Below are 57,671 nucleotides of genomic sequence, written 5' to 3'. Positions count from 1 at the left end.
TGGTCAATTGAAAATGGCCAAATTCAAGCTGTTTAAAACTTTACCAATAATCATTTGTTTTCAAATAAATTCTTACACACAATATTCATGTAAATATAGGCCAAACACAATTTACCAGGCCTGGTAAATTCCACTTAACTTTAACCAATCCATTAATTCATAAAATAACAGTATTCTTTTAAGGTTATTATTTTATTTTTGGTAAAATTACTATGTTCAACCTAAAATAGTAATAATCAGAAAAGGATATTTATGTCAGAAGAAACTCCAGTGGTTCCACCAGAATCACCAAAAGCTCCCGTTAGTACTACAATTCCAATGGCTATTTACATATTGTATTTAGTGAATTTTGTTTTGCCATTTGCCGGTTTAGTTGGTGTCATTATGGCGTATATAAACAAAGGCGATGCCGCAGACTTCTTAAAATCACATTACCAATTTCAAATTCGTACCTTTTGGATAGGGCTACTTTATGTAATTGTAGGAGCACTACTCACCATGGTTCTTATCGGTTGGTTGGTTTTACTTTTCTATGTAGTTTGGTTAATTGTTCGCTGTGTCAAAGGGCTAAAATACCTTGGTAAACAAGAAGCAATGCCTGAACCTACAAGCTGGATGTTTGGTTAAAACCATCAAGCTTTTGCTTGACGCGCAAACTAGCGCCGCTTGATTTCAATTATCGATTGAAATCAAGCTTTAATTTTCATCATACCATCAAGTAAATTCTATTCGTTATCACCAAGCTACTTAAAGCCTTATTCCCTTTCTAAACTAAAACCGTCTTCTATTATTTTATAACTCTTCATATAACACCAATCTCGTCTAAATTTAGCCATTATCACAAACGAATTAATAATTATTCTCATTTCCCTCTTTACTTCTATATGAGAATGGTTTACATTTATAAAAAATATAGGCATCTCCTAAAATTGCCAATTCAGATATGTGAAAAGAGCACATTTTTAAATAACTACTCAAACTTAATTAAGCCTAATAAACATTTAAAGCGAATTAACGTATTGATTGGAAATAAAAATGAATAACAAACTAATAATAAGCGTTATTACAGGAATGGCGCTAAATATCACCAATGTTGCCCAAGCCCAAACCAAATCCTTAGATGACCTTTTTGTAACGGCCAAATCAAACTCAACCTCAAAAGAAATGGCGGCCTCTACTACGGTTATTACAGCAGAAGAGATTGCTCAAACGGGTGCAACCAACCTACAAGACGTACTCAAAAATGTTCCGGGGTTTTCTTACACCATAAACAGCGCTTCAACCTATGGTCGTGAAAATATTGGCCTAAGAGGAATGGACAGCGAACATGTTTTAATTCTAATAGATGGCGAACGTATTAACTCGAGTGATGGTTTTATTGGTCACTCAAACTACCAAAGTAGTTGGGTCGATGTGGGCTCTATTGAGCGAGTCGAAGTTATTAAAGGTGCTGGCTCGGTACTTTATGGTTCTGAAGCCATGGGTGGCGTTATTAATATCATTACCAAAAGTGCAAACAAAAAAAGTTTTGTACGCTACTCTGCTTCAACCTCTACTCTGCCGAATAGAGATGGCGGTGAAAAAAATCGAATCTCTTTAAATTCAGGTTTGCAGGTTAACGATAAACTTTATATCGGCGGAAATGTGGCTGCCAGTGAAACTGCCGAATCTTTTGAAAACAGTATCACCAAGTTTGAAGGTGATAAAAATAAAACCGCACAATTTAACTTAGCTTATAAATTTACGCCATCAACAGAAATTTTATTAGGAATAAGTGGTGGTCATGAAGAACGCATAGTTGGTAACGACCTTTATTACGATATTGAACGTTTACAAAAAAGCGTTGAGCTTAAAACAAAACTAGGCAGCTGGGACAGTAGCTTTAAAGCATATCAAGTTGAATCAGATGCGGGTTATAGTGGTTTTGGATATTCTCCTTATTACACTCACCATATTGACGATACTATTTTACGTGCTGAATTTATGGGCTCTCCCATTGAAAATCACTTTGTGACCTGGGGGATCGAACGCCATACAGTAGATTACACAAAAGATTACACCAATCCTGCTTCTACCGATTACAAAGCAACAGGCACAGCGCAAAATTCTGCATTTGTTCAAGACAAGTTTAAGCTTGGCTCAGGCACCATAACCGCAGGAGTACGCTTAGACGACAATGATCAATTTGGCTCTGAAACGAGTCCAGAATTAGGTTATGTCATGCCCATAACGGAAAACATGGATCTAAAATTTCAGTACTCCCAAGCCTATAACGCACCCAATATTAAAGAAGCGGATGATAACTATGTTTATACCCATGGTTACCCTGGTGCCACAGCAATGCAAGGTAACTCTGATCTAAAACCCGAAACAAGCCAAAGCTTTGAAGTTGGTCTGTCAGGCTTACTAGGCACCACTTCTTGGTCGGCTTCGGTATATCGCACTCAAGCAAACGATTTAATTGAAATGCAAGACACTGGAACGACTTATGCCCCAACAGGCGGCACACTTTATAAATATGCAAATGTGGATGAAGCCACTATTACAGGTGCCGAATTGATTGTTTCAGCGGACTTAACGTCCAATCTTTACCTTGACGCAAGTTATAACCGAATGGAAACCGATAATGGAAATGGTGGTCAATTATCGTTTCGTCCAGACCAAACCATTAAAGCGAAATTAACCTACGATATGCCTTGGGATATTTCTACTAACTGGTCCGTTAATTATACTGGTGAATCTAAAGATGGTTTAAATGACGTTTCAGGCTACACCATTAATGACTTTGCCATAAATAAACGTTTTACCAAAGCCATCAATGTTCAGTTTGCGATAAACAATGTTTTTGATGTTTTAAATGATGATGTAAACGATAACTACATTACAGAACTGCCTGGAAGAGAATATAAATTAACTCTTTCTGGTTCATTTTAATTTAAGTACAAGGTTGCTCTATGCAACCTTGTTTAATTAACTTTAAAAACGGAGTAAACATGAGCGACAAATATGAAGAAAGCCAAAATCAAAGAATCGGCCATGAATTCCTTAAATACGTCACAAGTAAACAAAGCCTTATGCTAGCAACCGTAAATGACCAAGGTATTCCTGATGTTAGCTATGCCCCATTTGTAGTAGATGAATCTTTTAATGTTTATGTCTTTATCAGTGAAATTGTTGAACGTACTCGCAATTTAATCTCTAACGGAAAAGGGAGTTTATTGTTTATTGAAGATGAACAAGATGCTAAACATATCTTTGCACGACGCCGTGCAACTATGCAGGCTAAAGCACAATTACTCACTCCTGAAGAGGCTAAAACACCAACATTAAAAACGATGTTTGAAGAAAAATTTGGTGATTTTATCAATTTGGAATTAGCAGGGAAATCTGACTTTCACTTAATTAAATTAGTGCCTTATGAGGGCGGATTAACCAAAGGTTTTGGTTTGGCATTTAAATTAACTGGTCCAAAGCTATGTGAAGTAGAACACCTTAAAAAAGGCCATAGCAATCGTAACTCGGAGGTAAAAGAAAATGGCGCAGCATAACAGTAAATTAAAACAGTCTTGGGAACAACTAATTGAAGATAATCCAAGAACCCGTATTCGAGATGCGGCCGAAATATTAAACGTGTCTGAAATGGAACTACTGACTATTAATATGCCTTCTGACCACACCTTGCTTTTGCATGGTGACTTTAAAGCATTAATGCAAAGACTGACTCAAGTTGGCAAAATTATGACTTTAGTGCGTAATGATATCGCTGTACATGAATTGTCAGGTACTTATCCAGCTCTAAGATTTAACCGTAACCCACAAGTAGGCGTAGCAATGGATGCCATTGACTTGCGTATTCATTTTAACGAATATTGCTACGCTTTTGCAGTACAAACACCACAAGGTAAACAAACCTTAAAAAGCATCCAGTTTTTTGATAAAAGTGGTCATGCACTACAAAAAATCTATCTAAAAAACCAAGATCATAACCAACTATGGGATGACATAGTTAACAGCTTTAAAGCTGATATGCAGTTAGCTAATTTCAATTTAGTTAAAGTCGAAAAATATAACCAAAGTTTTGTAGATATTGATTTACCGCGCTTTAAAAAAGCATGGGAACAAATGCGTGACGTTCATGATCTATCAAGAATTATAAAACGATTTGGAATTAGCCGTCACGAGGCTGTTTCAATTATTGGAGAACCTTACTCTTATCAAATTAAACCACAATCTGTTAATACCTTTATGCAACAAGTTTCAGAACAAAAAATGGCGTGCTTTGTTTTTGTTGGTAATAAAGGAGTTACTCAAATCTACTCTGGCGAGTTTCAAAATACAAAAGAGATGGGCTCTTGGATGAATGTCTTAGATCCAAATTTTAATTTACACGTTTTAACCAGCACAATTAACGACGCATGGGTGGTCAAAAAACCAACTCGTTTTGGCATAGTAACGTCTTTAGAAATTTACGATGTGAACGGCAAAGTTTCTTTGCAATTTGCTCCTACTGGCACGCGTGAAGGAAAAGAATCTGATGAATGGCGATTGTTGTTAGAACAGCTTCCTAAAGCCAAAACAAAAAAATAAGAGATTTTGACTCTATTTCAATTGACTAAGGATGACTAATGAAATTCATTATAGGCTTACTGTTAGCGACTATAACATTTGGCGCCACCGCACAAGAAAGAATTGTTTCTGTAGGCGGAAGCGTTACTGAAATTATCTATAAACTCGGTAAGCAAAATCTATTGGTTGGAACCGATACAACCAGTAATTTTCCAGAAACCGCTACTCAAACAGCTAAAGTAGGTTATATGCGTGCGCTTTCTGCAGAAGGAGTTCTTTCACTCAACCCGAGTGTAATGTTTATAACCAAAGAAGCTGGACCTGAGCGTGTTATTAAACAATTAGAAAGTGCTGGCGTTAATATTCAAACTTTGCCTACTGAATTTAATGTAGAAGGAGTTGTCGCTAAAGTTAAAGCAGTTTCTAACTATTTAAACGCTGAACAACAAGGGCAAGATTTAATCAAAGAGATTTATGCTGATGTTAAACAAGCTAAACAGATTATTAATCATGCTAAAAATAAACAGCCTAAAATCCTTTTTATTCTTAGTCAGCAATCTGGAAACTTACTTGTTTCAGGTAAAAATACACAAGCAGATGGCATAATTAAATTGGTTGGTGGTGTTAATCCTATGACTCAATTTAATAGCTATAAACCCTTAACGCCCGAACAAATTGCTGAAGTTATGCCTGATATCATTATTATGATGTCACGTCACGGAGACAACGGTAAAAACAAAATTCTGGCACAATTAAAAGAACACCCTGTTCTTAAACTAACGCCTGCTGTAAAAAACCATAAAGTTATCACTATGAATGGTAGCTATTTATTAGGTTATGGTCCTCGCATAGGTTTAGCATTAAAAGACTTAGCGGAGCAGGTTTATGACTAATGTCTTAAGCCTAAAATACAGTAGTTTATTAAGTGCTTTTGCCGCATTGTTATTTATTGTGGTTGTTCTATCACTTATGGTCGGTGCTTTTTCAATTAGTCCATTAAGTATTGTGGCTATTTTAATTTCACCAATTACTTCTTTATTTGGTAATGATTTATCTAACTACTACACCAATATAGAAGAGACTGTTTTTTGGAATATTCGCATGCCCAGAGTGGTCTTAGGTATTTTAGTTGGTATTTCTTTAGCTGTTGCAGGAGCAGCAATGCAAGGTTTGTTTCGTAATCCTCTGGCAGACCCAGGTTTAATTGGCGTATCTTCTGGTGCCGCCTTTGCTGCCGTTGCCGTTATTGTTTTTTCAGGAAGTTTTCTTGGAATTTTTACCTTACCTATCTCGGCATTTATTGGCGGTGTAATCACCACGTTATTGGTTTATAAGCTCTCAACACGAAACGGTAAAACCTCCATACCAACCATGCTGCTTGCTGGTATTGCCATAGGGGCAATAGCTGGCGCTGGCACAGGCGTTTTTACCTATTTAGCGGATGACGACCAATTACGCACCCTCACCTTTTGGACAATGGGGAGTTTAGGCAGTGCCACTTGGGAATCTATTATTAGTATTTTGCCCTTGGTTGTTATCGCTATGGTTTTATTGCCTATGCATGCCCGTTCTTTAAATGCGTTTCTAATTGGTGAAAGCACTTCTCGACACCTTGGGTTTGATCCGGACAAAACCAAAAAACAAGTTATTTTGCTTTCCGCACTTTTAGTTGGTGCTGCAGTCGCTTCAGCAGGCATTATCGGTTTTGTTGGTTTAGTGGTTCCACATCTGGTTCGCTTACTTGCAGGCCCCGACCATAGAATTGTATTACCAGGCTCGATGTTATTAGGGGCGGCCTTTATGCTTTCTGCAGACTTATTAGCTCGTACTTTTGTGTCACCTTCAGAATTACCAATCGGCATTATTATGGCCATTATTGGTGGACCATTCTTTTTATGGTTATTAATGAACCGTATGGGGAGGCATTCATTTTGAGCATTCTTAAAGCACAAAACTTAAACTTTGGGTTCACAGACACTCAGTTAATTACCGATGTGAGCTTTGAAGTACCAACAGGCTCTTTATTTAGCATTATTGGCCCCAATGGAGCTGGTAAATCAACACTTTTATCTTTACTTTGTGGTGATAATAAAGGCACAGGTCATATTGAAATAGATGGCTGTTTACTTGAAAACTGGAACGGAAAAAAGCTCGCAAAAAAACGTGCCGTTTTGCCACAAAACGTCTCTTTAAATTTTTCTTTTACTGTGTCTGAAGTCGTTTTAATGGGTCGTAGCCCTTACGTTAATGGACTTGCAGAATCTGCTCTTGACAGAAGCATTGCTAAACAAGCTCTTAAAACGGTTGATTTAGAGCATTACTGGGATAGAGATTACACCTCATTATCAGGGGGTGAAAAACAACGTGTTCAATTTGCAAGAGTTCTAGTGCAACTCTGCGAGTCAGCTTTACATGAATCATTAGAAGGTAAATTACTGTTTTTAGATGAAGCAGTAGCTAATCTTGATCCTGCACATCAACATCAAGTTTTTAAACTTTTAAAGACCTTTCAGAAACAAGGCTTAACGATTATTAATGTACTGCACGATATTCAACTTACCGCGCAATATTCAGACCATGTGCTAATTATGAAAGACGCCAAAATGGTGATTTGTGACAAAATGAAATCCGTATTAACACCCGAAATGCTTGAACAAGCTTATGACATGCCATTTAGAAAAATAGATGACCAACAAACGTCATGGCCATTTCTCATTGCGGATTTATAGGAAACCAATATGAACCTTACTCTCACTTTCGGTTGGCTTGAAATTTCTATGATTGCTCTTGGTTCTATTACTTTTTTGTATGCGTGTTGGCGTTGGCTTAAAGTGCAGTTTTTTAATAGTGCTAGCGAGTTACAGCAAATAAAAATAGATCTTGCTGGCACGGCTGAACAATCTTTAGAAACTTATGCCTTTAGCCATGACGCTAAAATTGAAGCCTTAAAAGCTAAATTAGGTCTTGGGTTAGGCACAATTGCCATGATTGCTGGAATCGCCCCCATGATGGGTTTACTTGGTACAGTGTCAGGAATGATTGAAACTTTTCAAGCCATGAATGCGGCAGGAAATTCTAATTTAGCCATTATGTCAGGTGGAATTGCCAAAGCACTTTATACCACGGAATTGGGGCTTATTATTGCCGTGCCATTAGTCATCTTACACGCCATGATTAGACAAAAAATAAATCACATCATTGTGGTGACTGAAAAAGGATTAATGGATGAACTTTTGGCAAGAAGCTGAACACTTGATTCATATTAATCACTATTTATTAGTGTTATTTATTATATCTGTTGCTCTTTGGGGACTTTTTCTCAATCAGCTTATTCTCATTATTAACTTGAAATGTAGTCGACAACCCAATTATAAATTAACCTTAAATAAGCCGTGGTTACATTTTTGGTTTAATCAAACACATCAAAGCATGGTGATCTATCAATTACATAAATCTTTATCTCTAATGAAAGCGTTAATTGTTTCTATGCCTATGGTTGGGCTTGCAGGCACTGTCATGATGCTTACCGCAGGTTTTAAAAGCATGGGAAATACCGGAACCGTTAATATCCACGCGTTTTCCGATATTGTTACCGGAGCTATGGCAACAACTTTTACAGGTGTATTTTTATCTGTTATTGGTATGTTGTTATTCAAAATATTAAATATTGTCATTCACAAAAAACATCTAGAGGCACCATTATGATTAGACGTAAAACAAGCATGGATTATTCACATATTAGTCCAGATATGACACCTATGATTGATATGGTTTTTATCTTATTAATTTTTGTACTGGTTGCTGCTAGCTTTGTCAAAATATCAGATATTAACGTAAATCTACCTTCAGGTAGCCATAATGAAGTTGTCGCTAAAGACCCATTAGTGGTCGAAATTACTGCTAATGGTGATTTAAAACTCGCTAATAAAATGCAATCACTTAACGAAGTAATTGCTCAGTTAAGTTTAATAAAAGACCGTCAAATATTAATTGCTGCGGATAAACTCAGCCAAACACAGTATCTCATTCAGTTTTTAGATAAATGTAATGAGGCTGAAATTAACAATATAAAAGTCGCTGTACAAAGAGGAGCTTAATGAAACGACTTTTTCTGTGGGTTTTTGCGATTCTGATTAATTTAATTTTAGCAATTCCAGTTATCTTATTGTTTTCAGAAAGTGAAAAACTACAGCCAAATAGCGCTTTAAAAAGAGAATATATTTCTTTGGCTGTACCCACTCAAAATATGGCTAAAAACACAAATAAAGGCCTTCAAACTTCCTCACTAACTAACCCTGTAACTAAGCCTGTATCCAAACCAGTAACTAAACCAGTAACTAAACCAGTAACTAAACCAGTAACTAAACCAGTAACTAAACCAGTAACTAAACCTGTAACTAAACCTGTATCTAAACCTGTATCTAAACCTGTATCTAAACCCATACCATCTGAAGATATTAAATCAATCACGCAAAGTTCGAGTCTTGAAGCCAAGAATAAACAAAGTGCTGACTTTCCCAAAACACCTATTCACAAGTCCAATAGTGATCAACAAGTACAATTAATTAATAAAATAGAGCCAGAATACCCTCGTAGGGCTCAAAGAAGAGGAATAGAAGGCTTTGTTAAGCTAGAGTTTATTGTTGATAAGTATGGAAAGGTCAAAAATGTAAAAGTTGTTGAAGACAGGCCTTCTAAAATCTTTAATGAAGCGGCTATTAATGCTATTAAACAGTGGCACTTTAGGCCAGCCAAACAAAAAGGTAAATACGTTTCTCAACCATTAAATCAAACTATTTATTTTAAGTTAAATTAACCTCATTTCATTCTATTTTTTCGTGTTTTTTATACTCAAAAAATTACTTTTTTCAGTAATTGCCTTATCATTAAGATATTCACAAACTCTCTTTTGCTTTTAACTGATCTGTTAAACACATTATTCTGGCTTGCCAAGCGAATCTTTTACCCATCTTAACTAATTGTTTTTATTAAGGTATTTATCAAAAAACAAGTCAATGCAAAAAGGTACGTAATGTGGTAAAATTAGTTAGATTTTTAAACAGAAAAAATAACCTGAAATTAGCCTCTCACAGCATTGTCTAATTTCCATAAAAGAAATCGAGTTTTATGTCTGAAGAAACGCAATACGATTCCTCCTCCATCAAGGTTTTAAAAGGTCTTGATGCAGTCCGCAAACGTCCTGGTATGTACATTGGTGACACCGATGATGGTACAGGGCTTCACCACATGGTTTTTGAAGTTGTTGATAACGGTATCGATGAAGCCTTAGCCGGTCATTGTGACAAAGTAGTTATCACTATCCACACGGATGGCTCAGTATCAGTAACCGATAACGGTCGTGGTATTCCCGTTGGTATTCATGAAGAAGAAGGCGTTTCTGCTGCCGAAGTTATTATGACTGTCCTTCATGCCGGTGGTAAATTTGATGATAACTCCTACAAGGTATCAGGTGGTCTTCATGGTGTGGGTGTTTCAGTTGTAAACGCACTCTCATCTAAATTAGATTTAACCATTAAGCGTGAAGGTCATATTTGGAAGCAGTCTTACACTCATGGTGTTCCAGACGCTCCAATGGTTTCTGTTGGTGATACGACAGAAACAGGTACTGAAATTCGTTTTTTACCGAGCACAGAAACCTTTACAAATGTAACGGACTTTAATTATGACTACCTGTTAAAGCGTTTAAGAGAGCTTTCTTTCCTAAACTCGGGGGTTCATATTGAATTAATAGATAAACGTGATGATCGTCATGATGTCTTTCAATTTGAAGGTGGAATTAAGGCGTTTGTTGATTATATCAACACCAATAAAACACCAATTCATGAAAAAGCTTTCTACTTCACAACCGTTAAAGACGATATTACTGTTGAAGTAGCCATGCAGTGGTCAGAGTCTTATCAAGAATCTATTTTTTGCTTTACCAATAATATTCCGCAGCGAGATGGTGGTACCCACTTATCTGGTTTTAGAGCGGCATTAACTCGTACTTTAAACAGTTATGCAGAATCGGAAGGCTTAACCAAAAAATATAAGATGAACGTTTCTGGTGATGATGCTCGTGAAGGTTTAGCGGCCGTTATTTCAGTAAAAGTACCTGATCCAAAATTCTCATCACAAACAAAAGACAAATTAGTTTCTTCAGAAGTTAAAACGGCTGTTGAAACGGCGATGAATGAAAAACTAGCGGAATTCTTACTAGAAAACCCTAAAGATGCCTTATCTGTTTTCTCTAAAATTATGGACGCCGCACGTGCACGTGAAGCGGCACGTAAAGCGCGTGAAATGACTCGTCGTAAAGGCGCTTTAGATATTGCTGGTTTACCTGGTAAGCTTGCTGACTGTCAAGAAAAAGACCCAGCGCTTTCAGAACTGTACTTGGTGGAGGGTGACTCCGCTGGAGGTTCAGCCAAACAAGGGCGTGATCGTCGTACTCAAGCAATTTTGCCATTAAAAGGTAAGATCTTAAACGTAGAAAAAGCCCGTTTTGACAAAATGCTAAGTTCAGCTGAAGTCGGTACCTTAATTACGGCTTTAGGCTGTGGTATTGGTCACGAAGAATACAATATTGAGAAACTACGTTATCACCGCATTATTATTATGACGGATGCCGACGTGGATGGTTCTCACATCCGTACTTTATTACTAACCTTCTTCTATCGTCAATACCCAGAATTAGTTGAAAAAGGGTATATCTATATTGCTCAGCCGCCTTTATATAAGGTTAAAAAAGGTAAGCAAGAAACCTATCTAAAAGACGATAGAGAGTTAGAAAACTATTTACTTCAAAATGCAATTGATGGTTCCTCATTGTATACCGCTCAAGGCGCTCCTGCTATTAGCGGTATGGCATTAGAAAATCTATCAAAAGAATACTTTAAAACAAAACATGTTATCAATCGTCTTGCACGTCGTTATAACCCCGTTTTCTTAAATATGTTAATAGATTATCCTGAAATAAATCTTGAAACATTAAATGATTCAAGTTTATTAGAAGCGTGGATTAATGCCGTGTTACCGCAATTAAAAGCCAGTGGTGAACTAAATAAAGTTGACTATCAATTAAGCAGTGAGCCTGCTAGTGATATGGAAAGTAAAGGTAAGTTTCAAATTCGTTTACATCAGCGTGAACATGGAACTTTAAGCACACAAATATTTGATGCGGAGTTTTTCGCCTCTAAAGATTACGCTCAAATTGTTGAATTAGGTAAAGCCTTACAAGGCTTATTAACTGATTCAGCTTACATTATGCGTGGTGAAAAGCAGCAATCAGTAGCTACATTTAATGAAGCCATTGATTGGTTATTTAATGAAGCCAAACGTGGTCAAAATATTCAACGCTACAAAGGTTTGGGGGAAATGAACCCAGAACAACTTTGGGAAACAACCATGAATGCAGAAGCTCGTCGTTTATTACAGGTTACAGTACGTGATGCCATGATGGCAGACCAAGTCTTTACTACCTTAATGGGTGATGAAGTTGAACCACGACGTGACTTTATTGAATCTAATGCATTACAAGTTGAAAACTTAGACGTATAAAAGAATTCTTAAGAAACTAAAAGTAATTTATTTTGAAAAAAAACTTCTTTTAGTTTCTAATATGCGTCACAAGTCTAAAGCTATAAATAATTTATAAAGTAAAAATAGAATTACCAGGCCTGGTAATTTGTGAAACCTTAGCAAAACTAAAGTTTCTAATTAATATTAGGAGACAGTTCATGTCAGTACAACACCCTATCGTTACCGTAACAGGTTCATCTGGAGCAGGTACCTCTTTTGTAAAACGTGCAGTAGAAAAGATTTTTGAACGCGAAAATCTAAATGTAGCCATTGTTGAAGGTGATAGCTACCATAAATATAGCCGTACAGAAATGAAAGAAAAAGTGGCTGAATCAAAAGCGAACGGTGGACCAGTTTTAACTCACTTTTCTGAAAAAGCGAATGAGTTTGATCAACTACAAGCCTTATTCAAAGAGTACAAAGAAACAGCTACAGGTAAACGTCGCTACTATATTCATAGTGATGAAGAAGCTGAAGAGCATAACGCACGTTTAGGTGGTACTAACTTTAAATCGGGTGAGTTCACTCCTTGGGAACCTATTCCTGAAGGAACAGATGTACTTTTCTATGAAGGTCTTCACGGAATGGTTAAACGTATGGATCATGGACCAAAAGAAGGCATGCATGATGTATCACAATATGTTGATTTAGGTATTGGTGTAGCACCTTCTATTAACATTGAGTGGATGCAAAAAATCTACCGCGACACTTCTGAACGTCCATATTCAGTTGAACAAGTTCGTAATATCATTCTTGAACGTATGCCTGACTATATTGAAACCGTTGTTCCTCAATTTCACCGTACACACATTAACTTTCACCGTGTACCGTTAATTGATACTTCTGATCCATTTTCTACTATGTCAGAAGATGCACCAATGGGGCCAGCGCCAGAAGATTCTTTAATCATCTGTCATGTTCGTCACCAAGAAGTTAATCTTGAAGAGATCAAAAATAAAATTGACGGTGCTTTCTTACAGAACCCTGAAACATTAGTTTGTAATGGTATTCACATGGTTAAAGCAATGGATTTAATGATGACTCCTATCATCCAAAATCTTATTTCTAAAAAACGTGATGCAATGGCTAAAAAATAATTTTAATGAATTAATTTTATTCATTTCACGTAAAAACCCTAACCCGTTGGTTGGGGTTTTTTTATAGCTAAAATAAACACCCTTCCAGATTTCAGATATTAGCGCAGTATTGCCATTTTTGACTCTAGCTTTATCTTTCTGTCCAGTCGCTCTTCAATTTCTTTTTTGATCTTTTCAATTTGATCGTTATTAACCGTATGGCTTGATAACAAAGTCACTGAGATATACATAGGTGTATCTGTAATAATATTTACATCCCTAATTTCAATGTCATCAAGATACAGACCTTCAAGCGAAGAAACCACTTGCTGTTTATCCACCAACTTAACAAACGAAATCGTTAACGGAATACTCACTAAAAGCACGACACCAAGGGCATAAGCTAATCCCTTTTTAGCTAAATGAAATGGACTAAACCCCATAACCAAAAAGGTTAACGTTGATGCTAATACAATTCCGACCAAGTTCGTTAAAAACAGTAAAAATGCAGCTGAAAAGGTATGCCAATCTAACCAACCAATACCAATACCAGACACCGCTAAAGGTGGAACCAAAGCCACAGCAATGGCTACACCAGCCAAACTTTTGGCCACCTCAGTTCTGGCACTCGCATAGGCTCCTGCAATGCCAGAAATAATGGCTACGGCTAAATCTAATATCGTAGGGCTTAAGCGTGCAGCTATTTCACTGGTAACCGCTTGTAACGGAGTGATTAGAGTTAATAAAATACCAAAAAACAAAGCCAAAATAATACCGACAACCAACGTTTTACCACTGGTTAAAATTAAATCGATATTTTGTCGCAACACGCCCATAGATAACGAAATTATAGGCGCCATTAATGGCGCTAAAATCATCGCTCCAATAATAACAGGGGCTGAATTTGCAAATAAACCCACCGTTGCTAATAATGTAGACAAAACCATTAAGACTAAATACGATTCCGTTAATTGAGCGCTTTCTTTTAGGCTTACAAAGGTCTCTTTTACTTCATCTTGATCAACATGATGAATCCACGGTAAAGGACGGTTTACTAACTCTTTAATCGCTTGCCCTTTAGGCAAAGTATTCACACAAATAGATTCTTTTAGATCTTCTGACTTTTCTTTAGTGGGCAACATTTTGCTTACAACGTTTAAAGCATTTGGCTCTACTTTTAAAAAAATTTCTTCCCCTTCATAAGGCTCACTGTCTACCCTATAACACAGCTGACTTTCCCCAGTAACTTTTATGGATGATGTCGTAATATGGCCAATATAATTGGCAAGGGCTTGCGCGCCTTCCTTGCTTGGAAAAAGTCGCGAGAATAAAAAACGAACAACTTCAGAAATGCTTCGTGGCGCTAAAACTATTGCATTTAGCGTTGACTGATCAATTTGGGTTTCGCCAATAACTCGTTTAGTAAAGTCACTACCACTGGGTCTATAAACAATGGTTATACCTAATGCCGCCGTGTTAACAGAACTTCCCTTCTCTGTTTCTAGCTTATAGGACAGTAAACTCACCTTGCTCAAATTAAAAGTCATTAAGGTCAAATGCTTTAGTTTGCTCCAAATACTATTATCAATATTTGAAGCGGGTCTCATAATATCCGGATTTCCCATCATTACGGAACCTAAAACAAGGTGATCATTACAATAGAGCAAATCACTTTGAACAGGTGAATCTGTGGTTTTGATATCTTCTAGCGCCTCTTCAATTTTTTTAGAAATGGGAAAAGCACGATAAAAACGATTCATATCTGGGTGCGGTAAAAACCCCACAGTCCAATTATGCTGAGAAGCATAAGGAATCATGTCATATAGATCCTTATCACCCAACCAAAGAAGTACATTTATATCACTCTTTTCTTTAAGTGAACCTAGCTGGTCAATACCGTTAAATGATTGAAGTTGCCATGACTCATCCAATAGTGGTTGAATCGTACTTTCAAAGTCTTCAGTATTTTGGGCATCAAATAAAACAATGTAATTATTCATAGTTACCATTCAAATGTTTATTCTATAAAAGGTCATTCGTTGATTATATGTGAATAATCACGTTTGAATAGTATTAGCGTAAACTTCATGGATTTTATTGTTTAATAAAGGAACTTTTGCACAAACAAAAAAGCACCCAATTGGGTGCTTAAATGTCACTAAAAATGACGATAACTAAAAACCTAAGTTTTCAATTTTTCTGCGGTCACGTTTGGTAGGGCGGCCTGCGCCTTTTTCTCGGTAACCCACTAAAGCCATGTCTGCGGTGGGTTTTCTTTGGTTTAATACTTCGCTGTTAAGCTCGTATAAGGTTAAGGCTTGCTCTGCGCCACCGCGTTTATCACTTACCAATAACACGGTAACTTCTACTTGACGGTGAACTTGAGTAATTTTAAGTTTATCGCCAGCCATAAGCGTTTTACTGGGTTTTGGTTTAGAACCATTTAGCTCTATTTTACCACCCTTAATTGCCTCTAATGCCACCCCACGCGTTTTAAAAAAACGGGCAGCCCATAACCATTTATCAACTCTTAATTTATCCATATAGCTACGCTAGCTCTGTTAACCAATCTTTTGGTGTTAGGTAGTTATAAATATTGGATTCTTCTGTGCCTGGTTCAGGCTGGTAGTCATATTTCCAGGTAACAACGGGTGGCATTGACATTAAAATCGACTCGGTACGCCCACCCGTTTGTAAACCAAAAATGGTTCCTCGGTCAAAGGCTAGATTAAATTCGGCATAACGACCACGACGATAAAGCTGAAAATCTTTTTGACGTTCGCCATATTCCATCTCTTTACGACGCGCCACAATTGGGCGGTAAGCGGTAATAAAATGATTACCAACCGATTGCATAAACTCAAAACATTGAGCAAAATCCCAACCAAAAATAGCTTCGTTTAAATCATCGTAAAACAAACCGCCCACACCACGAGTTTCATCACGATGTTTTAAATAAAAATATTCATCACACCATTTTTTATATTTTGGATAAATCTCTTCACCAAATGGATCGCAAGCTTCTTTAGACTGCTGATGCCAATGCACAATATCTTCATCAAAAGGATAATAAGGTGTTAAATCAAACCCTCCACCAAACCACCAAACAGGTTGTTCACCCTCTTTTTCTGCAATAAACAAGCGAATATTTGCATGTGAAGTCGGTACATAAGGGTTACGTGGATGAATCACCAAAGAAACCCCTAAGGCTTGAAACGAACGACCCGCTAACTCTGGACGGTGCGCTGTGGCTGAAGGCGGTAGGTTTTTGCCTTTAACATGAGAAAAGTTAACACCCCCTTTTTCAATGACGTTACCACCTTCCATAACACGGGTACGGCCTCCACCTGTCAGCCCCATTACGCCTTCTTCACCTTCGCGTTCCCACTCGTCAACAATAAAATCCATCGAGCCTTCTTCTATGGCGAGTTGTGAACAAATATCATCTTGTAAGCTGAGTAAGTAGTTTTTTACAGCTTGAATATTAATGGCTGTTTCTGACATGGTTAATCCTTAAATATTGTGTAGCGTTATTCTAATCTTGTTAACCCTATTTTCATAGGTCAAAGAAATTAACGGATTATGACTTTAATTAAATTTATGCGATACCTTTGCACAAGTGGAGTGCGTGTAAAATGCCGATAGTAACCAGCTATTTGCAAGTTACTCAATAAAAATCAGGTGAATTTTTACCATTTTTACCATGCCTTAATTCGTGCAAAACTCTCTATGTATCTTTATTTCTTAAATATTTACACCAGGTTTAATGTTAATAATAGAACCTCTTTTACTTATTTATCCAAGTATTGTTAATACTCTATTTTAAGACTTTTTTAGGCTCTTTTAACTCGGCACACACAAATGGTTCTTGTAAATTAGTTCTTTTTATTTCACTATGCCTTTTACGAATCTTAAATTCAAAAAGTGATTGTATGAAAAAAGTAATTGCAACAGCACTACTGCTACTTAGCTGGCAAGCAAATGCCTCTGAAAATCAAAATGAACTTTTAAAACAGTTTCATAAATTTGGTATAACGCATTGCGATAATTTTATTAAAAAGAATACCGCCACCCCTGGTGAGTGGAAATTTTTTATGAATAAACAACCTGGCGGACTTGATGGACCAAGTACTGAAGTCTCTTTAACTCAAATTTCAGGCAAGCCAGGGCAATCTATTAAAACGGATTACTCTTTTATACAAACACTTAAAGCCTGCTTTTTACATAAAACAGGGCAAATCATCGCTTTTGACTCTTGCGATAAAGCGGTTGATAAAAAAGTATGGAACCTTGAATATAACTTGGCTGAGTTTGACTACAAACGTTATAAGGACGCCAAAGGCGTTGTTTTGTTTACCAAAGAAATTACGATGGATAATAAAAAAGTGTGTTTTTTAAATTATGATTTTCGTACCAAAGGCAGTCATAGCATTTACAGAAAATTAAATTAAAAATTCTTGATATGCGAAAACTTAATTATCAATATCTTTAAATAACCTGATAATAAATCCGCTTATTTGATGCTTTTAATAAAGCATTTCACTATACTTAAGAGTCTGTTAACCTGTTTTTAATTGAATAGTTCATAAATTTCGGTATTCTATTTCTATTCGTATCAATACCTATTCAAGCATAATGATGCAAGCGAGGCTGCTTTATGAAAAAAATCCAATATCGTGCAATTAAACTTTCGCTAGTATTATCCTTTAGTGTTATTTTTACAGGCCTGGTAAATCAAGCTCAAGCTAGCTGGTTGGATCAAGGTGCTGATTTATTAAAAAACCTGCAGGATAAAAGCAGTTCTAGCTCAAAAGAATCATCCTCTAGCACAGGCTTACCTAGCAATCTATCTACAGACGAAATTCAAAAAGCGTTTAAACAAGCCTTAACTCAAGGTTCAGAAGCGGTAGTTTCTAAATTAGGTACATTAGACGGCTTTAATACCGACTCTAAAATTCATATTCCACTGCCTGATTCGTTAAAAACAGTGCAATCTACTCTAGATAAAGTGGGTATGGGTAAATATATGGATGATCTTGAAACTAAGCTTAACCGTGCTGCAGAATTGGCAACACCGCAAGCTAAAACGTTATTTATTAATGCTATTCAAGATATGAAATTTGATGATGTTAAAAAAATATACGAAGGGCCAAAAGATTCCGCAACGCAATATTTAAAATCAAAAACAGAACCCGAACTAAAAGCCAAAATGACTCCCATTGTTGAAAATTCTCTTAATGAAGTTGGTGCCGTTCAAGCTTATGATAAAGCCATTGCTAAATATAAATCTCTACCCTTTGTGCCTGATGTTAAAGCAGACTTGCTTGATCAAGTGCTTGATAAAGGAATGAGTGGCATGTTTTATTATATTGCTCAAGAAGAAGCTGCTATTCGTGATGATCCTGTAAAACAATCAACTGAATTATTAAAAAAGGTTTTTGGCCAATAAATACCTAACAAATTTTAGTTAGCTTTATTGACAGTAGCATTATGAATAAACTGAATTTCTTAAAACATTCGATAATCGCTTTAAGTTTATTAGGCCTAGTTGCTTGCTCCAGTAGTAGTACTAAACAAGGCACAGTAGGCATTAAACGAGAACAGTTGCTACTCATTTCGCCAGAAGAAATGCAAAAAGGCGCGCAGGCGGCCTATAACTCGGTACTTAAAGAAGCCAAAACGGCCAAAAAGTTAAATACTAACCATGCTATGGTGCAACGTGTTAGACGTATTGCTAATAGAATCATACCTCAGACTGCTGTATTTAGACCAGACGCACCTAAATGGGATTGGGAGGTAAATGTACTAGAGTCTGATCAATTAAATGCCTGGTGCATGCCTGGCGGCAAAATTGCTTTTTACACAGGCATAATCAATAAACTACAATTAACCGATGCCGAAATTGCCGCCATTATGGGACATGAAATCTCTCATGCCTTACGTGAACATGGTCGTGAAAGAGCTTCTGAACAAGCCTTAACTCAAGTTGGTTTAACGGCTTTAAGTATCTTGACTGGTGTCCAAGGCCCTACGCTTGACGCCGCAGCTATGGCTATGCAAGTCACGGTTACCTTACCCAATAGCCGCACACATGAAGTTGAAGCTGATCGAATGGGCGTAGAACTCGCTGCACGAGCAGGTTATAACCCTTATGCCGCTGTTAGCGTTTGGAAAAAAATGGAAAAACAATCTAAAGAAGGCAGTCCCCCAGAAATATTAAGCACCCATCCATCACATGCTAGTCGTATCCAAGATTTGACCGAATATGCCAAAAAGGTTGAACCATTATTCCAACAAGCCATTGGAAAAAGTAAACGTTAGAATGTCCTTAATTAAGAAATACTTTACTAGACCCAAAACATCTGTATCTCTTATTGAATATCGACAAAGGATGATGCTAACGGTCATCCTTCCCCTTGGTTATATCACCATGACCTTTTTTGGTTTATATAACTCGCTTGTTTTATTGCATCCCTACACATCTGCCATATCAATCACTTCTGCAGGCATGCTTTTGGCTATTCATATTTATTTTAAGAAAAGCCGAGAAATCACAACCCCTATATTTTTTGCTTTAATTGCTTTTGCCCTGTTTTTGTTAACATTTAATTATATTAATCAAAACCATAGTTTTGGCTTAGTTTGGACGGTGGTATTCCCTATTGTGGCCATTATTAGCCTAGGTCGGATTTGGGGAAGTGTGCTCAGCTTAGTGATTTTTATTATCTTATTTGCAGAGATGTATATTGGCTTAGGCAGTTGGCAAAATGGTCAATGGAATAGCACAGGTCTTTTACGCATCAGCCTTGCTTACTTTGCAATAGGCTATATTGTATTTATGATTGATTACACTTTTGAACAGACCTGTTCTCAAAACAAAACAGCCACACTTGAGCCTGACGATCTTACTGAAAGATTTCCTATCACAAAAGATCCATTAACCAATCTCTATAATCGCTGTTACTTATCGCTTATTACCCCATTATTATCCGTACAAATTAAACAGCAACAATCTAGTCGCTTTATCTTTGCTCTCATTAAGATCGATCGATTCACACATTACAATCAAACTTACGGGCATCAACAAGGTGATAAAGCTATTCTTAAAGTCTCTTCAGCTTTACAAAAGCAGGTTGATGAATTTAACGGAACTTTGTATCGGCTTAGTGGAAATGAATTTGCCATTTCTTCATTAAGTAAACAAACAAAGCCTATATTACAAAACCTTAAAAAACTAAACCAAATAATAGAAGAATTAGAGATTGAAAACATAGACAGTGAATTAAACAAACTCACTATAACAATGAGCGTGTTAGTTACCGAAAATTATGCCTTTTTTGATTTTGATGAACAGTTTAATCAAGCTAATAGCATTTTAAAAAATGCGTTACAACAAGGGATTAATCAGACCATTATTACAGTCAAATAATGTAAATTATGTTTTAAAATCTAGCAAAAAGATTTACAGTCACGCCCTTAATACCCGCCCTGTTTTAGCCTCTTTTATTTGTGTAGGTTGTTTTAAATTTCCTAATTCAGCTGAAATACACAAAACCTTACCCGTAAACATTTGACTAACCTGTTCGCAAGATTTTGCTGGAGCTTGATTTGTTAGATTTGCGCTAGTAGACACAATAGGCCCACCAAACTGACTGCATAAAGCTTGTATTACGGGGTGATTAGAAACTCTAATTGCCACCGTATCGCGTCCACCTGTTATCCAATCAGGCATCGGTTTTTTAAGCGGTAAAACCCAAGTAACAGGACCTGGCCAACTATCTAATACCTGCTGTTGCCAGGGCGTATCATATAAAAATACCCAATCGACTATTTGTTCTACTGAACCCGCCACCAATATTACACCTTTCTCAATAGGTCTCTGCTTCACGTGAAACAAATTAGCCACCGCTTTTTCATCAAAAGGATTACACCCTAAACCATATACCGCCTCGGTTGGGTAAGCGATTGTTTGGCCGTCATGTAAGCACTGCACCGCTTTTTGTATTTGATTATGTATATTTGATTGATTCACAAAGATAACTTCTAACATTAAAGGATTAAATACAAAGGATTAAATACAAAAAGTCATTATTAACCAGTAATAATGACTCTATTTATAACGCGAGTTTATTGCTTTTAGCCTCTGCTCACATCGTTTTGTTTGCTGCAAGGCATACCAGGCCTGGTAAATTTAAAAAAGCTTGTTACTGATGAAGCTGTAATACACGTTTAAAGACTTCTGGATCTTTAATTTGTGTCATTTCACCTTCTCTTGGAATATGTTTATCTTTTAATCGCGATAAAAAGAAACGCAACGCGGCTAAACGCAGAGCCGCTGGCCAAGCTGCTTGTTCTTGCTCTGTTAATGAACGTTGTGTTTGGTAGGCAGAGAGCATCACATCAATTCGTTTTTGATCAAATTCAATCTCAGCTGGATTATCAGCATGAACACGGCACCAATCATTTACCATAACCGCTAAATCGTATAACAACGTTGAATTACAGGCATAATACAGATCAATAATACCGCTTAAAACCTCACCATTAAACATGGCGTTATCGCAAAACAGATCAGCGTGAATAACGCCTTTAGGTAATTGTTGCCAATCTATACTGGCTTGAAACTCTAGTTCAGCCTCAATCATTTGACGTTCATCAACCGTCAAATATTCCTTAATAACCGTATAGGTGCTTTGCATCCAATTTAAACCACGATCGTTTTCACGATTTCCTTCGTAATTTTGTCCTGCAATATGAAAACGAGCTAACTGACCACCCATAACGCCACATTGTTCAATAGACGGATCTTCAACCGTATTACCAGGTAAACGCTCTACTAATGCCGCAGGCTTACCACATAACTCTTTTAAATAGCCATTAGAGTGCGTTGGCATTGGGTGCGCCGTAGGTATATTATGCTCTGCCATAAAGGCCATAATATTTAAGAAATAAGGTAATTCGTCAAACGTGTGATGTTCAAAAATCGTTAAAACAAACTGTTCTTGCTCACCATGCTTTGTAGTATTCACAAAGTAATTGGTGTTTTCAATTCCAGCACTAATCCCTTTAAAGGATTCTAAAGTGCCAACATCATAATCTTCTAAAAAGGCCACTAATTGATGTTCTTCAACGACTGTATAGACAGACATAGAGTAAAGTCTCTTAAATGCATCGATTATTCGGTAGAATAATCCGTTGAAACCTTTTTAACTATAAATTTCTAAGAAAAAATATGTTAAATAAAGGTTTCAAGTTAATTAAACAAGTTATATTTTAACGAACCACTGAATTAGCCGTAATAGCCGAGCGTAAGCCGTTAGCGCAAATTTTATCACAATGAGCAATATAAATGACCGATTCCAATTCGCAAAGCAGTTTTAATCCCGATAGCCCTTTTATTTTAGTAGATGGTTCTTCTTATCTATTTAGAGCTTTTCACGCCATGCCACCACTCACAAACAGTAAAGGCCAAGCAACGGGTGCGATATTTGGTGTTATTAATATGCTAGGTAAATTAATTGAACAATACCAACCAGAGAAAATGGCCGTAATTTTTGATGCCAAAGGTAAAACCTTTCGCCACGAAATGTACAGCGAATACAAAGCCCACCGCCCGCCTATGCCGGATGAACTTCGAACACAAATTGAGCCTATACATGAAATTGTAAAAGCCTTAGGTTTGCCATTATTAGTCATTGATGGCGTTGAGGCAGATGATGTTATGGGTACCTTTGCTCAACAAGCTACCGAAGCCAAACACAACACACTGATTTCTACTGGCGATAAAGATTTGGCTCAGCTGGTTAATGAACACGTTACTTTAATTAACACCATGAACGACACCCTTTCTACACCAGAAAGCGTGGTTGAAAAATTTGGCGTACGCCCAGACCAAATTATTGATTATTTAGCACTAGTGGGTGACAGCGCCGATAATATCCCTGGTATTCCAAAGTGCGGCCCTAAAACAGCGGTTAAATGGCTACATTCATTTGGCAGCATCCATAATTTAGTTGAAAACGCCCCAATGATTGGCGGAAAAATTGGTGAAAATTTACGCAATAACCTTGAGCAACTAGCTTTATCTAAAGAACTCACCACCATTAAAGTTGATTGCGATTTACCTGTAAGTTTGCAGGATATTCAACGCCAACCTGCTGATATGGATCGTCTACAAGAATTGTTTGCTGAGTACGATTTAAAAAATTGGTTAAATCAAGTTATGGCTGGGCAAGTACCGTTTTCAAAATCGACTGGTGCAAAGGCACATAGCCAAACGGTTCAAAAGAAAAACACAAATGGCACCAGCTCAGAACCAAGCACTGAGAATTCATCAAGCATTCAAGCAACCGTCGCAGCTTCTCATTACGAAACCGTATTTACACAAGAAGACTTTGAAACTTGGGTTAAACGTATTGAACAAGCAGAATTGTTTGCCATAGACACTGAAACCACCTCTTTAAATACCTTACAAGCCAAAATAGTAGGCCTGTGTTTAGCGGTAAAAGATCCAGAAAATCCTGGTAACCAGGCCTGTTATATTCCATTAACCCATGATTATGAAGGCGCGCCACAGCAACTAGATATCCAAATGGTGTTACAACGACTAAAACCTATTTTAGAAAATTCAAATATTCCTAAATGTGGTCAAAATCTTAAATATGACTGGCATGTGTTACAAAATCACGGTATCTCTCTAAAAGGTATGCAGTTTGATACTATGCTGGAATCTTACAGTTTAAACAGTGTCGCTACTCGCCATAACATGGATGATTTAGCTCTTAAATACCTTAACCACCGCACCACACATTTTGAAGAAATTGCGGGTAAAGGTAAAAAACAACTGACTTTTAACCAAATAGAAATTGAAACAGCAGCTCATTATGCAGCTGAAGATGCAGACATTACTCTGCAACTACATCAAACACTTTGGCAGCAATTAGAAGCAGAACCTACTCTTAAAAAGGTATTTACCGACATAGAGATGCCTTTAATGCCTGTATTGGCTCACATGGAACGAAACGGGGTTTTATTAGATACTGATATGCTCGCCATTCAAAGTGAAGAAATCAGCAAGAAACTAACAGATCTTGAACAAAAGGCACATTTAATAGCAGGAGAGAACTTTAACCTTAACTCTTCAAAACAATTACAAGTTATCTTATTTGAAAACTTAGAGTTGCCTATTATTAAAAAAACGCCAAAAGGTCAGCCGTCTACCGCTGAACCGGTGTTAGCAGAACTTGCCGATCAAGGGCACGAAATGCCAACGCTTATTTTAGAGTACAGAAGTTTAGCCAAACTAAAATCAACCTATACCGACTCGCTGCCAAAACAGGTAGATAAAAATACAGGACGAGTACACACCTCTTATATGCAAGCAGTGGCGTCTACTGGCCGTTTATCTTCTACTGAACCTAACTTACAAAATATACCTATTCGTTCTGCCGAAGGTCGAAGAATTCGCCAAGCCTTTGTTACCAGGCCTGGTTATAAAATGGTCGCGGCCGATTATTCACAAATTGAGCTGCGAATTATGGCGCACTTATCAGGTGATGAAGGCTTATTAAATGCCTTTGCTCAAGGCAAAGATATTCACCGAGCCACCGCCGCCGAAATTTTTGGCGTGTCTTTAGAAGAAGTGACCACCGAACAACGCCGCAGTGCTAAAGCCGTAAACTTTGGGTTAATTTATGGCATGTCAGCCTTTGGTTTAGCCAAACAATTAGGTGTGGGACGTAATCTTGCCCAGGAATACATTGATTTGTATTTCTCACGTTACCCAGGCGTTTTACATTATATGCAAGACACCAAAGAGCAGGCGAAAGAAACCGGTTTTGTAGAAACGTTATTGGGTCGTCGACTTTATTTGCCAGACATTAACGCACGTAATGGACAACTAAGACAATACGCCGAACGTACCGCCATTAACGCACCTATGCAAGGCACTGCCGCCGACATTATTAAAACCGCCATGATCCAAATTGAAGAATGGTTGCCAAATTGTGGTTTTGATATTCAAATGCTCATGCAAGTGCACGATGAACTGGTATTTGAAGTTGCCGAAGCGGAATTAGAACCGGTTAAACTAGAAATAAAACGCTTAATGGAATCTGCTTTAGAACTTAAAGTACCTTTAATTGTAGAAATTGGTGAAGGTAAAAACTGGGATGAAGCGCATTAAAATCTATACCTTTTAATGAACCGTCTACTAAACCTCTATGAAGGTTTATATGGTCTATTTATAGACTTACATGATTAACAATAACCACCAAACTTAACAACTTTTATAGTTTATGACTTGGAACAACGACTTAAATATTTGTATCATTTTCACCTATTTGAGTCGTTTCAACCTTACCTGAAACAATCTTAAGAATCTTATCGCAATACCCTAATAAACGTTCATCGTGAGTAACCATAATAATCGCTACATCTTGCGTTTTGGCTACATCTTTCAGCATTTTAACCACGCTATGAGCGCGTTCTATATCTAAGGCTGCGGTAGGTTCGTCTGCCAAAATAATTTGAGGTTGATTGGCTAAAGCCCTGGCAATGGCAACTCGCTGGTTTTGCCCCCCTGATAGCTCACTGGGCATTGATTCAAATTTCTCATCTAGCCCCAAAAAACTTAAAGTTTCTTTCGCTTTTTTGTACACATCACTATCATTTTTTGTTGTCGTTAATGGCAATAGAGCTACGTTATCCAGCACATTTAAAAAAGGAATAAGATAATGAGCCTGAAAAATAAAACCTAACTTTTCTCGTCGAATTTTTCGGGCATCTTTGGTTTTCCAGCCTTGGTCATACACTAACTCATCCCCAAGCCAAATTTTGCCTGACGTGGGTTCTAGTACACAACCTATCATCATTAACAAGGTACTTTTACCTGCGCCACTTGGGGCTATTAATGCAACCAACTCACCTTTATTAACCTCAAAAGAGGCGCCTTTAATCACCTCAACCAGGCTTTCGCCCTGTCCAAAACTTTTAACGAGGTTTTCAACTTTAATACTGGTTTGTTTCATTGATTAACCTCCTATTGCTTGTGCAGGGTCGGCTTTTAAAACTTTATAAACACCAATCAATGACGATAAAAAAGAGGTAAAAATAATTACCGCTAATAAAACAAAAGAGTCTGGCCACTCTAATAAAACGCGTTTCGGAAAATTACTATAAATGATATGCGCAAAGACATTACCAAAGAAAAAGGCAATGGCACCCAAAAGAATAGTTTCTTGAATAATCATTTTAGTAATCATAAAATTTGGTATTCCAATTAACTTCATAATCGAAATCTCTTTAATTTTTTCCAGCGTCATTGTATAAATAATTAAGCCAATAATAATGCTACTAACCAACACTAAAATGAGTGTAAATAAGCCTATCTGCTTCGAAGAACGTTCAATCACATTTTTACTTAAAATAAAAATTTGTTCTGCTTGCGTGTAAACCGTTAAATGCTTCCATCGCTCAATTTGTTGGGCAACATCTTCTACTTTGTACGGTGGTTTTATGGTTGCCACAACCACGTTCACTAACTGCGAATCCTTACTCTCTAAACCTCTAGCTCTGTCGTTACGAATACGGGGGTTAGAATAAGAAAACTGCATTATTTGAGCATCTTTTAAAGAGATATAAACAATCGGATCACCGCTTGATGATACTGTACCTTGCGTTATACCTACTACCGTAAAAATATCACGCCCTACTTTTATTTTTTCACCCAATGCAAAGCCCGTTTTATCTGTCACAACTATTTCATAATGGCTTTCTCTAAGTACTCTACCCGCTATCAATGAATCGGGGTTAATCACTTTAAAGTCTCCCAAAGGGTCATAGCCAACAACATATACTCGTACCGCATTTTTTTGCTTGTCAAATAACTGCAACCCCTGAAAAGTCATGGCAGCGGCTTTGTCTATACCTTGAACAACCTTAATCGAATCTTGTAAGTCTTGATGGATGCGTGACGATTCTGCAAAAGGCCCTAAAGAATTTTGTTGTACCACCCAAATATCGGCATTAATATCATTTAACAAAACCTTGGCATCATCCGCCATACCACGATAAACACCAATCATAATTAATACTATGCCAAGCAACATACCTACACCCATCGCAGTTACGATGAACTTACTTAAGGTATGTTTAATATCTTTATAGGCAAGATTAATCATGATGCAATATTGACCCCATCAAATAATGGCTTTTTCTTTTTGTTCATAATTAATACGCGGTCATTTTTGGTAATTTCTCCTTCAAAAGCAAAACGTTCATCCGCTATTTCTAGAACATGGAGCGGCACAAAAAAAGCTTCAGAATCACGATTTACCCAAACACCTAATTCTTTATGATAGGTTGCTAAAGTATCGATTGGTAAACTTTTTATATTAGGTAAGGTTTGCGCCAAAATACGCACTTCAGCTTGTTCATTTAAATGAAATGTTTTTAAAGGATTATTAAAGGCAATATAAACAACATGCTCTTGAGTCACTTGATCACTTTGGAAATCGATGCGTTTAACCGTACCTATATATGTCGTGTTTGGTTTAGAACGTAGCGTAATTTTTGCCGTTTCTCCCACCTTAAGACGGCCGCTAATACGTTCATCAATATAAGCTCTAACCCACAATGAGGCTGGATCTAAAACCTTTAAAACGGTTTGTGCAGCAGCAACACTCTGACCTTTTTCTACTGCGCGCTCAATAATTAAACCCGATACAGGGCTATGCAACTGAGTGTAATGAAGTTTTGCTTTAATGACTTCAAGGCTTTTTTCAACTCTTAAAGCTTCAGATTTAGACAACGCCAGTTTAATTTTGGCATTCTCTAACGTTATTTTAGATGTCAACATTGAAGAATTAGCTTGATCAAACTTCTCTTGAGAAACATTACCACCTTTAAGCATTTTTTTATAACGCTGAAAAGTAATATTACTTAAATTGTATTGCTCTTGGTTTAGTTCAATTTCACGACGCGTACTGGCTATCTCAAGCTGCGTTTTTGCATGAACTGCTTGCGCCTCTTCTAATGACGCTTTTAGCTCGGTATCATCTAGTTTAGCCAAAAGTTGTTTATAACTAACCTTATCACCCTGATCAACATCAATCTTCATTACTCGGCCTGTAATAGGAAAACCAAGGTTATAGATAAACTGAGCATCTAATTCACCAATACCCCTTAACCAAACTGAAAAATCACCCTGTTGTAACTTAACCGTTTCAAATGTCGCTTTTGGTAGATAAACTTTTTTATAAAAAGTAAAACCTAACAAAACCACCATTAAGATGATGCCTCCACTAATCAATACCTTTTTATTCATTTTTAATTTACCTTTTTCATTATGGACATAAATTAATCTATGGCCTATTGTTAGATACAATGAACGTCACGATTTTAGAGACTGGGAAACAACTATGATTATCACTTAGCCCCTCGAGTGATGAGCTATTCGTTTAAAGAAAATTAATAATTTTTACCAATCCATTCATCTCATAAATAATCTTGTATTTATATTATTAAAGCCTTAGCAAGCTGACCTTTATCTACTTTTCTAAATCCAATAAACCCAAGATCAAAACTTGTTTCTGTATAAATGCTTTAAGACCAATATCAAAAGCTCATACCTACAAATGCAAAATATCTATAAATATTGTAACCAATAACATGTTTTTTAAATACATTTATTAATCATTGGATTATAGCCCTTAAACCAAAAAAATTGGTTTTTGACTAAACAATAAATGTACCTACATGAATCATTTTTTATTAATTAACTAACTTTATTCCTATTTTAAATAGCTCATACCCCCCTTAATTAACTCAATAGTCAATACCCTCTATCCCTATTAATTTATATTTATGTAAAATATTTACATTTATTCTTGACATCCCATAATGTATTTAAGTAATATTACAAATGTAAACGTTTAACATTTTTTGTATAATACTCAAATCGGAGAAAATCCTATGAAAACACTTAATAAAATAGTTATAAAAACATTCGTTGCTGCAGCACTAGTTTCTGCTACTTACGCAACAATGGCTATGGATATTACCAATGTTCAAGCTAAACAAGAGTTAGCTCTGCATTCACAAGAAAAAGTGCAAACAATGGCTCAGAACATGGAAAAAGCACAGGTTGTTGAGCAACTTGCTGAACAAACACAAACTATGCAACAATCTCAAAACCGTGTAGTGGCTGAATTAGATGTTAAAACAACAGAAAATAAAGCTGTTTCAAATGCAGAAAAACCAGTAGACACTGAAAGTTCAACTGCAACTGAACCAAAAACTGAAGCTGGTGCAGGTTCAGAAGAAGCAACTAACTAGAGTTAAAAGAGTAGAAATTAAGCGGTAATAAATATTACCGCTTATTTAAAGGTAGAAAATGAATCACACAATTTTTAAAATTATTTTACTGCCAATAGCCATCATAATTATGGGCTCTCTTTTACTTAGTCAAGTTGCACTAGCAGGCGACAGCACCAAACTGACCACCAGTATTTTATACCTTGATGGACAAGGTGAAACTCTTGATAGTGATAATGTTACAACAACATCTATACCGCTTTTACTCTCTGTAAAAAAAGATAAACTCTCTTTTGGGGTTTCTATGTCTTATTTAACAGTCAAAAGCTCAAATCTTAATGAACAAGGTTTAGGTGATACTGTTTTATCAATTGGATTTGATTTAGATCCAAATTTCACCCTTAAGTTAAAAGAAAAAGTGGCAACGGGTGATGTTAATAGAGGCTTAAGTACGGGAAAAAATGATACTTCTGTGCAATTAAATTATTTTGCAAATGCAAATAACAATTTGTCATTTTTTGGTACAGTGGGTTACAAATTTGTTGGTAAATCTAATGATTTTAATATGCAAGACAGTAGCTATGCTTCCATAGGAACTGGCCGCATATTTAACAGTAAAACCAATTTAGGTGTTAGCTTAGATTATAAAAAAAGTATTTTTAAAAATTTAGACGATCAATTAGGTATCGCTGCTTTTATCAGCACGCCTATTAACGAAACATATAGTTTATCTGGCTTTGCTGGGTATGACAGCACTCAAACCAAAAGTATTGGTGTGAGCTTAACAACCAAATTTTAAAGCGTAAAAATATGACTCAAGACACACCTACATCGATAAAAGAAAAAGCTCTCGCGAAAGCACTTAGTAATATGCTAAAACCTTTGGCTCGCCTATTAATTCATCAAGATATTACCTATGTAGGTTTATTAAATCTTTTAAAACGCACTTATGTAGAAGTGGCCGAAGAGTCTTTTACCATTGAAAATAAAAAACTTACCGATAGCCGAATTAGTTTGCTAACGGGCATTCATCGCGGTGATGTAAAACGCATTCGTACTGAAAACCTTAACCAACCTACTGAAAAAGAGTTAAAAGCCAGTTTAAGCTCACAACTCATCTCTATTTGGCTTGGACACCAAGGTTATATTGATTCTAATGGCAAACCACTTGAATTATTTCGTTGCCAGCAAGATGGTAGCCCATCATTTGAAGAAATGGTGTTTTCGGTTTCTAAAGACAAACACCCAAGATCTATTTTGGATGAATGGTTAAGCCAAGGGTTAGTTGAACTTATTAAAGACAAAGATGGTGATAAGATTCAATTAAAACAAGTTGGTTACGTGCCTGAAGAGGATTTTGAAGAAAAGTTATTTTTTGCCGGTAAAAATATTGGTAGCCACCTTACATCGGTGGCACACAACTTAGAAAATCTTACGCCTGCCATGTTTGATAGAGCCGTTTATTATTCAAATTTAAGTGACGAATCTATTGAACAGATAGAACAACTTTCTAATGAACGCATGATGGCCGCATTAACTGAAATTAACCAGGTTGCAAGCCAGTTACAAGAACAAGACTCTACTAATAAAAATGCCAATAAATCAATGCATGTAGGTGCTTATTTTTGCCGTGCTTTGTCTAACAAAGAGCATGCTAGTACAGCAGAGCAGGAATAGTTCATGTTCAGTCTTATAACCTATTGCAAACGCACGTTGTATGCCGCGCATAATTTACCAAAAGTCTTTGTACTTTTTGTTATTGCTATGTCGTTAAGTGCTTGTCAGCTGTTTCCTACTGAAGAAAAAATCGCCTCTAACTCAGGGTTTGGTGGTACAGGTAAAACCGTACTAGAAAAACCCGTACAAGTCGCTAAAAATAAGTCTGGGTTTGGTGGTACAGGTCAAATCGCTAAAAATTCAGGATTTGGTGGTACCGGAATCATTGGAACCATTACTGAATTTGGCAGTATTTGGGTTAACGGCATAGAAATTGAATATCCTAAAAACGCAAAGGTTAACTCCAATTTAATGGATAATGACAGTATTCAAATTGGCCAGCAAGTTATGGTTGAAACGGTGATAGATAAAGCCCTTCCGTGGACAAAGAATATTGAAATTTTTTATCCTTTAGCTGGAAAAATTGACAAAGTTAACTCCGACCATATCGTTGTTGATGGCAAAATTATCTTTACCTCTAAAAACACCAAAATTTCTAAAGGTTTAAAAATTGCCGTCGGAAATTATATTGCTATTAGTGGTTATCCAAACTTAGATAAAAGTTGGAATGCTACCCTACTTAGCAACAATCCAGCGAAAAAACACTTTGAACAAGATGTACCCAAAATTCACTTTAGTAATAAGGTTAAAAAGTTGTATATCCAAACAACACAATCTCAACTTGTTAATTGGAACAAACAATTTTCTGGCCTACCTATTAATTTAATACAAACCACAGGCGCAGCGTCTAATGCCAATTACTTGCTAACAGCTGATATTGAAAAAGGTCACATTACTCGCTATAAACTCCAACAGTACAACAAAGCGTTGGGTCATCACAAAAATAATTTAGAAAAAGAAAAAATCAGTTCAGCTGATAATTAATTTCAAATTGCAAAACCGTTTTAAGTAATACAAGTCCTCGCTATTAGGGTGTTTAAATACGATTTAGACACCCTTTTTTTATTTTTACCAGGCCTGGTAACTTATAAACTTTGCACAATCTTTGCACCATTCAACATAACAAGTTGGTTATAGTGCATCTTAGCTCGTTCTATTAACAGACTATGTGTTTTTACACATGTATTTATAATATTTAAAAATTTTATTGGAAATTGTTCATGGGTATTCGTTTAAAGTTAATGACTTTATTACTTCTTTTTGGCTTTATTGTGCTTGGCGCTTTGCTGTGGAGTAATCAATTTGTTTTACATAAAACCATGCTCCACTATATTGATCAACGTGACCAACAACGTCTTGAACGTTTACAAAGTAATTTAGACTTTTATTTACAGCACGAACCCGTGCAATCTATTAATGATGTGCCAGAAGTTATTTGGCTACGACTTTTACGTTTGTCGCACCGTGTTGACTTGGTAGAAAACCCAATTCCTATTGAATATGTTATTAAAAAAGATCATAAAAAACGTAAGCGTAGTTTTCCTTCAGATGAGTTTGAAAATCGCGTAAGTTTAATGGGCAATAATGGTCAAATTACCTTTGGTACCGCCCTAGAAAAATCAAATGTGCATTTACCCATTACTCAAAATGGTAAAACGATTGGCCAAATTGGCTATCATCCATTAAAAGAACTGATTGAAAAAACAGATATTGAATTTGCGGCAAACCAATTTAAATTACTCAGCTTGGGCTCACTCTTTATTACTTTGTTAGCCCTACTGATTATTTGGCCATTAGCCAATCATTTACTTGCGCCCATTCGCCAGCTTACCGAAGCCATGCGCAATTTAACATTAGGTGACTTTAGCCATAGGCTCACATTTAATCGTAAAGATGAATTTGGTGACCTACAACGTGATGTAAACCATTTAGCAAAAACACTTGAAGCCTCTCAATTAAGTCGTAACCAGTGGATTGCTGACATCTCTCATGAACTACGCACACCATTAACCATACTTTATGGTTCTATTGAGGCAATGCACGACGGTATTCGTCCAATGAATACCCAAAATTTAGACCAACTTCGCCACGAAGTCACACTATTACAACGTTTAATTGAAGATTTATATCAATTAAGTTTAAGTGATGTGGGTGCATTACAATATTCCATGCAACGCTTAGATTTAAGCTTATTGTTAAGGCAAACTGCTGCTCAATTTGAAAATAAAGCACAGCAAAAAGGCTTAACTTTACAAATCAAAAAATTTGAGACAAAAGCCTGGATTATTGGTGATAGTGAACGTTTACAACAACTTCTCAATAACTTACTGCAAAATGCCATTGATTACACCGATGCCCAACAACCTGATGGCTCGGTGGGTAAAGTACAATTAAGTTTAAGCAAACAAAACAAAACTTGGTTATTATCCATTGAAGACAGTGCGCCAAATGTTTCTGAAGAAGAACTAAAACACCTTAAAGATCGTTTTTATCGTGCAGAAGGTTCTCGTAACCGCAGAACAGGCGGTACAGGGCTAGGCTTGGCCATGGTAGGTCAAATTGTTAATGCCCACGAAGGTAAGTTTACAATTGAACTATCTGAATTAGGTGGCTTAAAAGTTAGTATCCACTTAAACGCTAAAGAATAAAAGAAGAAAGGTCACAATCATGAGTCAAACAATTGTTATTGTTGAAGACGAAATTAAAATTGCCGAAATCATTATGGAATATTTGCATAGCCATGGTTATAAAACGCAATATTTTGAATCTGGCAAAAACGTTATTCACTGGCTAAAAAATAATCCAGCTGATTGTGTATTACTGGATGTCATGCTTCCAGATAGTGATCTATACGGTGATGGGTTAGAACTTTGTAAACAAATACGTCAATTTAGCCAAGTACCCATTATGATGATTACGGCTCGTATTGAAGAACTTGATCGTATTCTTGGCCTAGAATTAGGCGCTGATGACTATCTGTGTAAACCCTTCAGCCCAAGAGAAGTCGTGGCTAGAGTCAAAGCCCTTGTAAGAAGAGCAAACTTATCTAACGAACCTTTGCAAACAAATGGTTGGCAATTAGACGATCAACGTTATGAAGTTCATTTTAAAGACAAAAGTGCCAGTCTATCAGCTGTTGAATTTGAAATACTGCAAACACTCTCTAAATCACCAGGAAGAATATTTTCTCGCTCTCAAATCATTGACAATATTTATCACGACAACCGAGTGGTTTCAGACCGCACTATTGACAGTCATATTAAAAAACTACGCCAAAAACTTACCGCTACATTTGGCGATATTGATTGGATACAGTCAGTATATGGTGTGGGTTACAAGTTTTTATTAGAAACAACGCTATAAGCATCACTTAAAGACTTTTACATAAGTGAGGTACGTGGAAAAAAAGCAATAAAACTTACCCAGTTGCGACAAATAATGCAGACATTAGCCCGCTATTAGCAAGTTATTCAACAAAAATCAGGTGAATTTTAACCATTTTAATAAGCTTTTCACAAACTACCATTTTGATTGCATAAAGTTTGCACTTTTGATTGAGATACTAATTGTGACAGAAGCAGAAAGCCTTAAAGATAAAAACTGAAAAACTTATCAAAACGCTCTGCTTATACAACACAACCCTATGGAGATTATCTCATGAAAAAATTAACAACACTTGTAGCCGCTTTAGCCTTAACTTCAGCTTCTTTTGCAGTATTTGCTGATGGTCAAAACCACTACAATAAATCTGAAGGTTCATCTCATTATTCACATAATAAAGGTGATAAAAAATGTCACCACAAAAAAATGGACAAAAAACACCAAAAATTAAGTCCAGAACAACGCCAAGCAAAAATGGAAAAACGTATTAACTTTAAAGTTGAGCGTATGACAAAAAAACTTAACTTAACTCAAAATCAACAGCATGAACTCAAAAGCATTTTTGTAAAAAGAGCAGAAAAGAAACGCGAATTATATAAAGAAACCAAACAGCAAATTCGCGGTATTTTGAACCCAGAACAGATTCAAAAAATGGAAAAATTTAAAAGATCATAACAAATTTAAAAAATATGAACCTAAACATAAAACCTAAACAATGTTTAATTAAAACACCTTAAAACGGTGTTTTAAAAGGTTCTGATATTACTTTTATTCTTCTTTTTCTTTAACTTAGTGCCCTTTTCAGCCAAAATTCTGTGCTGTGGGGCAACTTCTTTTTTAGGGCGTTCAAATCCCATCCAGGAATCTAATTTATCCCAAACCTCATCTAGCCCTTGTTTATTTAAAGATGAAAACAGCTGAACAGAAGCGTGAGGATAATTTTCATCAATAAGACTTTGCATTGCATGCAAACTTGCATTAGCTGGGCCTTTATTCAGCTTATCTGACTTAGTCAAAAGTACATGGACCGGTAATCCAATCTCTAAAGTCCAATCAAGCATAACCAAATCAATATCTGTTGGCTCCATTCTTGAATCTACCAAGAGTATTAAACCTTTTAAAGCCTCTCTTTTTTCTAAATAGGTACTTAACCCAGCTTCCCAAGCACGCTTAACCTTAACATTTACCTTAGCAAAGCCATAGCCAGGTAAATCCACCAAAGCACGAGTTTCATCAACCGGAAAAAAATTAATTAATTGAGTACGTCCAGGTGTTTTACTGGTTCTTGCTAAAGTTCGCTGTGTTGTAATCGTGTTTAACGCACTGGATTTACCCGCATTTGAACGTCCAGCAAACGCTACCTCATGGGTTAACTCTTCTGGGCATAAATCAATAGTGGGTACACTTTTTAAATAAGTGGCTTGCTGATAAAGAGGATGTTGCATAATCTTATTTTTTGTTCCATTTTTAAAAAAATAAACGAATAAAAAATCATTAATAACCTTTGAAATATAAAGGTAATAATCATCTTCTAATCTAGTATTAAACTCATATTTTAATACTTTATCAATGATTTACATAAGTATATACTCTATCCTATTTTTAAACCGATTCTATCTAGTTAACTGTGTCGTATGATATAAAATGACTCGTTATTTATTCTCATTTAAAAAAGGGTAGTTAAATACAAATCTTTACTTAGTAACTTTGTGGGTATGCGAGAGAATAATCTAAAACATGCTAAATTTTTAGCTTTTTTTATTAAAAATCTTTAAAGTACCTTCCAACGGTAAGCAATGACAAAAATACCTTAATCGCTAGATAAATTAACCTAAACGAAAATATGACTAATATGACACAAGACGAAAACAAACCAACGACGCCAAATAAAGAACCAACGCAGGTTCCTAAAAAATCTTCGCCTATAAAAAAGCCAAGTGTTTTTATTAACTTTATAGGGTCAATGAATCTAGCGGTTACCTTATTGGTAATGCTTTCTATTGCATCTGTAATTGGTACGGTTTTAAAACAAGACCAAACCATTCAAGACTATATTATTAAATTTGGTCCTTTTTGGAGCCATGTATTTAATGATTTAGGTTTGTTCCATGTTTATGGGGCAGCATGGTTTATCTTAGTATTATTATTCTTACTATTCTCAACCAGTGTTTGTGTTACCCGTAATACTCCTGGATTTTTACGAGATTTTAGACAGTACAGCGAAAAAATGTCTAAAACGGCCTTGCAACATCAGCCAAATAACACAGTTTTTGAAAGTACGTTAACTGTTGATGAACATAAAGATTATGCCAAGGCTTTATTAAAGTACAAAGGCTTTAAAACAAAGATAAACCAACGCGATAACGGCAGTATTACTATTGCAGGTTTAAAAGGTCGCTGGAACCGTTTAGGTTATTTTTTAGCGCATATTTCAATTATTGTTATCTGTGTAGGTGCATTATTAGACAGTAGTCTATTACATAAATATAAAGAACTAACGGGTGGTTTAGAGGCTGAAACACGATCTGTTAGTTTAGATAAAGTAAATCAAAAATCTTGGTTAGGCCCTGATAACCTCTCTTTTAGAGGTTCAGTAAATGTTCCTGAAGGTCAAAAAACCGATGTTTTATTTTTACCTTATGAAGATGGGTATTTAGTACAAAAACTGCCTTTTACTATTACTAATAAGGCCTTCCGTATTGAATATTACGATACTGGTATGCCTAAATCGTTTGAAAGTGATTTAGTGCTTACAGCACCCGATTTAGATAAACCTATTGTTCAAACTATTTCGGTGAATCACCCTCTTATTTATAAAAATTACACAATTTTTCAATCATCATTTGGTGATGGTGGAACAAAGCTTGATTTTAAAGTACACCCACTTTTATCACCAATTGAAAACTCAATTACTTTAAACACCAGTGTTAAAAGTATTGAGCCTTTAAAGACCCCTGTTGGAACATTTAAAGCAGAATTTGATGACTTTAAAATGCACAATATTGTGCCTGCAACAGAAGAAGAATTTAAAATAACTGGTCATAAAATGCACAACAATGGCCCAACTGTTATTTTTAAGGTGCGTAATGAACAAGGTACGGCTTGGGAGTATGAAAACTACTTTTTACCAAGTAAACAAGATGGCCGTTGGTTCTTTATGACTGGTGTTCGTGCAAGTAATGCCGAACCTTATAAATACCTATTTATACCGGCTGATAAAAAACGTACAAAAGAACGTTTCTTTAAGCTTTTAGCAAAAATTAATAACCCATTAATTACTAAAGTGTTATTTGAAAAACTCTACCCAAAAGCACCTGATGTAACTCAAAAAACTTATGACACACAAATAAAACTATTACAACAATTGGTGATGTTATTCCGCACGAAAGGTTTTAGTGGTATTAATAGTTTTGTTAAAGCTAATGTACCTGAAAAAGATCAGAAAAAAGTATCTGACTTCTACTTCAGCCAAACCTCTTTTGCTTTACAGACTATTTTTATGAATGTGCTAAAAGAAGAAGGTGCAGTTAAAAGTTACAATGACGATATTTCTGAGTTTGATAAAAAATGGTTTGAAGATGCTTTAAACACAATTTCATCATTATCAGCTTATGGTCCGCCAATGTATTTTGAACTTACAAACTTTAAAGAAATACAGGCAACAGGGTTACAAATTACTAAATCACCAGGTAAAAACGTGGTGTTCTTTGGTAGTACAATGCTTATTGTTGGTGTCTTCTTCTTATTTTATGTAAGACAACGCCGTGCTTGGATTCACATTGAACCAAAAACGGACGATAATGGTAATGATATTGGAACTGAAGTGACTGTTGCTGCAAAAGATAATAGAAACTTACCAGAAACAACCAAAGAATTTGAATCTATTGTGACCAAGATTCAAGATTATAATAATAAGTCACAAAACGAAAATTAACCGCTATTCAGATAAGTTATAAGGCTACGATTATGCAAACTGAAAACTATATGGATGATTTTAAAGATTCCACAAAAATATCCCTCACTATAAGAGATTTTGCCTGGGCACTATTTGTTATTATTGGGGCATTCTACGCCTGGAACCAGTACGGGGGGCTAATGGATCAATTTGAAATTGGTATCCTTGCTGGTGTTACTGTTGGTTTAATTGCTTTAGGGCATATATGGAAAAGTATTCAACAACTTACTCTTTGGGTAACGGGTTTAACTTTTCTTGCTCTATGGAGTTATCAAATACACGGTAACGTTATTACAGCCAATGAACAGGCCTTTTTCCTTAAGTTTTTAGTCTCCAGTCAATCGGCTACTATGTGGATGAGTGCTCTATTCGTTATTTCTGGCATCACATACTTTTTTGCTCTCTTTACCAAATCAGAATTTGCAGGTAAAAGTGCTTCTGTATTTGCATGGAGCGCCGTTGCTTTCGGTTTAGTTGGTATGATGGTTCGCTGGCGTGAATCCTATATTATCAACTTTGATTATGGTCATATTCCAGTCAGTAGTCTATATGAAGTATTTATCTTATTTACGGTAATCACTGGTCTTGTATATCTGTTTTATGAACAACGTTACAAAACTCGTGCATTAGGTGGTTTTGTAATGCTGGTTGTCAGTGCCGCTGTTGCTTTCTTACTTTGGTATACCTTTGATAAACAAGCAAACGTAATTCAACCACTTGTACCTGCATTAAAAAGTTATTGGATGAAAATACACGTTCCAGCTAACTTTATTGGTTATGGTGCTTTCTCAATTGCAGCCATGATTGGTCTAGCTTATTTATTAACTCATAGAGCGCTTGAAAAAAATCCAAACAGTGGCTTTGCTAGCAGAATGCCTTCTTTAGAAGTAATGGATGATTTAATGTATAAAACCATCTCTTTAGGGTTTGCATTTTTCACTATTGCTACCGTGTTAGGTGCTTTATGGGCTGCCGAAGCTTGGGGTGGATATTGGTCTTGGGATCCAAAAGAAACTTGGGCATTAATTGTTTGGCTAAACTACGCAGCTTGGTTACATATTCGTATGTCTAAAGGCTTCCGTGGAACACCTATGGCTTGGTGGGCATTAATTGGTTTATTAGTTACCACTTTTGCTTTCTTAGGTGTAAACATGTTCTTATCAGGTTTACATTCATACGGTGAGCTATAAAACAGCTACTTGAGACCTTTATATTTAGGTCTCTTTTTAAGTGATTAATGATATTTAAGGAAACATTTATGCAGCGTAGAGCATTTTTAACCGGATTAACTGGTCTAGTGGCTACTCAATCTTTTTCAGCGTCTGCTGCTCAAGAATTTGAGTTACAAGAAGGTGTTCAATATCAATTAGTACCCAAACCACAATCTACCGCTCCATACCCTAAACAGGTTATTGAGGTTTTTGGTTATGGTTGCCCACACTGCTATCACTTAGAACCAAGTATTCATGAATGGTTAAAAACAAAACCTAAAGATATTCATTTTGAACGTATGCCAGTTGTTTTTAATAACCCTAACTGGGTTTTTATGGCTCGTGTGTTTTTTACCGCACAAGAATTAGGTGTGGTTGAGCAATCGCATATGCCATTTTTTAATGCCTTACATAGAGATAAAAAACAACTGTTTACCGTTGAAGCACTTGCAAAATTTTACAGTCAGTTTGGTGTAAAAGAGAGTGAGTTTATATCAACTTTTAAAGGTTTTAAAGTTGATCAATTAGTTCGACATGCCGGTCAATTAACTAGAGATTATGGCGTTGAGGGTGTTCCTTCAATCATAGTAAATGGTAAATATTTAACCGATGTTGGTATGAATAGTACCCGCAAGAAAATGTGGGCTACCGTTGATGAACTTGCCAATATGTAATAATCTTTAAACCCACCTTTAACGGTGGGTTTTTATTTTTGTCATACTTAATTATTTCATCTTTTTTAATCGTTTTATTTTATTTATTAAGTTACTTTTTTAATTGTTTTATCTTTAAACAAACCAATCCCCACTCTTTTTCCTCATACTTCTAATACAATCAAAGTTCTATTTATATAATTATTCTTTTACCAGGCCTGGTTATTTCGCTTTTTAGTCTTCATAATAAAGTCCATTAAGTATGCAATATGCATATAAAATCGTTCTAGATAATTAAAAGAGACCTTTCACGAGTCAAGACACGGTTAAAAGTGGCTAAAAATTACCTGTTTTTTTGTTGAATACTTGCTAATAGCTGCATTATTCGTCGCAACCAAGCAAGTTTTATTACATTTTTTCACGCACCTCACTCATACAAAGGTCTTTAAAAATATAAAAGAGAGCATTCCATGAAAGCGGCCAATCTGTTTGTTAAGTGTTTGGAAAATGAAGAAGTCGAATTTATTTTTGGTATTCCAGGAGAAGAAAATCTCGATATTATGGATGCCCTTCTTGATTCAAATATTCAGTTTATAACCACCCGACATGAGCAAGGTGCCGCCTTTATGGCTGACGTTTATGGCCGTTTAACAGGTAAACCCGGTGTTTGTATGTCTACACTTGGACCTGGAGCAACAAACCTAGTAACCGGTGTTGCTGACGCCAATATGGATAATGCGCCTTTAGTTGCTATTGCTGGTCAAGCAGCCACTACACGCTTACATAAAGAATCACATCAAGTGGTTGATTTAGTCAGTATGTTTAAACCAATTACGAAATACGCAACTCAAGTTTTAGAACCTGAAACCATTCCAGAAGTAGTACGTAAAGCTTTTAAACTTGCTGAAGCCGAAAAACCAGGTGCCACCTTTATTGATTTGCCTGAAAATATTACAGAAATGGACACCTTAGAACTCCCACTTCCTGTTAGTACAAATCGCTTAACATTTGCACATCGTAGTTTATTAAAACAAGCTGCCGAACAGGTTTCTAAAGCTAAAAATCCACTCATTTTAGTCGGTAACGGTGCCGTACGCGCTAGAGCCAGTGACTATATACAAGAGTTTGTTACTAAACACAAAATACCCGTTGTAAATACCTTTATGGCAAAAGGAATTGTGCCATTTTGGAATGAAATGTCTATGGGTACAGCAGGCCTGCAAAAAGGCGACTATGAAAATGCTGGGTTTGCTAAAGCAGACCTAGTGCTTTGTGTTGGTTTTGATATGGTTGAATATCATCCACATTTATGGAATCCAAACCGTCTTCACACCATTATTCATATAGATACACAAAAAGCAGAAGTTGATAACCGCTATATTCCAGAAATTGAATTAATTGGTAATATCGGTGCTAATTTAGCTGGATTAGGTGAAGCTTTAGATGAAATTCTTGATACACCAATGCAAGCTACTCAAATTGACTTTTTATTACGTGAAGCAACCATAAAAGAGATGAATCGTTGTTGTAAAAGCGACGATTGGCCAATGCTACCGCAAAAAATCATTTGGGATTTACGTACCGCTATGGACTCAGACGATATTGCTATAAGTGATGTTGGCGCCCATAAAATGTGGATGGCGCGTATGTTTCGTTGCGATGAACCCAATACCTGTATTATCTCAAACGGTTTTGCCGGTATGGGTATTGCGGTGCCTGGTGCGGTGGCAGCAAAACTTGCTTATCCTGATAAAGCCGTAGTTGCTGTTACCGGTGATGCTGGGTTTATGATGAACTCACAAGAAATTGAAACTGCATTGCGTTGTAATGCGCCTATTGTTATTTTAATTTGGAATGATAGCCAATATGGTTTAATTGAATGGAAACAACAACGTCGTTTTGGTCGTTCCGCTTATATAGATTTTAAAAATCCTGATTTTGTTGATTACGCTAAATCTTTTGGCGCACAAGGGGTTCGTATTGAATCCGCAGATCAATTATTACCAGCTTTACAAACTGCACTCAAAAATAATACGGTAACAATCATAGATTGCCCAGTTGATTATTCTCAAAATGATCGATTAACTGAATTATTAGGTAACGTTTTATCTGAGATAGATGATTAATATTAAACCAATATTTATAAATTTAAAATGAGTTAACACTAATGATTTATATTGAACGTAATGAAGATAATCAAATAAATAATATTTATTTTACACCTGCACCAGGTTTAGAAGAAATTAGTTTACACGATCCTAAATTAAAAGACTTTATTGAAACAGCACCAAACAGTGAAGAAATCATTCAAAAGGTTTTACATCAACTTGATTTAGATATGGTGCGGGTAATTGAAGATGTGGTTGATATCTTAATTGATAAAAATATTATGTTATTTACCGACTTACCAGAAGCGGTACAAAATAAAATTTTATTTAAGAAAAGAATTCGTAATTTAACAAATAATAATTCAATTATTGAAGATGAAGAGTCAATTAATTTTTAGCATTTTAAAATAAAGCATTAAAAGCTTACTAAACTTCTCTTAATGCCGCTAAAAATTCAAAACCATACCGTGATAACTTAGTTTCACCTACACCAGTAATCATTAATAATTCAGCATCTGTTTGTGGTTTCTTTTGCGCCATTTCAACCAAAGTAGCATCACCAAAAACTTGATAAGCGGGTATATCTTCACTCTCGGCAATTTCTTTACGCAAAACTCTTAATTCTTCAAAACAATCACGATCTTTGTCTAATAATGTTTCTTTAACTGACTTTTTACCAGGCCTGGTAATTTTAGTCGTTTGTTTTTTTGGAAACGCTAATTGAACTTCTACCTTACCTTTTAAAACATCACCAGAAAGCGCTGTAAGCTTCAACACTGAATAATTTTGAATATCTTGGTACAAGTACCCTAAATGAATCAGTTGACGCAGTATGCTTGACCATTCATGCGCAGAATACTCTTTACCAATTCCGTAGGTACTCAATTGATTATGATTCAGATTACGAATACGTTCATTATCCATACCACGTAATACATCAATCACTTGTTTAGCACCAAATCCTTGGTTTAATCTATACACACAAGATAAGGCTTTTTGCGCCACTTCTTTACCATTAAATAAAGTGGGTGGATCTAAACAAATATCGCAATTGCCGCAAGGTTTATGACTCGGTTCTGCAAAATAATTTAATAACACATTACGTCGGCAGGTTTGTGCCTCGGCAAAATCAACCATACTCGATAATTTAAAGTTTTCTAAACGACGTTGATTTTCATCAGGAACATTTTCTACAAAGTGTTTAGCCGTAGCCACATCTTGCATACCAAATAATAATAAAGCTTCAGAAGGCAAACCATCACGCCCTGCTCGCCCTGTTTCTTGGTAATAACCTTCAATGTTTTTTGGTAAATCATAATGCACTACAAAACGGACATTAGGTTTATCAATACCCATACCAAATGCAACGGTGGCAACAACAATATCCACTTCATCACGTATAAACTGTTGATGCACAGAATGTCTAATTTGTGCGGGTAATCCAGCATGATAGGCTTTAGCATTAAGCCCTTCTTCCTTTAGTTTTTCGGCCACTTCTTCAACCCGTTTACGGCTTAAAGCATAAATAATTCCGCTCTCTTTTTGATGCGTTTCTAAAAACCCCATTAATTGCTTCATTGGGTTATGTTTTTCTAATACTTTGTAGCGAATATTCGGTCTATCAAAACTGCTTACATGTATCTTAGGTTCATGAAAATGCAGTTTATCTATAATATCTTGGCGAGTAGTACGGTCGGCCGTTGCGGTAAGTGCAATAAAAGGCACTTGATCAAATTTTTCTCTTAATAAACCCATTTGACTGTATTCAGGTCTAAAATCGTGACCCCATTGTGAAATACAATGCGCTTCATCAATAGCAAATAACGCAATAGGCATACTTTGTAAACGTTGAATGAACTGTTGATTTAACAAACGTTCTGGCGATACATACAATAAATCTAATTGCCCAGAATGCAATTTTGCCAACACTTCTTCTGCCGAATGAGTATCTAAACTAGAATTATAATAAGCCGCAGACACACCATAAGTTTGTAATGCTGAAACTTGATCTTGCATTAACGCAATCAAAGGCGAAACAACAATAGCTGTGCCTGATCTAATTAAAGCGGGTATTTGATAACAAAGCGATTTACCGCCGCCTGTTGGCATTAAAACAAAACAATCTTGGCCAGAAATAACGTCATTAATAATTTCAGCTTGTTGATTACGAAACTGATCGTAACCGTAAACTTTTTGTAAAACTTGTTGTGCTGTTAATGACATAGACATAAATATATTAAGAATCGGTTTGTATAAAGGGACAAGTAAAGTAGAAGATTACACTTTAAAACACAAGTTTAAAGCATATTTAAATGTTATTTAAATAAGATTAAATCCATTTTGTTCATTTTACCCTCTGCTTACATCGTTTTGTTTGCCGCAGGGCATACCATGCCTGGTAAATCTGAAAATTTAATCTAAATAAACCGTTACATCTTCAAGCGGTTTTCTTTTGGGTGATAACTTTGGAATACAACTTTCATCTATATTTCCAATATATAAAGCACCAATTAACTCCATATCTGAAAATTTAATATCCAATATTTGGTAAGTTTTACTCTCAAATATAATTGGCCCAGTACTCCACTGAACACCAAGTTGTTGTTGCCAAGCCATAAGTTGAAAATTTTGAATAGCGCAAGCACAGGCTGCATAATCTTCTTTTTGGGTTATTTCACAAGAGCTGCGTTGTTGACCAACTAAGACTATTTTGGGAATAGCCATAAATTTATCAAACGCTTGCTGATAAAATTTATCGTAACAACATGCTTCTAATAAAGATTTTTTTTCTGCTCTTTTTTTTGCATAAATATCCGCAAACTGCGATTTAGCCTGTTCACTTACAACCCAAAAACGCCAAGGTTGTGTTAATTTATGATTAGGAGCCCAAATAGCACTTTTTAAACAAAGATCCACTTTATTATCATCTACTGGAAACTTATTTTTATCTAAAAACTGGTAACATGTTCTTCTAGATTGAAACAAATCCAATAGAGAATCTGTATTGATATTTGTTGGTTTCATAAAAATTTGTTTCCTAATATTTATTAAGTTACTTGATATAAATTAGTCAATAAGCCCTTGGGATAACTTATGTATTTTTGTGGATAACTTAGTGAAAAAAGACAAAGTGATATTTTATCCACAATTCACGCACACTTACACACATACTTTATCAGAAACTCTACACACACCTTAATCACATACTAACTATTTGATAAAATACCTTAATTAAGACTTATCTACAGATTTCTTTGTGCTAATAAGAACTATAAGAGGTTATATATATAAAAAATATATACTTTACTAAGTAAACGACTTATCCAAATAAGTTCCATAATCAACTTCAAAAAAAGACAATTCAATGACATTAAATGAACTTAAATATATTGTTGCTGTTGCTAAAGAAAAACATTTTAGAAAAGCATCAGAAACCTGTTTTGTGAGTCAACCAACATTAAGTGTGGCAATAAAAAAATTAGAAGATGAATTAGGCGTTATTTTATTTGAACGACGTAAACAAGATGTTTTGATAACTCCAGTAGGTCAAAAAATTATTAGAATTGCTGAAGAGATTTTAGAACGAAGTAAAGATATTAAACAAATAGCTAAAGAAACTCAGGGGGATTTAATCAGTGAATTAAAAATAGGAGCAATCTATACAATAGCCCCTTATTTATTACCTAAATTGATTCCTAATTTTCATAAATTAGCACCCAATGTGCCTTTAATCATAGAAGAAGGCTATACCCATGTATTAGCTGATAAATTGCAATCAGGTGAACTGGATATTGTTATTCTTTCTTTGCCATTTGACGAACCTAATATTGAAACCTATACACTTTATGATGAACCTTTTAATGCCATTATTCCTAATGATCATCCTTTAGCAAAAAGTAATAAACCTATTAAATTACAAACGATAGAAGATGAAACTTTTTTATTATTAGGTTCTGGCCATTGTTTTAGAGACCAAGTGGTTGAAGCTTTTCCTAATCTTACTCATATGAATTATCAAAGTAACCGTTTACAAAAAACCTTTGAAGGCAGTTCTTTAGAAACGATTCGATATATGGTTTCTTCTGGGGCAGGTATCTCCATATTTCCATGTACATCGCTCTCAGAACGTGATGGTGAGCTTTTTACAATAAAACCATTAGCAAACCCTATTCCTAAAAGAACGGTTGCCCTTGCATGGCGTAAGACGTTTTCACGTATGCAGATATTAGAATTATTTAAACAAACGATTGAAGAAATTAAAATTCCTTGTACACTGTCTAAAAATTAACCTAAGAATCGTTAAATAGAAAATTATGATAAAAAAAATAGTACTTTCAGTTGCTTTAAGCACTCTATTCTTTAGCTTCAATAGCTATGCAGATTTAGAAGAGTTTGATGTAACACCAAAAAAATCAAATACACCTATTCCTGCAATGAATACTGAAGATCCTTACGAATCTTTTAACCGTACAATGTTTGATTTTAATTTAGGATTTAACGATACAGTAGGTAAGCCAGTAGCTGATGCTTATAACGGTGTTGTACCACAACCTGTACGTACAGGTATTAGTAATGTATTTAATAACCTAGGCACCCCTTTATCAGCCGTTAATTGCTTATTACAAGGTAAGGTCGAAGACGGATTATCAGAAATAATGCGTTTTACGTTAAATACGACTTTTGGTTTGTTTGGTCTTTTAGATATTGCTGAACCGGCTGGCTTAGCACCTAAAAACGAAGATTTAGGTCAAACTTTATATAAATGGGGCGTTTGGAATGAAAGTAATTATTTAGTGCTACCAATTCTTGGACCTTTTACTACACGTGAATTAGTTGGTGGTTTAACAGAAGCAACTTATGACCCTGTTTATAATGAAATGTTAGATGTAACAGATACAGATAGAGTCATGATTTATACAGGTGATAAATTTGTTGAATACACTAAAATAGTTAAAATTTTAGAAGATATAAAATCACAACCAGATCCGTATGTTTTTAGTAGAGAAAGTTATTTACAATACAGAAATAATCTAATACATGATGGTCATGCACCACAACCAACTTTAGATGATTTTGATTTTGAATAATAACAATTTTATAGATTTTACCAGGCCTGGTAATATTTAATTAGATATAAAAAACCCCGCTAATTAATACAAATTAGCGGGGTTTTTTTATCAGTGAATTTTTATTATTTACGAGTTAATGAAAAAAATAGGGGTCTGTTTTTAGATGTAACCTGTTTAAAATAAAGGGTTTTTAGGTAAAGTTTTAAAATGAGTTTTAAAAGTTTGCGAAAAAATGCCCTAAATGCACCTCAAATAGAACCAAAAAGGCAGGCAAGCGTAACGGTATCCAGCGTTACTTTTGTCACGTCTGCCAATCAAAATTCCAGCTCAAACGAAAGCCTAAAAAACACATCGATAAAGTCTTTAAGGAATACTTCTATCAAAGACAGACACTTCAATGTTTGGCCGATAAATACAAAGTAAGCATCCCCACTATTCGGTCATGGATTTCACAATATACCCCAACAAAAGCAACCGCAATTCCAAGTGACATCATCCTCATTGCAGATGCGACTTTTTTTGGTAAACGCATCGATAAGTTTGGCGTACTTGTGTTTAAAGATGCCATCACATCTAAGGTACTCTGCTGGCGTTATATTCAAACAGAAACAATTCAAGATTACATCGTTTTAAAACAAGAATTAGAGGATCAAGGATTCAATATAAAAGGTGTCGTACTCGATGGACGAAGAGGCTTAATTCAAGCGTTTGAAGGAATTCCTGTTCAATTATGTTTATTCCACATACAGGCGACTATCACCCGTTATTTAACAAAAAATCCCAAGCTAATACCTGCAAAAGATTTAAAAGAAATCGCTGGATATATTCAATATGTTGACGAAGATTTATTTAAAGAAATGTTGGAAGAATGGTTTTCAAAACACGAAGCATTTTTAAAAGAAAAAACATTTCATGAGCATTCAAATCGATGGAGTTATAAACATCGTAGAGTAAGATCCGCTTATCGAAGTTTGAAAACAAATATAGCATTTATATTTACCTATCAAAAACGCAAACGGCTTCAAATCCCAACCACCACAAATGGACTTGATGGCGGGGTATTTTCACCATTAAAAAACTTACTTAGTGCGCATAAAGGAATGAATTTTGAGTTAAGAAAAAAGCTGATAGATGACTTTCTAAATACCTTACAAAAATAATGGTATCAGACCCCCGTTTTTTTCATTAACTCTTATTTACTTAGTTTTCAGTTTGTTCTAAATGAATTGGTTTAGCTATAAAACGTAACCAAACAAAACCAATAATCCCGGCAAATAAAGAAGCAAATAAAATCCCTGTTTTAGCCTCTAATAACATTTGCATACCATTTTCAGAACCATACCAAGCAAGTTCAGCAATAAATATAGACATAGTAAAACCTATACCGCCTAAGAAAGATACACCAAATAATTGATTCATTGTTGTGTCTTTTGGCAGTTTTGCTAACCCTATTTTAATGGCTAAAAATGAAATACCAGCAATACCAATGACTTTACCAATCACCAATCCTGACATAACACCTAAAGTAACGGGTTCTAATACCATTTGGCCCATTTGGCCAAAGTCTAAAGCAATACCAGCATTAGCTAATGCAAATAACGGTATAACAATTAAACTGACAGGTAAATGAAAATCATGTTCTAAACGGTTTAAAGGCGCTTGAACGGCATGAACAGTATCTTCCATATTGTGTAATACGGCTTTTTGTTGGTCATGTAATTCATGTTGTTCACCAATAGGGTGTTGACGGAATTTATCGGTTAAATTAGCTATGTGTTCATCAAAATACTGTGGATTAAATTTAGGTTTATGGGGTATTGCTAAAGCGGTTAAAACCCCTGCAATAGTAGCATGAACACCTGATTCAAGCATAAATACCCACATTAAACCACCTACTAAAAAGTAAGGTAGTGGATGATGAATACCAAAACGATTAAAGACAATTAATACACCAAAAAAGACAAAAGCCATTAACAGCGAGAAAATGTGAATTTGGTCAGTATAAAATAAAGCAATAACACCCACGGCAATCAAGTCATCTACAATAGCTAAGGCGACTAAAAAGGTAACTAAAGCAACAGGTACACGTTTACCTAATAAAACGAGAGCACTGATTGCAAAAGCAATATCGGTAGCCATTGGAATCCCCCAACCATTTTCACTTGGTAATCCCATATTAATGTAGTAGTAAATTAAAGCAGGAACCGTAACTCCACCAATTGCCGCTAAAATAGGTAAAAGCGCATTTTTGGGTTCAGAAAGTTCGCCACTTAATACTTCACGCTTTATTTCTAAGCCAATGACAAAAAAGAATAACGCCATTAAACCATCATTAATCCAATGATGAATAGAGTGATCAATACTAAAACTACCCACGCTAATAGCGATATGAGTATGAAAAATATGGGCATAGGTTTCAGCAAAAGGGGAGTTGGCTAAAATAAGTGCCACAATGGTCATAAACATTAATACCAAACCGGTTGTGGTTTGTTGGTGTATAAAACGTTCAAAAGGGGTAGCTACTTTGTTAAATAGTGTTTCCCAAGGAGCTAAAATTCGATGTTTTTTCAATGGTTTCATATAAAGTAATTCTTTTAATTTATCAAGTTCAAACCATTATAATACAGGGATTAATTTGAATATAAAGGGAAAGTAATGAAAACTGTTTTAGCTATTTTTAGCTTAAGTTTAGGGTTATTAGTGCCAGGTTTAGCATTTGCGAGCGAAAATGTTAATTTATTGGATTTAGCCAATAGCTGGGCAGGTTATGTCAGCTTAGGTATTTTTGTACTGGCTTATATATTGGTTATGACAGAAGAATTTTCTCATTTAAGAAAATCCAAACCCGTCATTTTGGCAGCAGGTTTAATTTGGTCCATTATCGCTTATGTCATGTTACAAAATGATATGCCAAATGTGGCCGAAGAAGCTGTAAGACATAATATTTTAGAATTTGCAGAACTGTTTTTATTTCTTTTAGCCGCCATGACATATATAAACGCCATGGAAGAACGTCAGGTTTTTAGCGCGTTACGAGGTTGGTTAGTCTCAAAAGGGTTTAGTTATAAACAATTGTTTTGGATAACCGGTTTATTGGCTTTCTTTATTTCACCTGTTGCAGATAACTTAACTACGGCATTATTAATGGGGGCCGTAATTTTAGCGGTTGGAGCAAATTCACCGGCTTTTGTTAGTTTAGCTTTTATTAATGTGGTGGTTGCTGCCAATGCCGGAGGAGCATTTAGCCCATTTGGTGATATAACTACTTTAATGGTTTGGCAAAAAGGGTTACTGCATTTTAATGAATTCTTTAATTTATTAATACCTGCTTTAGTTAACTTTGCGGTTCCGGCCATTATTATGACTTTCTTTTTACCAAAAGGTTCGCCAGAAGCGTTAGATGAAACAATAAATATGCGTCGTGGTGCTAAACGTATTATTTTCTTATTTTTTGCAACCATTACAACAGCCGTTTCAATGCATAATTTCTTACATATGCCACCCGTTTTAGGCATGATGATGGGGTTAGCCTACTTGCAATTTTTTGCCTATTATTTAAAGAAAACAGGCGAGCTTTCTTATGAAACAGGCAATACTGGTGAAGGTGAAACTCATGATGAAGCTAAACCTATTACGTTTGATATATTTAACAAAATAGCCCGCGCTGAGTGGGATACATTATTGTTCTTCTTTGGTGTTATTTTAGCGGTAGGTGGTATAGGTACTTTAGGTTACTTAAGTTTAGCTTCAGAGGTAATGTATGGCCAATGGGGTGCTACAAACGCTAATATTGCAGTAGGGTTACTTTCTTCTATTGTTGATAACATACCGGTGATGTTTGCAGTGTTAACTATGAATCCTGATATGAGTGATGGCCAATGGTTGCTAGTTACATTAACTGCTGGGGTAGGGGGTTCATTACTTTCTATTGGTTCGGCGGCTGGAGTCGCCTTAATGGGACAATCAAAAGGGCAATATACTTTCTTTAGCCATCTTAAATGGACACCTGCAATTGCTTTAGGGTATTTTGTTAGTATTTGGGTACATACCATGATTAACAGTAGTTTGTTTTAATCTATAAAAACTAAATATAAGTTTTAATTAAAAGCGGTTAATTATTTAACCGTTTTTTTTGTATCTACTGTTTTATCCAAATTAGAAATAGGCTCTATTTTATCTGGATTCTCTGAGGATATATCACGATCTTTTTGTTCAGTATTATCTTGATTTGAATCATATGGTTTACAAAGCAAAATGGCTAAAGCAATCGTAATTAAATGCAATTCTGGGTGTTTAAGAAATTGCTCACCAATAAAAGAAAATTGCAAAATTAACACCACTAATAAAGACATCATTAAGGTGTTAAACATTTTTATATTAGAGGGGTAATTACCTTGTTTTTTTATATTTACAAAATATTTATCAATTAATAACGCCAAAACAACCACTGGCAATAATACGTCTGTAGGGTTATTTAGCCAATTAAACATATCTGACAAAGTCATAATAAAGATGAGTATTAAAATTAAAAAAGTTAAGGTAACTGTATGTTCAACAATTTTATTTTTATTACTGACTAATTTTCTTATAAAAATAGTAGGTAAAAAAATCAGGGCCATAATGGTTAAACTGAGTAATAAATCCGTAAAAGCTAAGGCCATTCCTAACAATGCTGGGGTTAAATTTCCATAGGTTTCTATTCTAAATAAAGTCTTTAAGTACGCTGTAATTAATATAGCAAAAGGTAAGGTCAGCAATATTTTGAGTATGTCTTGAACATCTATGGGTAAGAGTTCCAAATTATAGAGTTTTTCTATATTAAATTGGTTATTAGCTTCTAACTGTACTTCCGTAAATTCAATATGTTCTTTTATATTTTTGGTATGAGTTAATTTGGAATATTCCAATAGATTTTTAGTTAATGGAAAGAGTTTATGCGTGTTTTCAGACCAAACATCTAAAGTTTGCCAGGCCTGTCCGTTATATATTTCTAACCAACTTCTTTTATAGCTATTCCCTAAGCGATCAATTGCAACACCACATACATTTCTACTAGGAATATTTAAAGAACGTAAAGTAATAAAAAGGTTTTTTTGTTTCTGTATCCAAACTGAACAGGGTTGATTAACCAGTTTAGAATAAGCCGTAAAAGTACCCCAGTAAGCAGTATATTGATTAATAAAATCATCAATAGGAAAAGGATCTTTTTCTTTTATATTGGGTAAATTTTTTTCTAAAGTGGTAATAAATTTTGCAGATTTTTGTTTTTCTAAATCACTAATTTTAGTGTATCTATTACGTTCTTCATCTTTAATAGAATAAGTCGTTTTTTCAGGTTGAATATGTGAAAAATAATACTGAAAAGTGATAGGACTCGGTTTTTTATCAATAGAAATCAGAGTAATTCCGCGGTCAACGCCTTCTTTATAATTGCGTTTAATAATACGCCAACCGTTATAGCTTAATGTTTGAGAAATAACTCTGTTTTCTTTAGTCGAATAAGGAAGTGCTAGGTGTATTTCTGTTTTTGGTTTTATACTGCCAGTAAACTCATATTGCATGGTGAGTTGGCTTTGTAAATGCATCGATGGTTGTGTGATTGGTAACCAAAACATTTTTAATAAAAAAATAATAATGGCTATAGCAACTAACCCTAAAACCACTTTAATATTTGAAAGGTGCAACATGAAATTTTTCGTTACCCTATTATTGAACTTAATTTTATTAAGTTATGCGCCATTTTCACAGGCAAAAACTGTTATTGGTTGGGTTGAGGATATAACTTTTTATGCAAACGGTAAAGAAATTACTTTACCAGCCAAAATTGATAGTGGTGCAGATCATTCATCGTTACACGCTACCAATATATTAGTATTTAAAAAAAATAATCAAAGATGGATTAAATTTACCACAGAGCACAACCTTGTATTACAAATACCGCTTTATAAAGAAACCAAAATAAAAACAAAAAAAGTAGGGCATCAAACTAGGCCTGTTATTTTATTAGAAGCCTGTATTGCAGGAAAAATACGAGAAATAGAAGTGAGTTTAGTAAATAGAAGTCATTTTACTAAACCATTATTAATTGGTCGTTCTGCATTACAAGGAGTTTTAATTGACCCTAATAAAACACACTTAATGACAAGTATTCAATGCTTGCCATAGTTATCGTTGGTTTATGGATTTGTGCAAAGGTCTCTATATATGTTTCAAAAAAAAAAGCGACATAAAATAAATCTATTTTATGTCGCTTTTTAATCACTATTTTTAAACTGAAAACTAAATTAGTTATCCAGAATATTGGTCACGTTTTAATTTTTCTATATAGGCTTTACGTTTTTCAGGTGGTAAGGCGGCTAACATTTTTTGTAATTTTGCTTTTTGTTGAGCGGCATAATTTTGATTAGCTTGTGATGGCGGTGCTATTTTTGCGCCTCGTTTTTCTAAGCTTTTACGTTCAGCAATTTTATCAATTTTTTCTTTAAGAATAGCTGCGGTAAATGGTTTAACAATATATCCATCTACACCTGCTTGAGCCGCATCTAAAATTTGGCTACGTTTTTGTTCAGCGGTAATGAGCATAAATGGTAAATCTTTTAGATCTTTATCAGCGCGAACTTTCTTAAGCAGTTCAATACCAGTCATTTCAGGCATATTCCAATCACTTACAATAAAGTCATATTTGCCAGATTGAATCATTGGCCAAGCTTTAGAACCATCATTAGCGTCATCAATATTTGTGAAGCCCAGTTCTTTTAACAGGTTGGTTACAATTCTGATCATAGTAGAAAAGTCATCTACTACTAAAATGTTGATATTTTTATCGATTGCCATAATTTTAACCAGCTTCTTTATTTAATTTGTACATTATAGATTTACAGAAATCTATATCAATAGAAATCTTAGCTAGATTTATACCACAACGAAAAAAAATGAGTTTATTAATTCAAATAAAGTGTAAAAATACGTTAAATTATGTATTTAGATAGGTAAAAAAGTGAAGGGATTGATTAAATTACAGGATTATTGAAAGAGTATAAATAAAAAGCTCCCTAAAATTTAGAGAGCTTACAGCTATTATGCCGCTTTTTTGACAGCTTTTTTAGCAGCAACTTTTACTTTTTTCTTACTAGAAAGTTTTTTCTTTAAAACTTTTTTAGTTGCTTTTTTAATGACGCTTTTAGCTTCTTTCTTTTTAATGTCTTTTTTAGCAACGGCTTTCATTGTTGCTTTAGTCGTTGCTTTTTTTACAGCTTTTTTCTTAAGTGCTTTAGCCATTTTCATGTCCTTTTGGGTTTTTTAAAATATTTATTACTTACTAATAGTAATAAATTATAGGTATAGTAACGTTTTTTTAATTATATTGCCAATCATTACGAATAATTTTTTATAATTAGCAATGGTTTTTGTAAAAAGCTAAGTTTTTATAATTAATATTTCTTTATCAACTGGATAACCAATGACATTTATTGAATTTAAAAAGCATTTATTAGATGCTGAAATTACCCTGCCAAAATTTAGTAAATTAATTAAAGTGAGTGAAAAAAATATTCAGTCTTATAAAAAGAAAGGTGAAGTGCCTAATCCAATTGCTGTAATTGTTGTTTGTTTTGTTGAGATGAAAAAAGCAGGGTTAGATTATGCTTCTATTGTGAATGCTTTAGATTTGGTTGCTAAAACAAAAAAAGGGGTGGGTTTTGCTAATAAAAATTCTAAAGAAGCAAAAGATTCTTAATTCTTAAATTACGTTACTGGTATGGCTGTTTTATTTACAACCTTACGTAAAACAAAACTGGTATGCACACCGCTAACACCGGTTATTTGAGTTATATGATTTAGTAATAAGTCTTGATAAGCATCTAAATCTTTAACTAATACTTTTAATTGGTAATCTGCAGTTTGTCCTGTTAAAAGTAAACATTCCAAAACATTGGGCATAGATTGCACGGATTTTTCAAATTGAGAAAAACGTTCTTTTGTGTGTTTGTCCATGGATATATGCACCAAAGCCATTAAGTCTAACCCTAACTTTTTAGCATCTAATAAAGTTCTATAACCTATTATTACTTCAGATTCTTCTAATGCTTTAAAGCGTCTTAAACAAGCAGAAGGCGATAATCCAATTTGATCTGCCAGTTCTTGGTTACTTAAACGACCATTATTTTGTAAAGCATTTAATATTGTTTTGTCGTAGCTATCTAATTGCATATATTGACCAATAATCGAATTTAATTTTAATATTACTAATTATATGTGTATTAAATATTAAATAATGACTAAATGGTTGAATAAATCGCAATAAAATTTACCAGGCCTGGTAATACAATATTCTTTACATAGTCAGTGTACAAACAAGTAGAGAATAAACATGAATTCAAGTAAATATCGTCGTACTCCAACTCCCGCTTTAACTCAGCGTCAATGGCCAAATAATTTTTTAGAAAAAGCACCTTTATGGGTGAGTGTTGATTTACGAGATGGTAATCAAGCTCTAGCAAACCCTATGACGGTTGAGCAAAAGTTATCTTTGTGGCGCGAACTGATTGATATGGGGTTTAAAACAATTGAAATTGGTTTTCCTTCAGCCAGTCAAATTGAATTTGATTTTACTCGACGTTTAATTGAAGAAAACTTAATACCTGATGATGTAACAGTACAAGTGTTAGTGCAAGCGCGTGAGCATTTGATTGAGCGTACTTATGAATCTTTGCAGGGCGTTAAACAAGCGGTAATTCATGTTTATAACACTACTTCAATTGTGCAACGTGACAATGTTTTTGAAAAAACGAAAGATGAAATTAAAGCTATGGCGGTTCAAGGGGCAAAATGGGTTAAAGATTATGCCGTTAAAGCCTCTAAAACAAGTCCTGATTCTAAATGGATTTTTGAATATTCACCAGAAAGCTTTTCGCAAACTGAAACAGATTATGCGGTAGAAGTTTGCCAAGCGGTTATGGATGTTTGGCAACCTACCCCAAATAATAAATGTATTTTAAATTTACCCGCCACAGTAGAAAGTACTTCACCAAACCGTTTTGCAGATCAGGTTGAATATTTTATTAACCACTTACAAAATCGTGAATCGGTATTGATTTCAATACACACTCATAATGACCGTGGTTGTGCGGTTGCGGCGGCTGAATTATCACTTTTAGCAGGGGCAGATCGTATAGAAGGGACGTTATTAGGTAATGGTGAACGAACCGGTAATATGGATATTGTTACGCTTGCTATGAACTTATTTAGTGAAGGGATTGATCCTAAACTTGATTTATCCAATCCAAAAAAATGGATACCGGTTGTTGAGCAAGTAACCAAAATACAAACACATCCTCGTCACCCTTGGGTGGGTGATGTGGTGTATACCGCCTATTCTGGAAGCCATCAAGATGCTATACGTAAGTGTTTATTAAAACAGAAACCAAACTCCCCTTGGAATGTGGCTTATTTACCAATAGACCCTAAAGATGTTGGGTGTGATTATGAAGCCATTATTCGTGTAAATAGCCAGTCAGGTAAAGCGGGTTCTGCTTTTGTTTTGGCGCAAGAATACGGTTTAAATTTGCCTAAATGGGTGCAGCTAGATTTTGCGCATATAGCCCAAGAATTGGCTGAAAAAAAGGGTGGCGTTGTTACTCATAAAGATTTATATAATGCCTTTATGGAGCACTATCAGTTAGATAATAATACAATTCAAATTAATCATTATCAGTTAAGTAGAGAAGGTGATTTAGAACATTTATCTATAGAAGTAAATGGTGAGGTTTGGAAAGGGACTGGTAATGGAACCTTAAGTGCTTTATGTGATGCTTGGCATAAAAGAACAGGTGATTCTGTAGATGTTATTGATTATGCTGAACACGCCTTACATACGCTAGAGCAAAGCCCTAATGGTGAACAAGGTAAACATGCCCAAGCCATGGCTTATGTTTATTTACAAACGGATAATAGACGCTCAGTGGGCGTTGCTAAAGCCAAAGATACTGTAACCGCCATGGTTATTGCTTTATTAAATGGGTTAAATACCGTTAAATAAAAGGGTTAATTTTACTTTTACCAGGCCTGGTAATTTGAATGACATATTAGTATGTCATAATATTTCATAATTGATTTATTCTTCATTCATTTTAAATAGGCCTT

At 35.3% G+C, this 57,671-nt stretch carries 52 protein-coding genes and 2 pseudogenes (1 of these 54 cut by a window edge); 38 read left to right on the top strand and 16 right to left on the bottom strand.

Annotation, left to right across the window (positions count from 1 at the left end):
* From recF to ACYQ0E_RS00615, 14 genes are all read left to right on the top strand, one after another.
* Nucleotides 1-36, top strand: partial view of a DNA replication/repair protein RecF gene (gene recF / locus ACYQ0E_RS00680; RefSeq protein ID WP_460186345.1) — the end only. The gene continues 1,059 nt to the left of window position 1, outside the view; 36 of the gene's 1,095 nt are visible here — the last part of the coding sequence; the start codon falls outside the window, past its left edge; it ends in the stop codon at nt 34-36.
* Between the two features lie 216 nt (nt 37-252).
* Nucleotides 253-627 carry a DUF4870 family protein gene (locus ACYQ0E_RS00675; RefSeq protein ID WP_460186344.1) on the top strand — a complete coding sequence of 125 codons (375 nt, stop codon included), beginning with the start codon at nt 253-255 and terminating at the stop codon, nt 625-627.
* 408 nt (nt 628-1,035) lie between these two features.
* Entirely contained in the window at nt 1,036-2,934 is a 1,899-nt protein-coding gene (locus ACYQ0E_RS00670) for a TonB-dependent receptor plug domain-containing protein (RefSeq protein ID WP_460186343.1), read from the top strand.
* Between the two features lie 59 nt (nt 2,935-2,993).
* Nucleotides 2,994-3,548, top strand: coding sequence for a HugZ family pyridoxamine 5'-phosphate oxidase (locus ACYQ0E_RS00665; protein ID WP_460186342.1), 555 nt, complete (start codon nt 2,994-2,996; stop codon nt 3,546-3,548).
* Nucleotides 3,535-4,587, top strand: coding sequence for a ChuX/HutX family heme-like substrate-binding protein (locus ACYQ0E_RS00660; protein WP_460186341.1), 1,053 nt, complete (start codon nt 3,535-3,537; stop codon nt 4,585-4,587). Before ACYQ0E_RS00665 ends, ACYQ0E_RS00660 begins: the two co-directional genes overlap by 14 nt.
* Nucleotides 4,588-4,625: 38 nt before the next feature.
* Nucleotides 4,626-5,459, top strand: a complete 834-nt coding sequence (locus tag ACYQ0E_RS00655; protein WP_460186340.1) for a heme/hemin ABC transporter substrate-binding protein — start codon at nt 4,626-4,628, stop codon at nt 5,457-5,459.
* Nucleotides 5,452-6,501, top strand: a complete 1,050-nt coding sequence (locus tag ACYQ0E_RS00650; RefSeq protein ID WP_460186339.1) for a FecCD family ABC transporter permease — start codon at nt 5,452-5,454, stop codon at nt 6,499-6,501. Before ACYQ0E_RS00655 ends, ACYQ0E_RS00650 begins: the two co-directional genes overlap by 8 nt.
* Nucleotides 6,498-7,295 (top strand): heme ABC transporter ATP-binding protein, encoded by a 798-nt coding sequence (locus ACYQ0E_RS00645; protein ID WP_460186338.1) that lies wholly within the window; start codon nt 6,498-6,500, stop codon nt 7,293-7,295. The genes ACYQ0E_RS00650 and ACYQ0E_RS00645 overlap by 4 nt, the downstream gene beginning before the upstream one ends.
* A gap of 9 nt (nt 7,296-7,304) precedes the next feature.
* Entirely contained in the window at nt 7,305-7,814 is a 510-nt protein-coding gene (locus ACYQ0E_RS00640) for a MotA/TolQ/ExbB proton channel family protein (protein ID WP_460186337.1), read from the top strand.
* Entirely contained in the window at nt 7,792-8,271 is a 480-nt protein-coding gene (locus ACYQ0E_RS00635) for a MotA/TolQ/ExbB proton channel family protein (protein ID WP_460186336.1), read from the top strand. Before ACYQ0E_RS00640 ends, ACYQ0E_RS00635 begins: the two co-directional genes overlap by 23 nt.
* Nucleotides 8,268-8,663 carry an ExbD/TolR family protein gene (locus tag ACYQ0E_RS00630; RefSeq protein WP_460186335.1) on the top strand — a complete coding sequence of 132 codons (396 nt, stop codon included), beginning with the start codon at nt 8,268-8,270 and terminating at the stop codon, nt 8,661-8,663. The genes ACYQ0E_RS00635 and ACYQ0E_RS00630 overlap by 4 nt, the downstream gene beginning before the upstream one ends.
* A complete protein-coding gene (locus ACYQ0E_RS00625; RefSeq protein WP_460186334.1) occupies nt 8,663-9,382 on the top strand; it encodes an energy transducer TonB in 720 nt (239 codons plus the stop codon). The genes ACYQ0E_RS00630 and ACYQ0E_RS00625 overlap by 1 nt, the downstream gene beginning before the upstream one ends.
* Nucleotides 9,383-9,693: 311 nt before the next feature.
* Nucleotides 9,694-12,126, top strand: coding sequence for a DNA topoisomerase (ATP-hydrolyzing) subunit B (gene gyrB, locus ACYQ0E_RS00620; protein WP_460186333.1), 2,433 nt, complete (start codon nt 9,694-9,696; stop codon nt 12,124-12,126).
* Nucleotides 12,127-12,305: 179 nt separating this feature from the next.
* A complete protein-coding gene (locus ACYQ0E_RS00615; RefSeq protein WP_460186332.1) occupies nt 12,306-13,244 on the top strand; it encodes a phosphoribulokinase in 939 nt (312 codons plus the stop codon).
* Between the two features lie 98 nt (nt 13,245-13,342).
* Here the strand turns inward: ACYQ0E_RS00615 and ACYQ0E_RS00610 are convergent, their stop codons facing one another.
* From ACYQ0E_RS00610 to hemF, 3 genes are all read right to left on the bottom strand, one after another.
* Nucleotides 13,343-15,223 carry a TIGR00341 family protein gene (locus ACYQ0E_RS00610; protein WP_460186331.1) on the bottom strand — a complete coding sequence of 627 codons (1,881 nt, stop codon included), beginning with the start codon at nt 15,221-15,223 and terminating at the stop codon, nt 13,343-13,345.
* A 174-nt stretch (nt 15,224-15,397) separates the two neighbouring features.
* Nucleotides 15,398-15,766 carry an RNA-binding S4 domain-containing protein gene (locus tag ACYQ0E_RS00605; RefSeq protein WP_460186330.1) on the bottom strand — a complete coding sequence of 123 codons (369 nt, stop codon included), beginning with the start codon at nt 15,764-15,766 and terminating at the stop codon, nt 15,398-15,400.
* Nucleotides 15,767-15,770: 4 nt separating this feature from the next.
* Nucleotides 15,771-16,727: an oxygen-dependent coproporphyrinogen oxidase gene (hemF, locus tag ACYQ0E_RS00600; RefSeq protein WP_460186329.1), complete on the bottom strand. Its 957-nt coding sequence runs from the start codon at nt 16,725-16,727 to the stop codon at nt 15,771-15,773.
* Between the two features lie 428 nt (nt 16,728-17,155).
* On the opposite strand from hemF, the gene ACYQ0E_RS00595 reads away from it, so the two are divergent.
* The 4 genes from ACYQ0E_RS00595 (at nt 17,156) to ACYQ0E_RS00580 (ending at nt 20,652) form a co-directional block, all read left to right on the top strand.
* Nucleotides 17,156-17,674, top strand: coding sequence for a hypothetical protein (locus tag ACYQ0E_RS00595; RefSeq protein WP_460186328.1), 519 nt, complete (start codon nt 17,156-17,158; stop codon nt 17,672-17,674).
* Between the two features lie 206 nt (nt 17,675-17,880).
* Nucleotides 17,881-18,672 carry a DUF4197 domain-containing protein gene (locus ACYQ0E_RS00590; protein WP_460186327.1) on the top strand — a complete coding sequence of 264 codons (792 nt, stop codon included), beginning with the start codon at nt 17,881-17,883 and terminating at the stop codon, nt 18,670-18,672.
* Between the two features lie 41 nt (nt 18,673-18,713).
* A complete protein-coding gene (locus ACYQ0E_RS00585; protein WP_460186326.1) occupies nt 18,714-19,544 on the top strand; it encodes a M48 family metallopeptidase in 831 nt (276 codons plus the stop codon).
* A gap of 1 nt (nt 19,545) precedes the next feature.
* Nucleotides 19,546-20,652 (top strand): GGDEF domain-containing protein, encoded by a 1,107-nt coding sequence (locus ACYQ0E_RS00580; protein ID WP_460186325.1) that lies wholly within the window; start codon nt 19,546-19,548, stop codon nt 20,650-20,652.
* A 39-nt stretch (nt 20,653-20,691) separates the two neighbouring features.
* Here the strand turns inward: ACYQ0E_RS00580 and tsaC are convergent, their stop codons facing one another.
* Together tsaC and ACYQ0E_RS00570 are read right to left on the bottom strand one after the other, a co-directional pair.
* A complete protein-coding gene (gene tsaC / locus ACYQ0E_RS00575; RefSeq protein ID WP_460186324.1) occupies nt 20,692-21,255 on the bottom strand; it encodes an L-threonylcarbamoyladenylate synthase type 1 TsaC in 564 nt (187 codons plus the stop codon).
* A 172-nt stretch (nt 21,256-21,427) separates the two neighbouring features.
* A complete protein-coding gene (locus ACYQ0E_RS00570) occupies nt 21,428-22,372 on the bottom strand; it encodes a homoserine kinase (protein WP_460186323.1) in 945 nt (314 codons plus the stop codon).
* Between the two features lie 200 nt (nt 22,373-22,572).
* Here ACYQ0E_RS00570 and polA point away from each other — a divergent pair, with 200 nt between their 5' ends.
* Nucleotides 22,573-25,407 carry a DNA polymerase I gene (gene polA, locus ACYQ0E_RS00565; protein ID WP_460186322.1) on the top strand — a complete coding sequence of 945 codons (2,835 nt, stop codon included), beginning with the start codon at nt 22,573-22,575 and terminating at the stop codon, nt 25,405-25,407.
* Nucleotides 25,408-25,537: 130 nt separating this feature from the next.
* Here the strand turns inward: polA and ACYQ0E_RS00560 are convergent, their stop codons facing one another.
* The 3 genes from ACYQ0E_RS00560 to ACYQ0E_RS00550 are packed head-to-tail and all read right to left on the bottom strand — an operon-like array spanning nt 25,538 to nt 28,548.
* A complete protein-coding gene (locus ACYQ0E_RS00560) occupies nt 25,538-26,251 on the bottom strand; it encodes an ABC transporter ATP-binding protein (RefSeq protein ID WP_460186321.1) in 714 nt (237 codons plus the stop codon).
* Nucleotides 26,252-26,254: 3 nt separating this feature from the next.
* Complete coding sequence (locus ACYQ0E_RS00555) at nt 26,255-27,403, bottom strand: ABC transporter permease (RefSeq protein ID WP_460186320.1); 1,149 nt, start codon at nt 27,401-27,403, stop codon at nt 26,255-26,257.
* Nucleotides 27,400-28,548, bottom strand: coding sequence for an efflux RND transporter periplasmic adaptor subunit (locus ACYQ0E_RS00550; protein WP_460186319.1), 1,149 nt, complete (start codon nt 28,546-28,548; stop codon nt 27,400-27,402). Before ACYQ0E_RS00550 ends, ACYQ0E_RS00555 begins: the two co-directional genes overlap by 4 nt.
* Nucleotides 28,549-29,195: 647 nt before the next feature.
* Here ACYQ0E_RS00550 and ACYQ0E_RS00545 point away from each other — a divergent pair.
* From ACYQ0E_RS00545 to ACYQ0E_RS00515, 7 genes are all read left to right on the top strand, one after another.
* Complete coding sequence (locus tag ACYQ0E_RS00545; protein WP_460186318.1) at nt 29,196-29,558, top strand: hypothetical protein; 363 nt, start codon at nt 29,196-29,198, stop codon at nt 29,556-29,558.
* Nucleotides 29,559-29,616: 58 nt separating this feature from the next.
* A complete protein-coding gene (locus ACYQ0E_RS00540; protein WP_460186317.1) occupies nt 29,617-30,336 on the top strand; it encodes a hypothetical protein in 720 nt (239 codons plus the stop codon).
* A gap of 11 nt (nt 30,337-30,347) precedes the next feature.
* Nucleotides 30,348-31,214 (top strand): DUF6502 family protein, encoded by an 867-nt coding sequence (locus tag ACYQ0E_RS00535; protein WP_460186316.1) that lies wholly within the window; start codon nt 30,348-30,350, stop codon nt 31,212-31,214.
* A 3-nt stretch (nt 31,215-31,217) separates the two neighbouring features.
* A complete protein-coding gene (locus ACYQ0E_RS00530) occupies nt 31,218-32,138 on the top strand; it encodes a DUF5666 domain-containing protein (protein WP_460186315.1) in 921 nt (306 codons plus the stop codon).
* Between the two features lie 236 nt (nt 32,139-32,374).
* The gene (locus tag ACYQ0E_RS00525) at nt 32,375-33,802 is read left to right on the top strand and encodes an ATP-binding protein (protein WP_460186314.1); all 1,428 of its coding nucleotides are present in this window, start codon (nt 32,375-32,377) and stop codon (nt 33,800-33,802) included.
* A gap of 19 nt (nt 33,803-33,821) precedes the next feature.
* Complete coding sequence (locus tag ACYQ0E_RS00520; RefSeq protein ID WP_460186313.1) at nt 33,822-34,517, top strand: response regulator; 696 nt, start codon at nt 33,822-33,824, stop codon at nt 34,515-34,517.
* A gap of 294 nt (nt 34,518-34,811) precedes the next feature.
* A complete protein-coding gene (locus ACYQ0E_RS00515; protein ID WP_460186312.1) occupies nt 34,812-35,210 on the top strand; it encodes a hypothetical protein in 399 nt (132 codons plus the stop codon).
* Between the two features lie 71 nt (nt 35,211-35,281).
* Here ACYQ0E_RS00515 and yihA read toward each other — a convergent pair whose 3' ends face one another.
* Entirely contained in the window at nt 35,282-35,980 is a 699-nt protein-coding gene (gene yihA / locus ACYQ0E_RS00510; RefSeq protein WP_460186311.1) for a ribosome biogenesis GTP-binding protein YihA/YsxC, read from the bottom strand.
* 398 nt (nt 35,981-36,378) lie between these two features.
* Between yihA and ACYQ0E_RS00505 the strand changes: the two genes are divergently transcribed.
* From ACYQ0E_RS00505 to ACYQ0E_RS00485, 5 genes are all read left to right on the top strand, one after another.
* The gene (locus ACYQ0E_RS00505) at nt 36,379-38,469 is read left to right on the top strand and encodes a cytochrome c biogenesis protein ResB (protein WP_460186310.1); all 2,091 of its coding nucleotides are present in this window, start codon (nt 36,379-36,381) and stop codon (nt 38,467-38,469) included.
* A gap of 32 nt (nt 38,470-38,501) precedes the next feature.
* Nucleotides 38,502-39,680: a c-type cytochrome biogenesis protein CcsB gene (ccsB, locus tag ACYQ0E_RS00500; protein ID WP_460186309.1), complete on the top strand. Its 1,179-nt coding sequence runs from the start codon at nt 38,502-38,504 to the stop codon at nt 39,678-39,680.
* A gap of 68 nt (nt 39,681-39,748) precedes the next feature.
* The gene (locus ACYQ0E_RS00495; RefSeq protein ID WP_460186308.1) at nt 39,749-40,375 is read left to right on the top strand and encodes a thiol:disulfide interchange protein DsbA/DsbL; all 627 of its coding nucleotides are present in this window, start codon (nt 39,749-39,751) and stop codon (nt 40,373-40,375) included.
* 449 nt (nt 40,376-40,824) lie between these two features.
* On the top strand, nt 40,825-42,480 hold the full coding sequence (locus ACYQ0E_RS00490) for an acetolactate synthase large subunit (RefSeq protein ID WP_460186307.1): 1,656 nt from the start codon (nt 40,825-40,827) through the stop codon (nt 42,478-42,480).
* Between the two features lie 41 nt (nt 42,481-42,521).
* Nucleotides 42,522-42,860, top strand: coding sequence for a hypothetical protein (locus ACYQ0E_RS00485; RefSeq protein ID WP_460186306.1), 339 nt, complete (start codon nt 42,522-42,524; stop codon nt 42,858-42,860).
* A gap of 28 nt (nt 42,861-42,888) precedes the next feature.
* On the opposite strand, the gene recQ is transcribed toward ACYQ0E_RS00485, so the two are convergent.
* Nucleotides 42,889-44,691 carry a DNA helicase RecQ gene (gene recQ, locus ACYQ0E_RS00480; RefSeq protein WP_460186305.1) on the bottom strand — a complete coding sequence of 601 codons (1,803 nt, stop codon included), beginning with the start codon at nt 44,689-44,691 and terminating at the stop codon, nt 42,889-42,891.
* 183 nt (nt 44,692-44,874) lie between these two features.
* On the bottom strand, nt 44,875-45,486 hold the full coding sequence (locus ACYQ0E_RS00475) for a nitroreductase family protein (RefSeq protein WP_460186304.1): 612 nt from the start codon (nt 45,484-45,486) through the stop codon (nt 44,875-44,877).
* A gap of 340 nt (nt 45,487-45,826) precedes the next feature.
* Here ACYQ0E_RS00475 and ACYQ0E_RS00470 point away from each other — a divergent pair, with 340 nt between their 5' ends.
* The 3 genes and pseudogenes from ACYQ0E_RS00470 to ACYQ0E_RS00460 all read left to right on the top strand — a co-directional run.
* The gene (locus ACYQ0E_RS00470; protein ID WP_460186303.1) at nt 45,827-46,750 is read left to right on the top strand and encodes a hydrogen peroxide-inducible genes activator; all 924 of its coding nucleotides are present in this window, start codon (nt 45,827-45,829) and stop codon (nt 46,748-46,750) included.
* Between the two features lie 25 nt (nt 46,751-46,775).
* Nucleotides 46,776-47,549 carry an MlaA family lipoprotein gene (locus tag ACYQ0E_RS00465; RefSeq protein WP_460186302.1) on the top strand — a complete coding sequence of 258 codons (774 nt, stop codon included), beginning with the start codon at nt 46,776-46,778 and terminating at the stop codon, nt 47,547-47,549.
* A 224-nt stretch (nt 47,550-47,773) separates the two neighbouring features.
* A pseudogene (locus ACYQ0E_RS00460) lies at nt 47,774-48,691 on the top strand (IS256 family transposase, variant Zn-binding type); the annotation flags it as partial.
* Between the two features lie 40 nt (nt 48,692-48,731).
* On the opposite strand, the gene nhaA reads toward ACYQ0E_RS00460, so the two are convergent.
* Nucleotides 48,732-50,111 (bottom strand): Na+/H+ antiporter NhaA, encoded by a 1,380-nt coding sequence (nhaA, locus tag ACYQ0E_RS00455; RefSeq protein WP_460186301.1) that lies wholly within the window; start codon nt 50,109-50,111, stop codon nt 48,732-48,734.
* A 75-nt stretch (nt 50,112-50,186) separates the two neighbouring features.
* On the opposite strand from nhaA, the gene nhaD reads away from it, so the two are divergent.
* A complete protein-coding gene (gene nhaD / locus ACYQ0E_RS00450; RefSeq protein WP_460186300.1) occupies nt 50,187-51,605 on the top strand; it encodes a sodium:proton antiporter NhaD in 1,419 nt (472 codons plus the stop codon).
* A 41-nt stretch (nt 51,606-51,646) separates the two neighbouring features.
* Here nhaD and ACYQ0E_RS00445 read toward each other — a convergent pair whose 3' ends face one another.
* Nucleotides 51,647-53,218, bottom strand: a complete 1,572-nt coding sequence (locus ACYQ0E_RS00445; protein ID WP_460186299.1) for a 7TM domain-containing protein — start codon at nt 53,216-53,218, stop codon at nt 51,647-51,649.
* Between ACYQ0E_RS00445 and ACYQ0E_RS00440 the strand changes: the two genes are divergently transcribed.
* A complete protein-coding gene (locus ACYQ0E_RS00440; RefSeq protein WP_460186298.1) occupies nt 53,217-53,696 on the top strand; it encodes an ATP-dependent zinc protease family protein in 480 nt (159 codons plus the stop codon). The two genes, ACYQ0E_RS00445 and ACYQ0E_RS00440, sit on opposite strands and share 2 nt — an antisense overlap.
* Before the next feature lie 288 nt (nt 53,697-53,984).
* Here the strand turns inward: ACYQ0E_RS00440 and ACYQ0E_RS00435 are convergent.
* Nucleotides 53,985-54,365: pseudogene (locus tag ACYQ0E_RS00435) on the bottom strand (response regulator); the annotation flags it as partial.
* Between the two features lie 243 nt (nt 54,366-54,608).
* A complete protein-coding gene (locus tag ACYQ0E_RS00430; protein WP_460186297.1) occupies nt 54,609-54,809 on the bottom strand; it encodes a hypothetical protein in 201 nt (66 codons plus the stop codon).
* A 181-nt stretch (nt 54,810-54,990) separates the two neighbouring features.
* On the opposite strand from ACYQ0E_RS00430, the gene ACYQ0E_RS00425 reads away from it, so the two are divergent.
* The gene (locus ACYQ0E_RS00425; RefSeq protein ID WP_460186296.1) at nt 54,991-55,266 is read left to right on the top strand and encodes a hypothetical protein; all 276 of its coding nucleotides are present in this window, start codon (nt 54,991-54,993) and stop codon (nt 55,264-55,266) included.
* A gap of 8 nt (nt 55,267-55,274) precedes the next feature.
* Here the strand turns inward: ACYQ0E_RS00425 and ACYQ0E_RS00420 are convergent, their stop codons facing one another.
* Nucleotides 55,275-55,739 (bottom strand): Lrp/AsnC family transcriptional regulator, encoded by a 465-nt coding sequence (locus tag ACYQ0E_RS00420; protein WP_460186295.1) that lies wholly within the window; start codon nt 55,737-55,739, stop codon nt 55,275-55,277.
* A gap of 160 nt (nt 55,740-55,899) precedes the next feature.
* Between ACYQ0E_RS00420 and ACYQ0E_RS00415 the strand changes: the two genes are divergently transcribed.
* Nucleotides 55,900-57,567 (top strand): 2-isopropylmalate synthase, encoded by a 1,668-nt coding sequence (locus ACYQ0E_RS00415; RefSeq protein WP_460186294.1) that lies wholly within the window; start codon nt 55,900-55,902, stop codon nt 57,565-57,567.
* Nucleotides 57,568-57,671: the final 104 nt, after the last annotated feature.

It is taken from the genome of Thiomicrorhabdus hydrogeniphila (assembly GCF_054656895.1).
This window is presented reverse-complemented; position numbering and strand designations above follow the sequence as displayed.

Coding starts and splice junctions, on each gene's coding strand:
- ccsB (WP_460186309.1), top strand. CDS start 38,502: ATGCAAACTGAAAACTATATGGATGATTTTAAAGATTCCACAAAAATA.
- ACYQ0E_RS00535 (WP_460186316.1), top strand. CDS start 30,348: ATGACTCAAGACACACCTACATCGATAAAAGAAAAAGCTCTCGCGAAA.
- ACYQ0E_RS00470 (WP_460186303.1), top strand. CDS start 45,827: ATGACATTAAATGAACTTAAATATATTGTTGCTGTTGCTAAAGAAAAA.
- ACYQ0E_RS00630 (WP_460186335.1), top strand. CDS start 8,268: ATGATTAGACGTAAAACAAGCATGGATTATTCACATATTAGTCCAGAT.
- ACYQ0E_RS00540 (WP_460186317.1), top strand. CDS start 29,617: ATGAATCACACAATTTTTAAAATTATTTTACTGCCAATAGCCATCATA.
- ACYQ0E_RS00670 (WP_460186343.1), top strand. CDS start 1,036: ATGAATAACAAACTAATAATAAGCGTTATTACAGGAATGGCGCTAAAT.
- ACYQ0E_RS00615 (WP_460186332.1), top strand. CDS start 12,306: ATGTCAGTACAACACCCTATCGTTACCGTAACAGGTTCATCTGGAGCA.
- ACYQ0E_RS00415 (WP_460186294.1), top strand. CDS start 55,900: ATGAATTCAAGTAAATATCGTCGTACTCCAACTCCCGCTTTAACTCAG.
- ACYQ0E_RS00595 (WP_460186328.1), top strand. CDS start 17,156: ATGAAAAAAGTAATTGCAACAGCACTACTGCTACTTAGCTGGCAAGCA.
- ACYQ0E_RS00485 (WP_460186306.1), top strand. CDS start 42,522: ATGATTTATATTGAACGTAATGAAGATAATCAAATAAATAATATTTAT.
- ACYQ0E_RS00590 (WP_460186327.1), top strand. CDS start 17,881: ATGAAAAAAATCCAATATCGTGCAATTAAACTTTCGCTAGTATTATCC.
- nhaD (WP_460186300.1), top strand. CDS start 50,187: ATGAAAACTGTTTTAGCTATTTTTAGCTTAAGTTTAGGGTTATTAGTG.
- polA (WP_460186322.1), top strand. CDS start 22,573: ATGACCGATTCCAATTCGCAAAGCAGTTTTAATCCCGATAGCCCTTTT.
- ACYQ0E_RS00570 (WP_460186323.1), bottom strand. CDS start 22,372: ATGTCTGTCTATACAGTCGTTGAAGAACATCAATTAGTGGCCTTTTTA.
- ACYQ0E_RS00545 (WP_460186318.1), top strand. CDS start 29,196: ATGAAAACACTTAATAAAATAGTTATAAAAACATTCGTTGCTGCAGCA.
- gyrB (WP_460186333.1), top strand. CDS start 9,694: ATGTCTGAAGAAACGCAATACGATTCCTCCTCCATCAAGGTTTTAAAA.
- ACYQ0E_RS00495 (WP_460186308.1), top strand. CDS start 39,749: ATGCAGCGTAGAGCATTTTTAACCGGATTAACTGGTCTAGTGGCTACT.
- ACYQ0E_RS00490 (WP_460186307.1), top strand. CDS start 40,825: ATGAAAGCGGCCAATCTGTTTGTTAAGTGTTTGGAAAATGAAGAAGTC.
- ACYQ0E_RS00550 (WP_460186319.1), bottom strand. CDS start 28,548: ATGAATAAAAAGGTATTGATTAGTGGAGGCATCATCTTAATGGTGGTT.
- ACYQ0E_RS00475 (WP_460186304.1), bottom strand. CDS start 45,486: ATGAAACCAACAAATATCAATACAGATTCTCTATTGGATTTGTTTCAA.
- ACYQ0E_RS00625 (WP_460186334.1), top strand. CDS start 8,663: ATGAAACGACTTTTTCTGTGGGTTTTTGCGATTCTGATTAATTTAATT.
- ACYQ0E_RS00465 (WP_460186302.1), top strand. CDS start 46,776: ATGATAAAAAAAATAGTACTTTCAGTTGCTTTAAGCACTCTATTCTTT.
- ACYQ0E_RS00525 (WP_460186314.1), top strand. CDS start 32,375: ATGGGTATTCGTTTAAAGTTAATGACTTTATTACTTCTTTTTGGCTTT.
- ACYQ0E_RS00650 (WP_460186339.1), top strand. CDS start 5,452: ATGACTAATGTCTTAAGCCTAAAATACAGTAGTTTATTAAGTGCTTTT.
- ACYQ0E_RS00655 (WP_460186340.1), top strand. CDS start 4,626: ATGAAATTCATTATAGGCTTACTGTTAGCGACTATAACATTTGGCGCC.
- ACYQ0E_RS00665 (WP_460186342.1), top strand. CDS start 2,994: ATGAGCGACAAATATGAAGAAAGCCAAAATCAAAGAATCGGCCATGAA.
- ACYQ0E_RS00605 (WP_460186330.1), bottom strand. CDS start 15,766: ATGGATAAATTAAGAGTTGATAAATGGTTATGGGCTGCCCGTTTTTTT.
- nhaA (WP_460186301.1), bottom strand. CDS start 50,111: ATGAAACCATTGAAAAAACATCGAATTTTAGCTCCTTGGGAAACACTA.
- ACYQ0E_RS00675 (WP_460186344.1), top strand. CDS start 253: ATGTCAGAAGAAACTCCAGTGGTTCCACCAGAATCACCAAAAGCTCCC.
- ACYQ0E_RS00430 (WP_460186297.1), bottom strand. CDS start 54,809: ATGGCTAAAGCACTTAAGAAAAAAGCTGTAAAAAAAGCAACGACTAAA.
- ACYQ0E_RS00580 (WP_460186325.1), top strand. CDS start 19,546: ATGTCCTTAATTAAGAAATACTTTACTAGACCCAAAACATCTGTATCT.
- ACYQ0E_RS00660 (WP_460186341.1), top strand. CDS start 3,535: ATGGCGCAGCATAACAGTAAATTAAAACAGTCTTGGGAACAACTAATT.
- ACYQ0E_RS00440 (WP_460186298.1), top strand. CDS start 53,217: ATGAAATTTTTCGTTACCCTATTATTGAACTTAATTTTATTAAGTTAT.
- ACYQ0E_RS00610 (WP_460186331.1), bottom strand. CDS start 15,223: ATGAATAATTACATTGTTTTATTTGATGCCCAAAATACTGAAGACTTT.
- ACYQ0E_RS00530 (WP_460186315.1), top strand. CDS start 31,218: ATGTTCAGTCTTATAACCTATTGCAAACGCACGTTGTATGCCGCGCAT.
- hemF (WP_460186329.1), bottom strand. CDS start 16,727: ATGTCAGAAACAGCCATTAATATTCAAGCTGTAAAAAACTACTTACTC.
- ACYQ0E_RS00635 (WP_460186336.1), top strand. CDS start 7,792: ATGAACTTTTGGCAAGAAGCTGAACACTTGATTCATATTAATCACTAT.
- ACYQ0E_RS00585 (WP_460186326.1), top strand. CDS start 18,714: ATGAATAAACTGAATTTCTTAAAACATTCGATAATCGCTTTAAGTTTA.
- ACYQ0E_RS00520 (WP_460186313.1), top strand. CDS start 33,822: ATGAGTCAAACAATTGTTATTGTTGAAGACGAAATTAAAATTGCCGAA.
- ACYQ0E_RS00420 (WP_460186295.1), bottom strand. CDS start 55,739: ATGCAATTAGATAGCTACGACAAAACAATATTAAATGCTTTACAAAAT.
- ACYQ0E_RS00555 (WP_460186320.1), bottom strand. CDS start 27,403: ATGATTAATCTTGCCTATAAAGATATTAAACATACCTTAAGTAAGTTC.
- ACYQ0E_RS00515 (WP_460186312.1), top strand. CDS start 34,812: ATGAAAAAATTAACAACACTTGTAGCCGCTTTAGCCTTAACTTCAGCT.
- ACYQ0E_RS00425 (WP_460186296.1), top strand. CDS start 54,991: ATGACATTTATTGAATTTAAAAAGCATTTATTAGATGCTGAAATTACC.
- ACYQ0E_RS00505 (WP_460186310.1), top strand. CDS start 36,379: ATGACTAATATGACACAAGACGAAAACAAACCAACGACGCCAAATAAA.
- ACYQ0E_RS00560 (WP_460186321.1), bottom strand. CDS start 26,251: ATGAAACAAACCAGTATTAAAGTTGAAAACCTCGTTAAAAGTTTTGGA.
- ACYQ0E_RS00640 (WP_460186337.1), top strand. CDS start 7,305: ATGAACCTTACTCTCACTTTCGGTTGGCTTGAAATTTCTATGATTGCT.
- yihA (WP_460186311.1), bottom strand. CDS start 35,980: ATGCAACATCCTCTTTATCAGCAAGCCACTTATTTAAAAAGTGTACCC.
- recQ (WP_460186305.1), bottom strand. CDS start 44,691: ATGTCTATGTCATTAACAGCACAACAAGTTTTACAAAAAGTTTACGGT.
- ACYQ0E_RS00445 (WP_460186299.1), bottom strand. CDS start 53,218: ATGTTGCACCTTTCAAATATTAAAGTGGTTTTAGGGTTAGTTGCTATA.